Source organism: Methylomonas koyamae (genome assembly GCF_001644025.1).
GTDB classification, from domain to species: domain Bacteria; phylum Pseudomonadota; class Gammaproteobacteria; order Methylococcales; family Methylomonadaceae; genus Methylomonas; species Methylomonas koyamae_A.
On sequence record NZ_LUUK01000219.1, the window covers coordinates 1 to 50447 of the forward strand.

Below are 50447 nucleotides of genomic sequence, written 5' to 3' on the forward strand. Positions count from 1 at the left end.
ACCAAGACCGCATCGGCATCGACGACAACTATTTCGAATTGGGCGGCGATTCTATTTTAAGCATTCAGATCGTGGCTAAGGCAAGACAAGCCGGGATCCGACTGGATTTGAAGCAGTTGTTTTCCGCCCAGACGATTGCCGTTCTCGCCGAATCGGCCGAGGCGGCCGAAAAATCCAGCGCCGAGCAAGGACGGGTAACGGGGACGGTGATGCCTACTCCGATAGTGCATTACTTTTTCGAGACGGTGACCAAGGACGTTCAGCATTTCAATCAGTCAGTGCTGTTGGAAGTGCCGTCGGATATCGACGTTGCCGCATTGCGGAAGAGCTTGGCGGCGGTGCTCGATCATCACGATGTCCTTAGAATGCAAGTCAGGTCGCCGGTCGAGCTTTATATCCCACCCGATGGTGAGATAGAGCAGGTGCTTCAGTTGAATACCTTCCGCGATGCCGAGGATTTGGCCGAGCAGGCCGAAGCCGTCCAAGCTTCGCTGCAATGGCTCAATGCGCCGTTGCTAAAGGTCGTGTTGTTCCAAGCGAAGCGGCAAGACTGTCATAGCCGTTTGTTTTTGGTGTTGCATCACTTGTTGGTGGACGGCGTCTCTTGGCGGATTTTGTTGGAAGATTTACAGCTGGCTTATCAGGCGGCCAGCGCCGGACAAGTCCCGAATTTGCCGAAAAAAACCAGTGCCTTTCCCGCTTGGGCCGAGCGCTTGCGGCAATGGTCCAATACCTTGCCCGACCAAGCCTATTGGCTGCGCCATTGTGAGTATGGCTTTGCCCGCTTGCCCGTGGACCATGCGGCCGGCAACAAGATAACCTTGGCCGATACCGTCGTCGAGTCCTTGCAACTCGACCATGAGATCACTCAAGCCTTGATGCTGGCGCCGAGAGCCTTACAAGCCAGCGTCGAAGAAGTGTTGCTGGCGGCGCTGCTGGAAAGCTTGTGGCAACGCTTGGGCAAAACAATGCTAGTCATCGAACTCGAAGGTCATGGCCGGGAGAATGTGTTCGAGGATTTGGACGTTTCCAGGAGCGTTGGCTGGTTTACCTCGCTGTTTCCGTTAGCGGTCGAGGCAAACCTAGCAACGGCCTTGGCCGCTGTCAAAGCGGCCATGCGCGCTTTGCCGCATCGGGGCTTGAGTTACGGTGTTTTGCGTTATTTGAGCGCCGACGCGACTCTGCGAAGGAAACTGGAGGATGCGGAACAACGGGCTACCGGTATTCGCTTCAATTACTTGGGGCGTTTCGAGAAGGCTAAACAGGCTTCGGTATTCATCGCCCAGGCGCAAGAACGACGCGGCGACGAGCGCTCCGGCCGGCAGGATTTTGGCTTGTTGATGGATTTTAATGGCGCCGTACATCAAGATTGTCTAAGGCTGGAGTTGCGTTACAGCCCGTTACAGTTCGATCGTTCGACCGTTTTGCAATTGCTCGCCGATTTTAAACGACATTTGAGTGGCCTTTTGGCCCAGGCACCCGTCGAATCCGGCTTCGAGTTGGCAATGCCGGACGAGCAAAGGCTGAGCGACATGAGGCGGCGCGGCGGCGTGCGGGATGTTTATCCGCTCGCGCCGTTACAGCAAGGCTTGCTGTTTCACAGCGTGTTCGACAGCCAATCCGGCAGCTACTTGCAACAAGTCAGTTGGCGTTTCAGCGGTGAGCTGCAAGTCGATTCCTGGCGGCGAGCTTGGCGGGAATTGATCCGGCGGCACTCGATTTTAAGGACGGGCTTCGATTGGCCGGGCGCGCGGCAGCCACTGCAAGTGGTGTTTGATGACGTGCCGTTCGTGTGGCGGGACCTCGATTACAGCAAAAAGTCGCCGGCGGAACGGCAGCAATTATCGGCAAGCTTTTTACGCCAAGACAGGCAAACGCCGTTCGATGTTAAAGCCCAGCCGTTATTGCGCTTTGCCCTATTGCGTTTGAGTGCCACGGAATCGGTGTTTGTTTGCAGCTATCATCATATTTTGCTGGACGGCTGGAGTTTGCCGAAACTGATCGAGGACGCCTTCGGTCTTTATGCCGCTTACGTAAGCGGCCGGCAACCGTGTTTGCCGGATAGAAGGCCTTTTCGCGACTATATTGCTTGGTTGCTCGAACAGGATAGCCGCACGATGGAGGCTTATTGGCGGCGGCAACTCGATGGATTTAGCGACGTTAACAAACTGGCGATCGATAGCGGTGGCGACAGCCATAGCCTGCAGGCGGAGTTTGCTCAAGCGCAAGCGGTTTTGGATCGTAAGACGACAGCCGCTTTGCAACAGTTTGCTCAGCAACAACGGGTGACGGTCAACATTGTGTTGCAGGCGGCTTGGGTCGTGTTGCTGAGCCGGTATTGCGGCAGCCGCGACATTCTGTTCGGTTTGACGGTTTCCGGCCGGCCGGCCGAGTTGGAGCGGGTCGGCGACATGCTGGGTCTGTTTATCAACACCGTGCCGGTACGCGCGAAGTTGGCATCGGGGCAAACCGTGGAACAACTGTTGCGACAATTGATGGACGACGGCATGGAGCGTGAGCCTTTTACTTATTTGCAACTGGCCGAAATGCAAGGCTGGAGTCAAGTGCCGGCGGGTCAGGCATTGTTTGACACGCTGTTCATCTTCGAAAACTATCCGATAGACGAAGCGCTGAGCCAGTCCTCATCGATCTTGCAGCTGAACGATTTTCAAGTTTACGAGCAAACCGACTTGCCGTTGACGCTGCTGGTGACGCCGGGCCGGGAATTGAGCTTGAAAATTTCCTATCAACGGCAACGCTTCGACGCCGACGCTATTCAAGGTGTGTTACGGCATTTGCAAGACATCCTGACGCGGATGTTAAGCGCACCTGGCGCTTTGCTGTCGGGGATAGGCTTGTTGTCGCAAGCGGCGCAGCAAGATTTGGTGCAGCTTGACCGGCGGGCGGTCGCCAGCCATTGTCTGCCGGGACTGTGTTTGCATAGTCTGATCGAGCGGCAGGCGCGGCAGTCCGCCAATAAAACCGCCGTGACATTCGGCGAGCAATCGCTGAGTTATGCCGAGTTGGAACAGCGGGCCGAGCGCATGGCCGGGCAGTTGCAGGCGTTGGGTATCGGCGTCGAAAGCGTCGTCGCGATCTGCATGCCGCGTTGCATCGAAATGATCGTGGCGTTGCTGGCGGTATTGAAAACCGGTGCCGCGTATTTGCCGCTGGATTTGAATTTGCCGGTCAAGCGTTTGCACTATATGGTCGAAGATTCGGGGGCGGAGTTGGTGCTGGTGTATGGTTCGACCGCGCCGGCGTTTCCGGTCGCCACATGCGATGTCGCCCGGCTATCGGCCGACGCCGCCGAAACGCGGTGCGAGCAAGTCCTGGTTCGGCCCGATAATCTGGCTTACGTGATTTACACGTCCGGCTCGACCGGCAAGCCGAAAGCCGTTCAAATCAGTCATAAAAATATCGTTAATTTCATGCTGACCATGGCGGAACGGCCCGGCATCGTTGCCGACGACCGCTTGTTGGCGGTGACGACCTTGGCGTTCGACATTGCCGCGTTGGAGTTGTATTTGCTGCTGACGGTGGGTGCCACCGTGGTATTGGCCGATAGCCTGCAAAGCGCTGACGGCCACGTCTTACAGGCTTTATTGCAAGAGCACGATATTACGCTGATGCAGGCGACGCCCGCCAGTTGGCGCCTGTTGCTCGCTTCCGGTTGGCAAGGCAGGCCCGGTTTTAAAGTGTTGTGCGGCGGCGAAGCCTTGCCGCTAAATTTGGCCGACCAGCTTAGGCAGCGAGCTGGCGAAGTGTGGAATGTCTACGGTCCGACCGAGACCACGGTTTGGTCTAGCCGTTGCCTGGTAACGGGCGACGGCAAGATCAAACTAGGCGAGCCTTTGGCCAACACCCGGTTGTACGTGGTTGATGAAGACTTGAATCTGCTGCCGCCGGGGTTTCCCGGCGAGTTGATGATAGCCGGGGAGGGCGTGGCCAGGGGGTATCGGCATCGCCCCGGTTTGACGGCCGAGCGCTTCATCCCCGATCCTTTTTCGGCCGCCGGCGAACGCATGTACCGCACCGGAGATCAGGTCGTTCGCCATCTCGACGGCAGCATCGAATACTTGGGACGGCTCGATTTTCAAGCCAAAATCCGCGGTTATCGGATAGAGCTGGGCGAGATCGAAGCCCGGCTGGAAGATAGAGCCGATATCGAGCAAGCGGTGGCCGTCATCAATCAAACGCAGGCGGACAACCAGCAATTGCTGGTTTACTATCGCGGCAAGCTTTCGTCGGCCCGCGAGCTGCGCGATTACTTGGCGGAGTATTTGCCCGCCTATATGCTGCCTAGCGAATTTATTCATTTGGAAACGTTTGCGTTGACCCATTCCGGAAAAGTCGACCGCAAAGCCTTGCCCAAACCTCAACGTAGCGACGGTCCCAAACCCGTTGCCGGTCAGCCAAAAACCCAAACTCAAAAACAACTGTTGGCCATCTGGCGGCAGGTATTGCAGCGCGACGATTTCGGCACCGAAGAGAGTTTCTTCGATTTGGGCGGCCATTCGTTATTGTTGATGCAAGTATGGAACGCGCTGCAACAACAGTATCCCGCCTTACAAACCGTTGATTTATTCCGCTATCCGACGATAGCCAAATTGGCGGCTTTTCTGGATGACAGCGGCGCGGATGCCTCCGCCGCCGTTGCCAAAGCCGAACTTAAAGCGTCGAGGCAAAAAACCGTCCGGCGTAAAAATCTAATCAACAGCTAAGCGCAACCATGAACGAACAACAGTCAGCGGAAAACGAATTGGAGCCGATCGCGATCGTCAGCATGGCGTGCCGCTTTCCGAAAGCGGACGGTATCGAGGACTTATGGCGCTTGTTGATTCAGGGCGAAGAGGGCATACGGTTTTTTTCCGACGAGGAACTGCTTGCCGCCGGCGTTTCGCCGTCGCAGTTGGCGCAGCCGGCTTATGTCAAAGCCAAGGGCATGATCGAAGGCATCGAAAATTTCGATGCGCATTTGTTCGGTTACACGCCGCGCGAAGCCGAGTTGATGGACCCTCAGCAACGGGTCTTGCTCGAATGCGCTTGGCAGCTATTGGAAAGGGCGGCATTGGATCCTGACCGCTTCGAAGGCGATATGGCCGCTTATGTCGGCGTGGGCATGAATATCTATTTGCTCAGCCATTTGTTGAGCGATTACCGGCTGAAAGAATCGACCGATTTTTACCAAATGCTGATCGGCAGCGATAAAGACTTTGCCGCCACCCGCTTGGCGTATAAATTGAATTTGAAAGGCCCGGCGGTCGCGGTCAATACGGCCTGCTCGACGTCTCTGGTTGCCGTGCATTACGCCTGCCAAAGCCTGTGGGATTATCAATGCGACGCGGCCATCGCGGGCGGGGCGACGTTATTGGTGCCGCAACGGGCGGGTTATTTCTACCAAGAAGGCGGAATTCCTTCGGCGGACGGCCATTGCCGGGCCTTCGACGCCCAGGCGGGCGGCACGGTGCCTGCCAGCGGCGCCGGGCTGGTGTTGCTCAAACGCCTGGAGGATGCCCTACGGGATAGTGATACGATTTATGCGGTCATCAAAGGCTCGGCGGTCAATAACGACGGTGCCGATAAACTGGGATTTACCGCGCCCAGCGTCAACGGCCAAGCGGCGGTTATTGCGGAAGCCCTGGCCGTGGCGGGCGTATCGGCCGATAGCATCGGTTATGTCGAAGCCCACGGCACGGCGACGCCGCTGGGTGATCCGATCGAGGTGGCCGCGCTGAAACAGGCTTTTGCCAGGGCGAAGCAAAAGCAATATTGCGCGTTGGGTTCGATCAAATCCAATCTCGGCCATATGGATACCGCGGCCGGCATTGCCGGTTTGATCAAGGCGGCATTGATGTTGCGGCACAAGCAAATCCCGGCGTCGCTGCATTTCAATCAAGCCAATCCGAACATCGATTTCCAGCAAAGTCCTTTCTACGTCAACCGACAGTTGCAGGATTGGCCGCGGACCGAGTGCCCGCGGCGCGCCGGCGTCAGTTCTTTCGGTATCGGCGGCACCAACGCTCACGTGGTGCTGGAAGAAGCCCCCGAAATCCTGCATTCCGCCGACGCCGGCAGAGCGCGGCAAATCCTGCCCTTATCAGCCAAATCGCCGGAAGCCTTGGCGCGGCTGGCGGCGTCACTGGCAGAGCATTTAACCCAGCGGGAAGAATTGTCGTTGGCCGATGTGGCTTATAGTCTAGCGGTCGGTCGCCGGGAACTGCCGCTAAGGCGGTTCGTGTTGGCGGAAAACCTGCAGCAAGCGGCGCAAGCCTTGAGCCGTGAGGAGGAAGACTATGATGCGACCGTCAAACCGGCGCTGGTGTTTATGTTTCCCGGCCAGGGCACGCAAAAAGCCGGCATGGGACTGGCTCTTTACCAGAGCGAAGCGGTGTTTAAGCAGGAAGTGGACGTTTGCTGCGACTATTTACAAGCGCTGTTGGGTTTGGATTTAAGGGCTTTGATGTTTCCAGAGCCTGGGCAGGAGCAACAGGCGGAGTGGCGGCTACGGCAAACCGAACATACTCAGCCGGCGTTATTTGTTTTCGAATACGCCTTGGCCAAGCAATTGATTGCCTGGGGCATAGCACCTGCGGCGATGATAGGCCACAGTTTGGGCGAATACGTCGCGGCCTGTCTCGCTGGGGTATTTAGCCTGGAACAGGCTTTAACGCTGGTGGCGGAACGCGCTCGCTTGATGGCGGAAGCGCCGTCCGGCGGTATGCTGGCGGTCAGGGCGACGGAAGCGCAATGCCGGCCCTGGTTGACTGACGACTTGGTGTTGGCGGCGGTGAATGCCGAAAACCAATGCGTGTTAAGCGGCAGTCAAACGGCCATCGATCGCTTATTGCCAACCCTGAAAGAGCAAGGCATTGCCTATCATCCCTTGGCGGTGTCCCATGCTTTCCATTCGCCCTTGATGCAGACGGCGGCTGACCAGTTTGCCGAGTCGTTCCAAACGCTGAACCTGCGGCCCAATGCGATTCCCTTTGTCTCCAACTTGAGCGGTGACTGGTACGATGCGACCGATTCGTCGGCTGCGTATTGGCAACAACACATGCTGAAACCGGTGCGTTTCTCCGACGGCTTGCAGACGCTGTGTGCCGAATTCGGGCAATTGCTGTTATTGGAAGTCGGTGCCGGACATACCTTGCAGGTCTTGGCCAAGCCGCTGTTGCAAGGTGGACAAGCGGCCTTGGGCACCTTGGCCGATGCGGGTTCCGATTTACAGGCCTGTGTTGCCGAGCTTTGGCGCGCCGGCATCGCGGTCGATTGGCAGCGTTTTTATCGAGATCAGCAGCGGCAACGCTTGGCCCTACCGACGTATCCTTTTCAGCGCCAGCGTTACTGGGTCGAGGCGAGAACAGCCGATAGCCAAGCGCCTTGCCGGGACGAGAGCGCGGATTTGAGCCATTGGTTCTCTACGGTTAATTGGCAGCGCTGCTTGTTGCCGCCGACAACCGACCGGCTGGCGGCGGACGGCTATTTGGCGTTTGTCGGCGCCGAAGGACTAGATTTGGAAGCGGCTTCGCAACCTTGGCGGCAAATAACCATGGCGGCGAATTACCGAACTGTCAGCGATGGAGTTTGTACTTTAAATCCGGCCCGGGAAGACGATTTCGAGCGTTTAATCGGCGACTTGGGCTTGGCGGGCCAGGTGCTGGAAGTGGTGTATGCCTGGCACCAGAGCCAAGCATCTTACGCCGAGCCTTATCTGGGCTTGTTGCATTTTTGCAAAGCATGGCAGCGCTTGTCGCCGGGTACGCCGTGCCGCATCAGCGTCGTCACTCGCGACTTGTTCGAAGTGAGCGGCGCGGAAACAGCGCTGTCGCCGTTACAGGCTTTATTGCTGGGCCCAGTTAAAGTCGTGCCGCAGGAATATCCGCACATACAGTGCCGTTTGGTCGATCTCGACGCTAGTCTGTCCGTGAGACCGGACATGTTGGCCTTGCATCCCAAGCTTTCGGTGGTGGCGTGGCGGAACGGTTATTACTGGCAGCCGGTACTCGAAAGCCTGGATTTGCCGGAACCGGACCGGGATGCTTTGAAACGCGGCGGCCGTTACTTGATTACCGGCGGCTTGGGCGGCATCGGTCTATTGCTGGCAGGCTTTTTGGCGCGTCATTATCAAGCCAGATTGCTGTTGACCAGCCGGCAAGCGTTTCCGGAGCCTAGCCTATGGCCGTCCGCCGTCGAACTAGACGATAGCGAGGATTTTAATGCTTTGGTCGCGGATTTGGCGCAGACCGAGCGTAGGCTGATAGCCGAGCTGCGGATTCCCGGCTTGGACGATTTTCCGGGCTTGCAATCAAGCCTGGAACGATTATGCAGCCTGCATTTGTTGAATTTTTTCGCGCAGTCCGGCATCTCGCCTTACGGTGGCACGTGGTGGACCGTGAGCGAAATCGGTGCTCGACTGCAACTCCTGGCCAAATTCGACAAATTTTTAGGCCTGCTATTGGCAATTTTGCAACGAGACGGTTTGGTCGTTTGGCAAGGCGAGCGTTTTCGTTTCAATTTAGATGCGCCTTGCGAATGGTCGATCGAAATTCGGCAGCTCGAACGCCGGATCGATAGCGATTATCCCGGCTTTAAAGCTTTATACGAAATGGTGGCGCATTGCGTGGCCCATTTTGCCGAGGCCTTGTCCGGCAAAATAGAAGCGATCGGCGTGTTATATCCCGACGGCGATCGCAGCTTGATTTCGGAAACCGGCAAAAAAACCGTCGAACACTCCAATCACCGGGTTTATTACCAGTTATTAAAACATTTCGTTCATCGCACCCTCGATAGTTCCGATGGCGTCGTCAGGATACTCGAAGTCGGCGGCGGCAGCGGCGTGCTGACCGGTCAGATCGCGCCCGGCTTGTTGGGCAAGAAGGTCGAATATTATTTCACCGACATCGGCAAGTCGTTTGTGCTGAAAGTACAGCAACAAGCGCAAGCGCAAGGTTTCGATTTCATGCGCTTTGCGGTATTCGATATTTTTCGGGATCCCGTTGCCCAAGGTTTCGAGTTTCAAAGTTTCGATTTGATTTACGGCTTGGATGTCGTGCATGCGACGCCGGATGTCGCTAAAGCGGTGACTCAGCTCAGCCGCTTATTGAAACCGGGCGGGGCGTTGTGCTTGGTGGAAACCCCGCCGATTCCGCGTTGGTACGAGATGGTTTGGGGGCTGGCCGAGGGTTGGTGGTATTTTAACGATACCGAACTGCGGTCCGGCACGACGCCATTGTTGAGTCCGGATGCTTGGCAAGAAGTGTTGCAAGGTAGCGGTTTGTTCGCTGATGTGGCGGTGTTCCCGCGCGAAGCCGAGGCGCGGGCGAAAACCGATTGTTGCCTGGTCGTCGGTCGGGCGCCGGGCCAAAAGCGGCTTGCAACTGGAGACGGCCATACCCGCGCCAGGCCGCAGGCCGAAACCGTGGCCAGCTTGTTGGATATGCAAAGACTCGGCGCCGAAGTGCTGGTTTGCACGGCCGACGTTTGCGATCGGCAAGCCATGCAAGCTGCGGTCGAGCAAGCCCGCTTGGCCTACGGTGGATTGGATGGGGTGTTCCATACCGCCGCCAGCGATAGTCGGGGCTTAATCGATCTGCAAGACCAGTCGCGCTCTTTGGCCGAGTTGCAACCCAAAGTCGTCGGAACCCAGGTGTTGCAACAATGCCTGGATTTCAAACAACTGGATTTTGTCGCCTTGTTTTCGTCGTTGAATGCCATCACCGGCGGCCAGGGAAATATTGCCTATACGGCGGCGAACAGCTATTTGGATGCCTTTGCCCATTATTGCCGTCACCGCGACTTGGGTAGGGTTTACGCGTTGGATTGGGACCGTTGGCAAAGCATCGGTCAGGCGGTCGCTTTCGAGCGGCGGGTCGCCGATAGCTCGGGTGCTGTTTTGCAAGGCGGCATTAGCGATGTCGAAGGTTGCGAAGCCCTGCGTAGAGCGCTGGCATCGGGCTACCGCCAGTTGTTGATTCGAACCGGGCGCGGCCGGGAACTGAGTCCGTCGACAGTGGAATCCGCCGCCGAGTCTCGGCCAAGCGGCCACCAGCGGCCGCATTTGGCCCAGCGCTATGTCGCGCCGGAAAACGAAATCCAGCAATTGATCGCCGGGGTTTGGTCCGATGTGCTCGGCGTCGCCCAGCCGGGCATACACGACGAGTTCGCCGCGTTGGGCGGGGATTCTTTGATTGCGATTCGGGTCGTATCGCGGCTGAAAGAGGCGCTGGATATGAATCTGGAAGTGAAGTTAGTCTTCGAATACAGCACCATCGCCCGTTTGGCCGACCGGATCCAGACCCTGCAATCGGTGCTACGCCTGTCGGCTGCCGATACGGATGTCAACGAAGACGATGAAACCCAATATGAAGGCGGTGTCATTTGAGTTCGGTCGCCGATTTGCTCGAACCGTTAAACCAACGAGGTATCCGGCTTTATTTAGAGCAAGGCGAGCTGCGCTTTAAGGCGCCCAAGGGCGCTATGACGCCGGATACCCTGGCGCTGTTGAAAACCAATAAGGCCGAATTGACGGCCTTGCTCAGACAAGCCGAAGCAAGCCGAGGTGCGTTGAGCGAACCGTTGAGCCGCTTCGCCGATACCGACGAGGTACCTTTGTCCATGGCTCAGCAGCGGCTATGGTTTTTGTTTAAGTTGGAAGGCGCCACGCCTACCTACAACATCCTGATGGCCAGCCGCTTGCTGGGCGACTTGGACGTTCCGAGGTTACGCCGTAGTTTCGAGTACTTGATTCGCCGTCACGAAAGCTTGCGTACCTCCTTCAGGGAAAACGACGACGGACTCGCGCGGCAAGTGATCGCCGAGGATTTCGATTTAGAGATGGTGGTGGAGGATATCTCCGCTGACCCCGACAGCGAAAAACAAGCCTTATTGGAGCAAGCCAAAGACCGGATGGCCGCGACTCGTTTCGATTTGGTACATGCGCCTTTATCCAGGGTCCGGCTAATCCGTTACGGCAATCAAGAATGGGTGTTGCTGATGGCGATGCACCATATCATCGGCGACGGTTGGTCGATGGGGATCTTGAGCCGAGAATTGGGCTTGGCGTATCAGAGGGATCTGGGCGGTGGCGAACCCCACCGGGAGGACATTGCCGTTCGTTACCGGGATTATGCGGTATGGCAGCAAAGGCCAAGGCAGCGTGCCTTAATCGAGCAGGGTGTTCAGCGTTGGTGCGAGCTGTTGGCGGGTAGCGAATACCGCCTGGATTTGAATACCGGTAAAAAACGACCGGAATCGCGTAGTTATCGCGGTTCGACTTGTCCGCTACGGCTTGATCCGACGTTGAGCGGACAGCTGGAGCGCTTGGCCGAAAGTCAAGGCGTTAGTCTTTTCGTATTGCTGTTAACGGCCTATTTCATTTTGCTGCAGCGCTATAGCGGCAGGCACGATGTATTGGTCGGCACTCAAGCCGCCAACCGCAACGAGCCGGGTTTGGAGCCTATCGTCGGTTTTTTCGTCAATACTCTGCCGTTGCGCGCCCGTATCGACGGCAATTCCAGGGTTGCCGAGCTCTTGGCGCAGGTTAAGGAGTTTTGTCTTAAGGCGTTTGATTTGCAATATGTGCCGTTCGAGCGTTTGGTCGAGGCACTGAAACCGGAACGGGACTTCGGTTCCAATCCCTTGGTGCAAATCATGTTTCTTTGGCAGAACGCGCCGATAGCGGATGTCGCGCTCAAAGGGCTGACCATGCAGCGCGAACCCTTGCCTAGCGAAGCCGCCAAATTCGATTTAACCTTGGAGTTGGGCTTGGAACAAGGCCGGATACAGGGCGTGTTCGAATACAGCACCGATTTGTACGATGCGCCGACAATCGAAAACATGGTGCTGCATTACAGCAAAATATTGCAAGGCATCGTGGAAAACCCGGACGTGGCGGTCGCCGATGTGCGGCTGTGCGAACCTCGCGGCGGCCGTATACCTAGTCTTGCCGAGCCGGGCCGAGAAAATTTGATTTCGGTATTCGACGCTCAGGTGGCGAAGACTCCCGAGGCCAAGGCTTTGAACGACGGGCGGCAGGTCTTGACCTACCGGCAATTGTCGGATCGGGCCGCGGCGCTCGCTTGGCGCTTGGCGTCGGCCGGCATTCGGCCCGGCGCTATCGTGGCGATTTATTTACCGCGCGGCAACGATTATCTGGTAGCGTTGATCGGCATTTTAAAAGCCGGTTGCGCTTATTTGCCGCTGGAAACGACGTTGCCGCGGGCGCGTATCGAATTTATCTTGCAGGACGCTCAGGTTGCCGCCGTGGTTGGCCGGGAATCCCTGTTTCCGGCGTATGCGCATATCGATTGCCGGGATTTGCAGCAGCCGGCCAGTTCTTTACCAATGCCTAACGTCCCCGCGCAAGCGCCGGCTTACTTGATTTATACCTCCGGTTCGACCGGCCAGCCCAAGGGAGTGTTGATCAGCCAACAATCGGTGCTGGGTTTGGTCGGCACTTTGGCGGACCGGATTTACCGTCAGCGCGGCGAGGTGATGAATGTCGCGTTGATGGCCTCGTTTATTTTCGACGCCTCGGTGCAACAGATTTTCGCGGCATTGCTGCAGGGCCATTGTTTGCATATTTGCGACGACGAAGCGCGGCGGGACGGGCCGATGTTGTTGGCTTTTTTGCAAAGCCAAGCGATTGATTTAAGCGATTGCACGCCGACTTTGCTGCAAATCATGCTCGAGGCGGGTTTGGCCGAACGCAGCGATTTGCGGTTAAGACAATTGATCGTCGGCGGCGAGGCATTACCGCCGCCGCTCATTGAAACAATCGCGGGCGGTTCTGAAGGTGGGCGCTTGGAAATCTACAACGTCTACGGCCCGACCGAATGTACCGTCGACGCCACGCTGCATCGCGTCGATCTACAGCGCCGTTACGCCGCCGCCGCGGTCAGTATCGGCGGCGCGCTGGACCATGCCGAGGTGGAAATCGTCGATATTTACGGCAACCGGCAGCCCGACGGCTTGGCCGGGGAAATCGTGATCAGCGGCAGGGCGTTGGCATTGGCTTATTGGCAACGACCGGCATTGACCGCGGAGCGCTTTGTGCCGGCGGATGGCGGTCAACGCTATTACCGAACCGGCGATCAAGGGCGGGTCAATCGATACGGTGAAATCGAGTTTCTGGGCCGCTTGGATGGACAAGTCAAAATTCGCGGCTACCGGATCGAGTTGGGCGAAATCGATGCCCAATTGCTTAAGCTTCCCGGTGTTTTGCAAGCCGTGGCCGTGGTCAATCGGGGCGAATCGGTCGAGATCGTCGCTTACTTGGTCGTGCAAGATAAGCCCAGCCTTGGCGATTTGCGTGCCGGCCTGGCCAAGCAATTGCCGGAGTATATGATTCCCGCGCATTTTGTGGTGTTGGAGCGCTTGCCGGTCAACGCTTCCGGCAAAATCGACCGAAAAGCCTTACCGAAATGCTCCGAGGCGCAGCGTCTGAGCGACGAACTGGGCGGCGCGGCGCAGGGCGAGCGCGAAAGCCTGCTGGCGCAAGTCTGGTGCGGGGTGTTAGGGCTGGACGGCATCGGCCGCGAGGATAATTTCTTCGCCTCCGGCGGCGACTCGATCAAGGCTTTGCAGATCGTTTCCCGCTTGCGGCAGCAAGGTTGGAAGCTGGAAGTGCGGGATTTGTTTGCCTATCCGTCGCTCAGTCGATTGGCACCTAGATTAAGCCTGCTCAAAGCGGCTGTGGAGGTGTTGGACAAGGCTGAAGGCGAACTGCCGTTGACGCCGATTCAGCAGCATTTCTTTAGGTATCACGGCTGCGATTTTCATCATTTCAACCAGGCTTTTTTATTGGAAACCGAAGCGCTGGATGCCGAGCGTCTTAGGCAGGCGCTGCTGCAGGTTTGCCAAGGTCACGATGCGTTTTTGCTGCGCTACCACTATCAAGACGGGCAGTGGCGGCAGTTTTATGCCGACGGCGAGCGCCTGGCTTTTTTCGAGCTGGAACTGCCTTCGATGGCGGCCTTAAGCATGCATGCCGCCGATTTGCAAAGGTCGTTCGATTTGACGGTTGGGCCGTTATTGAAAGCCGTATATTACCGGCTGCCGGACAAGCAGTTTTTGTTATTACTGGCCCACCATTTGATTATCGACGGCGTATCCTGGCGGATATTGATGGAAGAGCTGGATGACGCTTATCAACAAGGCAGCGCTTGGCAAGCGCCGCCGCAGACCACGTCGTTGAGTGTCTGGATGCAACAGTTGCGGCAACAGGGCGCTACGATCATCGCCGAGCAAGGGGATTATTGGCAGCGGCAAACCTTATCGCCTGGTTTGGACGGTCAGGATGTTAAATATCAAGACCTTGACATCGTTAAGGTCGAGTTCGATGAAGACTATAGCGAACGGTTTTTGACCGGCGTCCACCATGCCTACGGTACGGAAGCCAACGATTTGTTGCTGGCAGCCTTGCTGTCGGCTTATCACCAATGGGCGGGGGATTCGGCACTGAGTCTGATTTTGGAAGGCCACGGTCGGGATGTTCTGGACGATGTGGATCTTAGCCGCACGATAGGTTGGTTTACCACGCGTTATCCGGTTAGCCTGGAATATCCCGCCAATCGGGATTTGGGGTATTTGATCAAAACCGTCAAGGAAGCCCTGCGCGCAATTCCCGACAAGGGCCTGGGTTACGGTTTGGTTCGCTATATGGACGATGCTACAAACCGGCATTCGTTTCAAGACCCCGCGATCAGTTTTAACTATCTGGGCCAGTTCGGTGAGCATAGTCGGGGCCGCTTTACTTACGCCGATGAAAACATCGGTGCCATCATGTCGCCCAATGCACGGACCCCGTATTTGATCGAATTTGTCGGTCGGCATGCGGCAGGTCGATTAATGTTTGAAATAGCGTATCCCCGGCAGGTGTATCGAGGCGAAGGGATAGGCGAGTTTGCGGCGGCGTTCGAGCAGGCTTTATTGGCGATTATCGATCATGCCGCCACTTGCAAGGCGCAATCCTTGACGCCGTCGGATATCGATTACGATGGATTCGATATCAATCAATTGGACGATTTTCTGGCGCAAATATAAACTGCTTTTACGTTTTTATTTTGTTTAGCCTTTGGCCTTAATAGAGTGTTTGTTTCAAGAGCGAACTCAAGCATCTAAAATTAAAAGTGGACGAAATCTATGTTAGATGCTCGGTTTATATCTGGAACAGCTTCGCTCTATAGTCCTTTATCAGGCACGGAGCATTTAGCGCCATTACTTTATAGCTTGATTCGCAGCGTGCGTCCTAGGTCTGTAGTGGAATTTGGCATGGGTTATACAACGCCCTACATCATCAAAGCGCTTTCAGATAATCAGCAGGACGTTGACCGAGAACGGCCTTTGTTAATCGCTAAAACTCGAGAGGCTCATCAAGTTGCGAACACCGTTGAATCTCAAAGAGACTGGTTTTTAGCGCAGCCGACCGGGGCCGATCCCAGGTTTTATGAGCCAGAGTATCAGCCCATGCTTTATGCTTTTGACGATTTCTCCGAAGAATATAGTTCCGCTCCGAAGGTAATTGAGGCATTGACTGCCTTGGGTTTGGAGAGCTTTATGACTTTGTCGAAATCGTCGGCGATTAATCATAGTTCGGTTATCGCGCCGTCGCATCTGCCTATTGATCTGGCTTGGAATGATGCATTGGACTATGAAGCGTTTTTTGATGAATACTGGCCGCTTCTGAATCCGAATGGCGGATTAATGATTTTTCATAATACGGTTAACGGCTGTCCAAAGTGTGCAATGTTTGTTAAGCAGTTGAAGTTAAAACAGGTGAGTCAATTTTCTGATTTTGAGTTGCTCAGCTTTTTTGAGCCGTATAAGTTACACCAAAATAGTTATACCGTAATAAGAAAAATAACGGCGTTCAAAGAACATTTTCTGGATTGGGATCAAAAGTCAATTACTGAAAGCGCATTGCGCCTGATCGATAAGCATTGACGAGATAAACCATCCGGAATGTGTTTCGGTTTTTAATGTCGGTCATCTTGAATATTAGATAATAAATAGGATTTGTACCTTGGCTGTCGATAAACAAAATGTGGCGAATATTTACCCGTTGACGCCGTTACAGGAAGGGTTTTTATTTCACGCCTTATCCAATCAGGACGATTCTTATATTCAGCAGATTGCCTATTTGTTAAATGGGCGCTTCGATCCGCGACGATTCAGCCAAGTATGGGACAAATTATTCGAACGTCACGAAATTTTGCGGGCCTTGTTCTTTCATGCCGGAGCCGAGCGTCCGTTACAGGTGATTTTGAAAAAACAATCCCCGGTTTTCGAGACTATCGATTTGCGCCATTTAGAGGTGCAGGAGCAGTTACAGCGGCGCCGGCAAATTAAGTCTAAAGACCGTAAACGCGGATTTCGGTTACAGCAAGATTGCCTGACGCGTTTTACCTTGTTGCAGTTGCGGGACGATTTGACCGAGGTCATTTGGACCCACCATCATATTATTTTGGACGGCTGGTCTTTAGGGATTCTATTGGCGGAATGTACCGAGCTCTATGCGAATCCAAATAGCGAATTGCCGTTTACGATTCCCTTTGCACAGTATGTGAAATGGTTGGAGGGAAAGGACAAACAACAGTCTTTGGCATTTTGGCGCCATTATTTGGCGGATTATCAAGACGAAGTGAAATTGCCGTTTACTTCGGCGTCTTCATTACCTGATTCCGGTCGTATTCGAGCATCTTTTCTATTACCCGAGGCCATTTTTAACGGCATTCACGGCTTGACCAAGACCGTTCAAGTCAGCTTGAACAGCATCTTGCACGCTGCATGGGCCTTATTGTTGGCTCATTACAACGGTAGCGAGGACGTGGTATTCGGTGCCACGGTGTCTGGCCGGCCGGCCGAGATCGACCATGTCGAGCGGATTGTCGGTTTATTTATCAATACCATTCCGGTCAGAGTGTTGCTTACGCCGACGATCAGCGTTAGGGACTTATTGTTGACTATTCAGGCGCGGGCGATTGAGGCGGAGGCGCATCATTATTCGCCGCTTTCGGCCATCCAGGGCCAACATCCCTTGCAAAATCGCCTGATCAGTACCCATCTGACCTTGGAAAATTTTCCGCTCGACGAACGCTTTAAGCGGATGTCGGCTCAAGAGAATGCCGAATTAAGCGTGCAAGCCAACGAGGTGATCGAGCGCACTCATTATCCGTTTGACATCCAGTTTTTGCCCGCCGAGTGCGGCATTAAGGTGCAAATGGCCTACGGCTCGGAGTATCAAGCCGATATGCATCGCTACATCGAGGCGCATTTATGCCAAATTTTGCGGCAAATTATCGAAGCACCGGCAATGAAATTAGCGGAAATTTCGTTGTTGGACGAGCAGGGCCGGCAAGCAATTATTCAACAGACTGAGCAAGGTATAACCTGCTTTAGCTTCGATGCCTTATTGTTACGTTTCGAACGTGCCGTTCATACGGCGCCCGACGCGATTGCATTGAGCTACGAAGCGCAACAGTGTAGTTATGCCGAGCTGGATGCTTATGCGAACCATCTTGGCCGGCGTTTGTACGATCTAGGTTTAACGGCCGGTGATTTCGTCGGCTTATGCTTCGATCGCTCCCTGGAGTTGGTGGTCGCCGTGTTGGCGGTATTGAAAGCGGGTATGGTTTATGTGCCGCTGGACCCATTGTTGCCCGAACAACGGATGCGTTTCATCGCCGGGGATTCGGGGATCAAAATGCTGTTGACGACGCAAGACAAAGCCGTTCAGTTGGCGGATGTGGCGCCACGCTTGGAAACAGTGGCTGTCGCCGAGTTGAACGCGGCAAGCCATTTGTCAGTGAATTGGCAGGCAAGGCCGGATAGTCCTGCGTATGTGATTTATACCTCGGGCTCCACCGGTCAGCCCAAGGGCGTGTTGGTGAGCCATGGCAATATGGCCCGCTTGTTTTCGGGGACAGATACGCTGTTCGAATTCAATGCCGGCGATGTGTGGTGTTTATTCCATTCATACGCCTTCGATTTTTCGGTTTGGGAAATGTGGGGGGCTCTGGCCTACGGCGGCCGTTTAGTGATTGTGCCCTATTGGATCAGCCGTTCCCCGGTCGATTTTCACGCCTTGTTGGGCCGGGAACAGGTGACGGTGCTGAACCAGACGCCGACCGCGTTCAAACAGTTGATCGATGTCGACCAGCAACACACCGCCAAGCTATCGGCTTTGCGTTACGTGGTTTTTGGTGGCGAAACCCTGGAGTTCAAGCAGTTGAAACCCTGGTTCGAAGCCTACGGAGACCGTCCGCAATTGATCAATATGTACGGTATCACCGAAACCACCGTACACGTCACCTTTAAAAAAATTGCCCCCGAGCAAATCAGTTTACCCGGCAGCGTGATCGGCAAACCCTTGCCGGATTTATCGGTCTATCTTTTAAATCGCTACGGCCAATTGGTCGCACCGGGTGTGCCTGGCGAGTTGTATGTCGGTGGCGCCGGCGTGTGTTTGGGATATTGGAACCGGGCCGAATTGTCGGCTCAGCGTTTTGTGCGCTTACCCCAATTAGGATTGAATACCCTGTTCTACCGCACCGGAGATAGCGGTCGTTATTCGCACGATGGCGAGTTGGAGTATTTGGGACGTCTGGATCAACAAGTCCAGTTCCATGGCTTTCGGATCGAATTGGGCGAGATCGAGCAGGCCTTGCTGCGCGAGCCGGTTATCGAACAAGCCGTGGTCATGCTGATCGACAACCAGCAAGGCCAGCAAACCTTGGCGGCTTACTATCACACGCAGACCGGAGAGGCGTTAAAAACCGCAGCATTAAGGGAATTGGTCGCCAAGCAGTTACCGATTTACATGGTGCCTGGCTGCTTCGCGTATTTGCCGCGGTTTCCGTTAACGGTCAACGGCAAGGTAAACCGGCAGGCTTTGCCGGCACCCGAAACGGCGGCGGACCAGCCTTATTTGGCGGCCGAAACGGCGGAAGAAGGTTTATTGGTTCAAGTTTGGCAAAAACTGTTGCAACAAGAGCATGTCGGCGTGCAAGACGATTTTTTCGCCTTGGGCGGGGATTCGATTCAGGCGATTCGGGTGGTGTCTCAATTGCGTAAGCAGGGTTATCGAATCGACGTTCAGGATTTGTTCCGCTACCCGACCATACAGGCTTTAGCGCCGCAGTTAAAAGTGCTGTCCGTCGAAAACAAAACGCGCCAGCTCAACGGTCGTTTGCCATTGACGCCGATACAACGATGGTTTTTCGAGCAACAGGGCAGTCAAGCCCATCATTTTAATCACACAGCCTTGCTGGAAGCGTGTAGCGGAAGTTGGCAAATCCCCTATCTGGAGCGCGCTTGGCAGCAGTTATTGCAACACCACGAGGCCTTGCGCAGTTGTTTTCATTCGGTAGAGCAAGGCATGGCAGCCGAGATTCTAGCGGAGGATCGCTGCCGCATCGCGGTGCAAGCGGTTTCGCTGGTGTCGGCGGCGGACGTCGAAGCGGCCATGGTCGCGCATGCCGCCGTCGTGCAGCAAAGTTTCGAGGTGGATAAAGCGCCGTTAATCCGCTTGGTGGTGTACCAATGCCCGGCCGCCGACCGCTTATTGATAGTCGTGCATCATTTGCTGATCGACGGTGTGTCGTGGCGCATTTTATTGGAAGATTTCAGCGCCTTATACGATGCCTTGAGCCGCGGGGAAGTGCATGAATTGCCTCGGCAAACCGATAGTTATGCCGACTGGGCGGAAGGCTTGTCGCGCTATAGCCGGCAGCCGGCCTTGCTGGACGATTTAGCCTATTGGCGTGCGCAATCGGCTAGTAAAAGCGCCGCTTCCTGGTCCGGAAAAGCTTGTTGCTACCAGGATGCGCTGAGCCATCAATCTCAATTAAGCGCCGACCGGACGCGGCAATTATTGCAGCAAGCCCATGCTGCCTATAACACGCGGGTCGAAGACCTGTTATTGGCGGCCTGGTTATCGGCCTTGGAAGCCTGGAGCGGTTTGACCCGAACGGTGTTATTGCTGGAAGGTCACGGCCGCGAACCGGTATTGCCGGAATTGGATGTTAGCCGGACCGTCGGTTGGTTTACCTCCCTTTATCCCGTGGTATTGGAAAAGCAGCCGAATCGGGATTTAAGTTATCAAATTCGCTGGCTGAAAGAACATTTGCGACACGTGCCCAATAAAGGCATCGGTTACGGCGTGTTGCGCTATTTGACGCCGGCCGAATTAAGGTCGGCGGCTGATTTGGGGTTTGCCGCGGACCTGGTGTTCAATTATTTGGGGCGTTTCGAGCGCAACGACGACGCCGGCCTGTATCGCGCCTTGAGCAACGACGTCGGCGCGGCGGTCGCGGGGCAGGGAATGAGGCCCGCCGCCTTGGAATTCAGTGCGATGGTGTTGGAAGATCGCTTGTGTATCGAATGGCGCTATGACCGGCATTTGTTTGCCGAAGATGCCATGCAGCGCTTGAGCCGCTTATACAAAGAAAACTTAGAGGCGGTCATAGACCATTGCCTGCGGCAAACCTTAGCCGTGCCGACGCCGTCCGATCTTTGCCACGGCAATTTGAGCCTTGATGAATTGGACGAACTGCTGAGTGCTTACCGGCAAAACCTCGGCGATGTTTGCCTGTTGACGCCGATGCAGGAAGGCATGCTCTATCACGCCGTACGGGAACCCGCTTCCAGTGCTTACCACGAGCAGATCAGCTTTAGCTTGCAGGGGGCCTTGGACTGCGACAGCTATCGCAAGGCTTGGGATCAGCTGGTTGCGCGGCACGGCATATTACGCACGATATTCGTCGACGACCAAGCGCGTAAGCCCTTGCAAATGGTGCTTAAGCACGCTGACGCGAGTTTTGGTGTGGAAGATTGGCGCGAGGACGGAAAGGCATCGCGGAGCTTGGCGGATTATTTACGACAGGACTTGAATCAGCCGTTTAACTTGGCCGAACGACCGCCGGTGAGGATTAAGCTGATTCGCTTGCCCGGCCAGCGTTGGTATTTGGTTTGGAGTTTTCATCATATTTTATTGGATGGCTGGAGCGTCGGAATCTTGATGAACGAAATGACCCGGCTTTACCGGAGCATTTCCAGTCATGAAGAGCCTCGGCTGCCGGTGTCGCCGCCTTTCAGCCAATATCTACGCTGGTTGCAGCAGCAGGATACACAGGCCGCTCGCCGATTCTGGGCCGATTATCTGGAAGGCTACGACGAAGTGGCCGCATTGCCGTCTTATCCTAGCCAACAACCAGGCCAAGCCGAATTCAAGCAAACGCTGCCGCCCGAGTTGCCGGAGCGGCTGCAGCAGGCTGCCAAACATTACAAAGTGACCGTCAACGCGTTGATGCAAGCGGCCTGGGGCATCCTGTTGGGGCGCTATAACGACAGGCGGGACGTGGTCTTCGGCACCGTGGTTTCGGGCCGGCCCAGCGCCATTGCCAATATCGAGCGGATGGTGGGCTTGTTGATTAATGCGGTGCCGGTGCGGGTTAGGTTTGACGAAACGGAACCGGTTTTGGCTTTGTTGAACCGTTTGCACCAACACAACAGCAGCAGCCAGGCCTACCAATTTTTGACCATGGCGGAGAGCCAGCCTAAACAAGGTGCGCCCGACCACTTGTTAGTGTTCGAAAACTATCATCTACAAGCCGAGGAAGGCGATAGTCAGGTCGAATTAACGGTCACCGATGTGCAAACCAGGGAACAGACCAACTACGATTTGACCGTTGTCATCAGCCCCGGTCGGCCATGGCGGTTGACTTGTCTGTACAACAAAGCCCGTTATGCGGAAAGCTATTTGCAACAAGTGATGCGGCATTTCATAGGCTTGTTAAACGGTTTGGCCGAATCCGCCGAGCAACGCATAGCCGACTTGAAAATGCTGACGGTGGCCGAGCGGACTTGGCTGACGCAGATCAGTGTAGGGATTGAACCGCCGCTGCCGACGCCGGATTTGGCCGGCTTATTCGAGCAAACTGCCGCGCGTCACGGGGAAAAAATTGCCTTGCGCGGCTTGGACGCCAGCTACAGTTATGCGGCGCTGAATGCCGAGGCCAATGCTATCGCCGAGCGTTTAATGGTGGCCGGGGTAAAACCCGGCGACATCGTCGCGGTTGCGTTGCCGCGCTCCTGCATGCGGATCATTGCCGTGCTCGGTATTATCAAGGCCGGTGCCGCTTATCTGGGATTGGAGTGGGATCTTCCCAAGCAACGGGCTGAGGCATTATGTCGGGATGCCGGCGTGCGTATAGCGATCCAGCATGGCGGATTCGAACTCAACGGCGTGCGGGGCTTCGATCCCTATGAGCCAATAAATCAAGACCTCGGCGAAACGCCTCCTCGGCGAGTGATTCCGTCGGCGGCTGTCGCTTATGTCTCCTATACTTCCGGTTCCACCGGCAAACCGAAAGGGGTTTTTGTCAGTCAGCGTAGCGTGATTCGTTTGGTTGTCGATAGCGATTACCTGACAATTTCGGAAAAAGACAAATTCTTGCAGTTTGCGCCGTTGTCGTTCGACGCTTCGACTTTCGAAATTTGGGCGCCGTTATTGAATGGCGCGGAATTATCGGTAGTGGAACAAGACCAACCCAGCTTGCAACAGCTGGGTGTTTATATCGAGCAGCAAGGCATTACGATCCTCTGGTTGACGGCCGGCCTGTTCCAGCAGATGGTCGACGAACAGCTCGAGAACCTGGCCAGCGTCCGGCAATTGCTGGCCGGCGGCGACGTGGTGTCGGCGGAGCACGTGCGCCGATTGTTGCAGCGCTTTCCTGCCGCGACCTTTGTTAACGGTTACGGGCCTACCGAAAACACCACTTTTAGTTGTTGTCAGCGGATAACTCAAGCGTCCGCGTTGGCAGCTAGCGTGCCCATCGGCAAGGCCATTGCCCATTCGGAGGCTTGGGTATTGGATAGCGAACTGCGCTTGCAACCCATTGGTGCGCTAGGCCGCTTGTATGTCGCGGGGGAGGGAGTTGCTTACGGCTATTACCGCAAGCCGGCACTCACGGCTGCGGCATTTATTCCCCATCCTTATGCCAAGCGGCCCGGCAGCAGGCTGTATGCGACCGGTGATTTGGTTTCCATGAGAATGGACGGCAGTTTGGAGTTTCTCGGTCGCGCCGATAGGCAATTCAAGATCAGGGGTTACCGCATCGAGGCGCAAGAAGTGGAGGCGGCGATTAAGGCGCAGGATTCGGTGCGGGATGTGCTGGTGCAGGCCGTTAAAGATCCCGGCGGCGATAACACCTTGGTGGCGTATGTCATTGTCAAGTCCGGTTGTACGTTCGATCGCGACGGCTTGGTGGCGGCAACGGCTGAGCGCTTGCCGCGCTATTTGCTGCCGGACGTCTGGATGGAGGTCGGCGAATTTCCGTTAAATAAAAACGGTAAGGTCGACTACGCTCTATTGCCCGATCCCTTCGCATTGACATCGGCGCTGAAAGTCGCTCCGCGCAATGAAACGGAGCGAGAACTGTTGGCGATCTGGCAACAGGTTTTGAATAACGAAGCTATTGGTGTTTGCGACGATTTTTTCAATTTGGGTGGACATTCGTTAAAAGCGACGCGGATCGTCGCGTTAATCCGCAAGCAATTGCAGATCGAAGTGCCGTTAAGGCTAATTTTCGAAGTACCGACCATTGCCTTGTTGGCCGAAAGATTGTCGACAATCGAAAAGGCCGGTCAGGCGGGGCCAAAACTGGTTAAGCGGGACCGCAGCCAGCAAAAGGTCGTCTGAACGGATGAAACAACAAAAGAGGAGTTAGCGTGATAATTTTAGGTCTGGCAGGCGGTTTCGATCGGTTGTACGAATCGTTTTTCGATTTCGGCGCCGATTTGCTGCACGATGCCGCGGCGGTTATTGTTCGGGACGGTGAGGTCGTCGCCGGCATAGAGGAAGAGCGCTTAAACCGGATTAAACATACCAATAAAATCTGGCATTCCGCAGTTCGGTTTTGTTTGCAACAAGCCGATATTCGCTTAGAGGAGCTGGACCTAATCGCCGTTTACGTCAGCGAAGCTTTTCTGGACGAGTCGCTAAAGCAACTGCGATTGGTCAAAGCCGACATGGCCGCCGTCGAAGATGGGCGGGCTATGTATCAGTACTTGTTCAGGCGCGAGTTCGGCGTCGATCTACCGCGCGAGAAATTTAGTTTCGTCAACCACCATTTGGCTCATGCCGCGACGGCTTATTACATGTCGGGCTTCGAACAGAGCTTGGTGTTGACCATAGATGGTTCCGGCGACAATGTGTCGACAACCGTGGTCGACGTGCTGGCGAATACGTTTAACACCTTGATGACCAAACCGGTGCACGAATCCCTGGGTTTTTTCTACCTCGACGTCATCCGCTTTCTGGGATACAGAATTTTTGATGAATATAAAGTCATGGGCTTGGCGCCTTACGGTGACGCCAACCGTTTCGCCGATCAGTTTTCCGGATTCTATACGCTATTGCCGAACGGCGATTACACCTTGCACCGCGAGAAAATCGTTGGCTTATACGAAGCCTTAATGCCGAGGCATGGCGATCAGCCGTTCGAGCAAATCCATAAAGATTTGGCCGCTGCCTTGCAACAAGCCTTGGAAACGATCGTCATGCATATGTTGAGTCATTTTCAGCAAACGACCGGACATAAGAGGCTGGCGTTGGCGGGCGGAGTCGGGCAAAACAGCAGTATGAACGGCAAGATTATGCAGTCCGGCTTGTTCGAAAAAGTGTTTGCGCCTTCCTTTGCCGCCGACTCCGGTTGCGCTTTCGGCGCGGCGATGTATGCGGCGCATTGCAGCCTGCCTGAGCTGCCGTTTAAACGCGTACCGCACGCTTATTGGGGTACGCCGACCTTGGCCGGGGACGATTTGTACCGAACCCTGGCTAAATGGCAAGCTTTCGCGACCATCGAAAAAATGACGGATCGCGCCGACCGGGTTAGCGACTTGATGATAGCGGGCAAAGTGGTCGGCTGGGTGCAAGGGCGTTCCGAGTTCGGTCCCAGGGCCTTGGGTAACCGCAGCATTATCGCCGACCCGCGTTTGGGTTCGCATAAGGAGACCATTAACGCAATGATTAAGATGCGCGAAAGTTATCGACCCTTCGCGCCGTCGGTGTTGGAAGAATATGTCGGCGATTTTTTCGACGTGCCGGGCGACGAGCGAGACTTTCCGTTCATGGCCTTCGTTTTGCCGGTCAAGTCGGCGCATAGAGATACCCTGGCGGCGATTACTCACGTGGACGGTAGCGCGAGGTTACAAACGGTCAGTAAAGTTCATAATCCAGAGTATTGGGAATTGATCGACGCTTTCAGGCAAAAAACCGGCATTGCGATGGTGCTCAATACCTCGTTCAATAACCATGCCGAACCGATCGTGGATAGTGCCGACGACGCTATGGTCTGCTACCTGACGTCAGGCTTGGATTATTTGGTCGTCGGCGATTGTTTGCTGACGAAAAAAGCCTGGGGCGAGACCGAACTGAAGAGTTTGATACCGTCCTTGCCCAAAGCGGCACGGCTGATTCAGGAAGATTGTTACCGGGATAACCAGCACCGGTCGCTACAAAGCTATATCGAATGGAATTACGGCGGTAGTTCGCGCCGGCTAATACCCAATGACCTCTATCGCGTATTGCAAGCGGCCGACGGCAAAATGCCGCTACAAACCTTGATGGCGCGAGCAGGTGTCGGTTCCGATAACGAAGCGGCGCTTTACGAGGCCTTTCAGGAATTATGGTCATCGCGTTACATCGTTTTGACCCCCTCTGCTGTAGGTTAACGTTAGAGGAGCATCACCATGAACGAAGAGGCGCGGGTGCCACGGCAATCCTATTTTTTCCCATTGTCATTCGCGCAACAGCGCTTATGGCTTTTTCAACAGCTGCAGCCGGAAAGTACGGCTTACAACATTACCGGCGCGCTGCGGCTGACCGGCTCCTTGGATTGCTTGGCCTTGGAAGCCGCCTTGCGGCAAATCGTCGAACGGCATGAGATTTTGCGAACCACTTTTCGCACGGTAAACGGTGAGCCTAGTCAATGGGTGGAACCTGAGAGCGATTTGATATTGGAACAAAAGGTCGTAGCCGAAGCCGACATAGACCGGCAACTGCAAATTTGCCGCGAACTCGCCGCCGATTTGGCGGGCATGGTTTTCGATTTCGAAAAAGGGCCGCTGATTAAGTTGCAGCTGCTGACTCTTTCGGATACCGAGCACGTGTTGCTGTCGGTCGTGCACCATATTATTTCCGACGGTTGGTCGATGGGCGTGTTTGTCGACGAAATGATGAAATTCTACAGCGCCCATCAGGAAAATCGACCGGTAGCCGATTTGCCGGCCTTGGACATTCAATACGGCGATTACGCCATTTGGCAGCGGGAATGGTTTAGCGGCGACGTTAGGGAGCGGCAGTTGGCTTACTGGCAACGGCAGTTGGCCGGCATGCCACCGTTGATTGCGTTGCCGAGCGATTATCCGCGGCCGCCGGTGCAGCGATTTCAAGGATCAACCCTGATGCTCGCGCTGTCTTCGCAAACGACGGCGGCATTGAAAACCTTGGCTCATCGGGAAAACGCCACCATGAACATGGTGTTGTTAACCGTCTATTTCGTTTTACTGCATCGCTATAGCCAGGAACAGGATCTGGTGGTCGGCACGCCGGTCGCCAACAGAAACCAACCCGAATTGGCGCCCTTAATCGGATTTTTCGTCAACACTTTAGTCCTGCGCGCCAGTATCGAGCCGCATTTAACGTTTCGCGAATTGCTGCATCACGTAAAAGCGCTGTTGTTGGCGGCTGTCGAGCATCAGGATTGCCCGTTCGAGCAAATCGTCGACCAACTGAGACCGGAGCGCGGTTTAAGTTATTCTCCGCTGATACAGACGCTGTTTAGCTATCAAAACGCGCCGGAGCAGGCATTTGAACTGCCAGGGGTCGTCATCGAGCAGTTGCAGTTGCGGCGGAGCAATGCGCAATTCGATTTGGCATTGATGGTGTCGGAAAATACCGACGATATCAGCTTGGAGTTCGGTTACAACACCGATTTATTCAAACCGGAAACGATCGATGCCTTTGGGCGGCATTTCATCAATTGTTGCGAGGCCATTGCCGCTAATGCAGCCTTAAAACCGGGGAGCATTCCGTTGATGGCGGTCGGCGAATACCACGGTGTACTGGCGGCCTGGAATCGCGGCCGGAAGCCAGAGCTGAAAGACGGTAACGTTTTGCAAGTTATCGAACGGCAAATGGCCTTGCATCCCGACGCGACCGCCGTGGTCTGCGGCGACCAGCGGCTGAGCTACGGCGCATTGGGGCAACGCGCCTCGCATGTGGCTAGGCTCTTAGCCGACGCCGGCGTCGCGCCCGGCGACTTGGTCGGACTGTGTGTGGAACGCAGCGTCGACATGTTGGTTGCGATGTTGGCGATCCTAAAGGCCGGAGCCGCTTATGTGCCGATAGATCCGAAATATCCCGAGCAACGGGTCCGATTGATGGTCGGCGCAGCGGGCATCAAGCATGTGTTATCGCAGCGGAGCTTATCGTTCGCTCTGGCTCATTTGAGCGATAACGGCACGTTGGCGCTGTTTTATATCGAAGATTTATTGGCGGCTAGTCCGGTCCGGCGCGAACTACCGGAAATCGCCGCCGAGCAATTGATCTATATGATCTTCACTTCCGGTTCGACCGGCGTTCCGAAAGGGGCCGGGGTGCAACACAGCAGTTTCGCCAACTTGGTGTTGAATTGGTATGTCGCCGATTTCGATTTGCGTCAAGCGACATCGACCTTGGTTTATACGTCGTTAAGCTTCGATTTAACCCAAAAAAATTTCTTCGCGCCGCTCGTAGTCGGCGGCACTTTATATCTATACGAGAAGCCGGAATACGATCCTTCCTTGATCGTTGAGTTAATCGATCGCTACCGAATCGGTTGGATCAACGCGACGCCTAGCGCCTTCTATCCGCTCGCCGATATTGCGGCCGGCCGGCCGGGTTCGCTGGCGTCGTTGAAATATGTATTTCTCGGCGGCGAGCCCATCGCCTTGGGGCGGATTCGACCTTGGTTGGAGTCTGTACAGCGGACGACAACCGTCGTCAACAGTTACGGGCCGACCGAATGCGCCGATGTGTGCCTGTTTTTCCCCATCGATCCCGTCGATCGCTATTGGCAAAGTACGGTACCGCTTGGCGAGGCGATCGGCAATGCTCGCTTGTATGTCGTCGACGAAGCCTTGAATCCGCTGCCGTTCGGTCTGCCGGGGGAGCTTTGCGTGGGCGGAACTGGCGTTGGCGTGGGTTATTTGAACGATAAGGCGCGTACGGCGGAATATTTTTTGCCCGATCCTTTCGGCGAGCAGCCGGGGAGTCGCTTGTATAGAACCGGCGACCAAGTAAAGTTTACGTTGGCGGATGGTTTCGAATTTCTGTGTCGCAACGATCATCAGGTCAAGGTTCGGGGATTTCGGATCGATTTGGCGGAAATAGAATTGACTTTAAATACCTATCCCGCCGTGAAGGAGGCTGTAGTCACCGCCGTCAAGGGCGAACGTGAAGACGGTTATTTAACGGCGTATTTGGTCGTTGGCGATGACCGGCTTGACGCGGCGGAGATCAGGGATTATTTGGCGCAACGCTTGCCGCACTACATGGTGCCGCAGAAATGGCTGATGTTGGATAAATTGCCGTTGACGCCCAGCGGCAAAGTCGATCGCCGTGCCTTGCCCGAAGTGGCCGACGACGGGATCGTCCGTGGGGCATTGCTGGCGCCCGAAAACGAGATTGAGGAAAGTTTGTTGCGCATCTGGAGAGAGGTTTTGCAAGTGTCGGAAATCGGCACCGAACAGAATTTCTTCGATTTGGGCGGCCATTCTTTGACGGCAACTCAGATCGTCAGCAGGATCAAACAAGAATTCGACTTGGAGTTACCGATGCGCGTGGTTTTCGAACATCCCAGCATTAAACGGCAAGCGGATTGGATACTCGCTTCCCAATTCGATGCGCTCGACGTCGAAGAGCAAGCGGACTTGCTCGGTGATTTGGCTCGATTGTCCGACGATCAAACGAGTTATTTGCTTTAGGGCGGTTTTGGTTTTATGACTGACTTGAAAGATAAACTCGCGCTATTAACCCCGGCCCAAAAAGCGCTGCTGTTCCAGAAGCTGTCGGCCAAGAATAAAGAGCAGGGCGCTAAGTTCGGGATTCCGCGCAGAGAGGAGGGGGAGCGGATACCCATGACTTCCGCCCAGCAGCGCTTGTGGTTTTTGCAGCGCTATAGCGGATCGGACAGCTTATACAATATCCCGGTATTTTTGCGTTTGCATGGGAGGCTAGCGCCCGAGAGGATGGAACAGGCATTGGCCAGCGTGATCGAGCGCCATGAAATATTACGCGCGCATTTCCATCAGAACGACCAGGGGTTTTTTATCGATATTAAACCGGTCCAGCCTTTTAAGCTGGATGTCGTCGATTTAACGAGCAGCGACCGACCGGAGCGGGACTTGCAAGCCGTGTTACTGGAGATGAGCGACCGTGGATTCGATTTGGAGCACGAGGCCTTAATCCGCGTACGCTTGGTCAAATTGGCCGAGTGCGACTATGTGCTGGCCAGTTGCGTGCACCATTTGATTAGCGACGGCTGGTCGGCCAATGTGTTCATGCGCGATTTTGCCGCGTTTTATCGCGCCGGCCTCGGGCAGGAACGCGCCGATTTACCGGCTCTGCCGATTCAGTTTGGCGATTACGCGCTTTGGCAGCAAAAAAACTTGAACTCCTATGCCGGTAAGCAGGCCACGGCATTTTGGCAAGAGTATTTAAAGGATGTGCCTCATTTCTTGGATTTGCCCTGCGATTTTAAACGTCCGAAAACCGCCAACCATCAGGGCGGGTGTTATGAGTTTGCTATCGATGCCGATACCAGGGCCAGGGCATCGGACTTAGCCAAAAAACAGCAGGTGTCGGTTTTTGTGTTGCTGTTGAGTGCCTTTGCGGTGTTGCTGGCGAAATATTCCGGGCAGCGTCAGCTTTTGATCGGCACGCCGTTCGCCGGGCGGAATCAAAAAGAGCTGGAAGACTTGATCGGTTTCTTTGTTAATAGTTTGCCGATTAAAGTCGAGTGCTCGAATAAGCAATCGTTTGTCGAAGTCTTGCAGCAAACCCGGCAGTCTTTTTTTGCCGCCGATAGCCATCAGGATCTGCCCTTCGAGAAAGTCGTCGATGCCGTGCAACCCGAACGGAACGAAGCATACAGCCCGTTGTTCCAGGTCATGTTCACCTACGTCAACGAAACCGTCGCCAGCACGTCTTTAGCGGATTTATCGGTCGAGATGATTCCCGCGCCCAGAAACGCGGCGAAATTCGATTTAACCCTGTCGATACAAGAGCAAGGCCAGTCGTTCAGTGGCTTGTTCGAATACGCGACAGCGTTGTTTCTGCCGGAAACCCTGGCACGGATGGCGAAATCATACTTGCGCATTATCGATGCCGTGGTCCTTCAGCCGGAGGTGTTGATCGAGGACATCGATTTATTATCCGCTGAAGATTACCAGCGCATTATTTACGACTGGAACGATTGTGCCAGTGATTTCCCTCGCCGGCTTAACTTGGTTCAACATTTTCAAAAACAAGTTGAACAGCGGCCCGAACAGACGGCCTTGATTCATGGGCAGCGCCGCTTAACCTATCGCCAACTGGACGAGCGGGCCAATCGATTAGCGTATCTTTTGCTCGAACAAGGGGTACGTCCAGGCCATTTGGCGGCATTGTATTTGGAGCGAGGCTGCGATTGCGTGGTCGGGATGCTGGCGGTTTTAAAGACAGGCGCGGCCTATTTACCGCTCGATACGGCTTATCCGCTGGAGCGACTGGCGGCGATGTACCGGCAAGCCGATTGCAAGGTTATTTTGAGCGAAAGCGCTTTGGAGGACAACGCGCAAGTCTTCGGCGACGCCAAGTTATTGATAGTGGACCGCTTGGACTTAACGGGCTATCCCTGTTTGAATCCTGCCGTTGGCGTGCCGGCCAATGCCTTGGCCTATGTGATGTTTACCTCGGGTTCCACCGGCGTGCCTAAAGGCATCGGCATTCAGCATTTGGCCATCGCCAGACTCGTTTTAAACAGCAATTATGTCGATTTGAAACCGACCGACCGAATCGCGCAGGTCAGCAATACCGCGTTCGACGCGGCGACCTTTGAAATTTGGGGGGCGTTGCTGAACGGTGCCAGTCTGGAAATTGCCGACCGCGATACGAGTTTGTCTACCGACCGGTTTGTCGATTTTTTACGCCAAAGCCGGATTAGCGCATTGTTTTTGACGACGGCGCTGTTTAATCAAATGGTGCAACAGCGAGCCGATGCTTTTTTAGGTTTGCGGTATTTATTGTTCGGTGGCGAGTTGGTTGATCCCGAACAGGTCAAAAAAGTCTTGAAGCATGGCAAGCCCGAGCACTTTTTACACGTTTATGGGCCAACGGAAGGTACCAGTTTTTCTTCGTGGTATGAGATCGAAACGGTCGGCGACAACGCGCGAACCGTCGCTATCGGCTCGGCTTTGGCAAACACTCGTCTGTATGTATTGGATCAAGCGCTTAGGCCTGTACCCGAGGGGATCGTTGGCGACCTTTACATTGCCGGCGAGGGTTTGTCTTGCGGCTATTTGAATCAAGCCGCGGAGACGGCGCTTAAATTCGTACCGGATATTTTTTCTTGTCAACCTGGTGAGCGCATGTATCGCAGTGGCGATAGCGTCCGCTGGAATGCCGAGGGCATGATTGAGTTCGTCGGCCGCGCCGATCATCAGGTGAAGATCAGGGGTTTCCGTATCGAATTAGGCGATATCGAAACGGCGCTTAACGCGTATCCGCCTATCAAGCAGAGTCATATTCGGGTCAAAGAGATCGCCGGACAAGGGAAATGCCTGATTGCTTATTTCAGTGCTATATCTGGGCAGCAAATCGACGTTCGGGACCTTCGTCGCTATCTCGAGACGCAATTGCCGGCGTATATGCTGCCGGCGGCCTTGGTCGAGATGCCGGAACTGCCGCTGAATCCGAACGGCAAAGTCGACGATAAAGCCCTGCCCGAGCCGGACGCGGCGGATTATCAACAAGGGGTTTCGCAGGAGCCGCCGGCGACCGGCACCGAAATGGAGTTGGCGGCAATCTGGGAGGCTTTATTAGGGGTTCGGGCCAGTCGGGATAGCGACTTTTTCTCATTGGGTGGACATTCGCTGTTGGCCATGCAGTTGGCCAACCGTATTCTCAGCGAGTTTTCAGTCAAACTCGATGTCCGAACCTTATTTCAGCATTCGACCTTGCGACAACAGGCCGATGCAATCGATGCTAGCGAGCGGGAACACGGTTTTGAATTAGGCGTCGCGGCCGATGCCGACGATTATCCGCTGTCCTTTTCTCAGGAACGTTTGTATTTTTTACAGCAGTTATATCCCGAAAGCAGCGCTTATAACATGCTGATTGCGTTGAGCATCGGCGGCGCCTTGGATGTCGAGCGCTTGCAAGCTTGCTTTAATAGGATTATTCAGCGGCATCACAGCCTGAGCACCGTTTTCGTGCTGAAAAATGCTCGGCCGAGGCAAAAAATCTTGCCTGCCACCCCGTTACCCTTCCAAAGTCTGGACTGGTCTTCGGAGGATGGTGCAACGCAGCAGTCGAAATTGGAGCAATTGCTGGCGCAAGAAAGCCGACATGTGTTCCGTTTGGACCGTTTGCCGCTGATCCGTATTGCGCTGGTAAAAACCGGCGCGCAAAGCCATTGGTTGGTCGTTAATAACCACCACATCATATCCGACGGCTGGTCGCAAAGCGTATTCATGCAAGAGTGGCTGACTTTGTACCGGTCGGCGCTTGAGGCCGATTTGCCGGCTTTAGCGCTTCAATACAAGGATTACGCAGTCTGGCAACGACATAGGCTGGATTCCAGGCGCTTGGAGCAATTATTGGCTTATTGGAGGACTACCCTGGCGGATATGCCGCCGGCTTTGAGCTTGCCTAGCGATTTCCCGCGTCCCGCAATCCAAACGTTTCGCGCGCAAAGTGCGTCGTTTACGCTGGATGCGAAGCTGACGTCGGCGTTAAAGCAGCAGGCCGAACGGCAACACTGTTCGGTTTTTGTCTTGTTGTTGGCCGGTTTCAATCTATTTTTGGCGCGGTATTGCGGCCAATACGATTTCGGCATCGGTACGCCTGTTGCCAACCGTAGTCACCGGGCAACCGAAAATTTGATTGGTTTCTTCGCGAATACCGTGGTATTGCGGAATCGAATCCAGGGCAATCCATTATGGTCGGCGTTTTTAGCGCAAGTTAAGGCGACGGTGATCGACGCGTTTGCCCATCAAGAATTGCCGTTCGAAAAACTGGTCGAAGCGTTACAGCCTGAACGCGATCTTTCAAGCACGCCTTTGTTTCAAGTGATGTTTCTTTTTCATCATGGCGCGCGGCAAACACCTGAATTGAATGGCTTAACTATTGAGCCGCTGACTTTGGCCAGCAGAGACGTGAAGTTCGATTTGACCCTGGCAATGCACGAGAGTGGGAATAGCCTAATCGGCACTTTCGAATATAACGCCGATTTGTTCAAGGCCGATAAAGTGCAAGGATTGTGCGACGGACTGGCGTATTTGTTTGAGCAACTCCCAGGTGGACAGGACAAGCGGGTCGGCGATTTTTCACTGATTAACGAGGTGTTGTACAAGCAAGTTGTTGTCGATTGGAACCGAAATGTGATGCCTTTCGGTGCCGCCGCCGGTTTGTACGATTTATTCGCGCGGAGTGTCGCGAATGCCGCCGACCAAATCGCCTTGGTTCAGGGCGATGTTCAACTCAGTTATCAAGCTCTAAGCGATAGCGTCGATGCCTTGGCGAATGTGTTGCTGAGTCTCGGAGCCGGCCCGGAGGTGTTGATTGGGGTTTGTTTAAAGCGTTCGCCGCGTTTGATCGTTGCGATGTTGGCGATTCTTAAAAGCGGTTCGGCTTATGTGCCGTTGGATCCGGATTACCCCAGTGCCAGACTGGAGCATACGTTGGCCGATGCCAAGGTTTTGCTGTTATTGACCGAGTCGGATTTGGCCGAGGCTATTCCGGGACTCGCCGCAGCCTCGAAAATTCTGTTGGATCAAGCCTTGCCGGAGATCGGCGTTCAGGTCTTGCCCGAGCGAAGAGCCGAAAATCTGGCTTACGTGTTGTATACCTCGGGTTCGACCGGCAAACCCAAAGGCGTGGCGATTACCCATGCCAATGCCCTGGCCATGATCGCTTGGGCTAGAAGCGTTTATCGACCTGAACAATTGAGTCGAGTGTTGGCCGGTACCTCGATCTGTTTCGACTTATCGGTCTTCGAAATTTTCCTGACTCTCGCCAGTGGCGGAACCTTGGTTTTATTGCGTAACGTGCTCGAATTGGTGGAATGCCCGGAGTGTGTTCCGACCTTGATCAATACGGTGCCGTCCGCGGCGGAGGAACTGCTGAAAGCCGATGCGATACCCGATACGGTAACAACGGTTAATTTGGCTGGTGAGCCGTTGTCCGGGGAATTGGTCGATAGGCTATACGCGAAACCGCACATCAAGGAAGTGTACGACTTATACGGGCCTTCGGAAGATACGACGTATTCGACGTATTGCTTGCGCCAGGTGAATGCCCAACCCAGTATCGGGCGTCCAATCGGCAATAGCAGTGCCTATGTGCTGGATGCCTATATGCAGCCCGTAGCGCCGGGCGTGCCGGGCGAGCTGTTTTTGGGAGGCATGGGCTTGGCGCGTGGTTATCACGCCAGAGCGGCGCTGACTGCGGAAAAATTCGTTCCCAATCCTTTTAGCGCACAAGCGGGGGCAAGGCTATATAGGACGGGCGACTTGGTTAGCTACGACGACCAAGGCAGGCTAATTTATCACGGCCGTTTGGATCACCAAGTTAAGGTCAGAGGGTTTCGCATCGAGTTGGGCGAAGTTGAAGCGGTTTTAAAATCGGTGGCCGGCGTCGATGACTGCGTCGTCTTGACGGTCGGTGAAGCGGCTGCCAGCGACCGGAAATTGGTGGCTTATATTGCATCTGCCGCTGGACAAGTGCTGGAAACCCGCTTGCTGGATGTCGCCCGACGGCAATTGCCTCGGTTCATGGTGCCTTCGGCGATTGTCGTTTTGGAGCATCTGCCGCTGACGGCGAACGGGAAGATCGATAGGAAGGCCTTACCCGAACCGGAATTGGAGCGCTCCTTGTCCCCGGAGATGTCGCCTACCGGGTTCGTACAAAAGACGCTGGCGGCGATTTGGCGAGAGATTCTAGACATTGACCGGGAAGTCTCGGTCGATGAGGATTTTTTCGCGTTGGGTGGTCATTCATTGCTGGTCTTGGACTTGATGACTCAAATCAAGTCGGCCTTCGGTAAAGCGCTACCCCTAGCTACTATTTTTCAGGCCCCGACGATTTCGGCGTTAAGCCAGTTACTGAACGACAATGTGCTATCGCCGGAGTGGTCGCCCTTAGTTCCTTTAAAGCGCCAAGGGGAAAATCCGGCATTGTTTTGTTTTCATCCCGTCGGGGGACACGTCATTTGTTATAACGACTTGGCTAAGTCCTTGCCCGAAGACCTGCCGGTCTATGGGCTGCGAGCGCCGGGCATGGAGTCGGAGCAAGCGCTTATCACGCAATTGCCGGAATTGGCGTCTTATTACTTGCCATTTATTAAATCTGTTCAGTCGGAGGGACATTATCGGCTGTTAGGCTATTCTTTTGGTGGGCTTTTGGCGTATGAGGTCGCTCGGCAATTGGAGAAAAGCGGCGACAAGGTCGAATTCGTCGCTTTGCTGGATACCGCGCATCCGTCGTTGACGGCCGAAACGGCGCAAAACACCGACGATGCCGAACTATTGGTCGCGTTATTTCCCACATTGGGTTTCGAGAGCGAGCGATTGAGGCGGTTGCCGAGAGCGGAGCAATTGGCGCAAGTGTTTAGCCAAGCTAAGCAGGCGGGATTCGTTCCCAGGGCGATGGACAACGAAGCCATCGAACGTTATTTCAACGTTTGCCGATGTAATTTACAGATGGTTTATTTCCCGCCAAAGATCGAAGCGCCCGTGGTTTTGATCCGGGCCCGGGACGGTAGTCGGCGTGTCAGCGCTGATGATTATCTGGCTTGGGGACAAGTGGCAGGCTTGCAACTTCGTTTACGTTGGTTGCCGGGACAACATGAAAATATGATGGAGCCGCCGCACGTCGGGGACATCGCTCGCTTGATCAAAGAAATGTTAGAGCAATCCGAAGCCCATGAGGGAAGTGATGACTAATGCACCCAGTGCTGGCAAACCCATCGATCGTTTAAGCGTTGCCGAATTAAACCGGGAAGAATTCAATCGGAAATATCGAGTTCCCGGAAAACCGTTGGTTATCACGGACTTTTTGGCCGAAACCGTCGATTGGGATCTGGATTTTTTATGTAAGCATTTAGATGGACGGAAATTTCAAGTACGCGATTACGGATCGGGCCATTTTGATGCACCGAGAAGAGAATGGACGAAGTATTGTGACCATATTCAGATGACGATGGGCGATTTTGCCGCGCATTTACGCGATGGCAGTGCAAAATCCAGGAATTTGTATTTGGCGCAAAACCCTATCGGCGATAGCGAGGCCGTCAAAACGATTGCCGATGAAATGCGGTTTTTAACTGAAACCTTAGGATTCGAGCCGATTATTCCGGAGGCTTCGTTAAATTTGTGGTTAGGAGCTTCTGGCCATGTCGAACCGATGCATTTCGATCCCGGCGACGGTACGTTGATCATGATGCACGGCGAAAAACGAGTGGTTTTGTATCCGCCGAAACAAAGCAAGCATCTTTACCCATTTGGATTTTACGATGTTCTACCATTCTGGGTGAGTCAGGTGAATAGTCTAGCCCCCGATCTTGACGCCTATCCAGATTTTAGTAAGGCGGCCGCGGATCGGTTTGAGGTGGTACTAAGCCCCGGCCAGCTCTTGTTTATACCGACTCAATGGTGGCACGAGGTTATTGCGCAAGGTGAAGGTTATGTATGCTCCTGCAATCATTTTTGGAAAGTGAAGCCTTGGCGCCGCCGTTTCCAAACGATACGGGGCTTTGTAATCCAAGCGATGAATTTGTTTCCCTGGCGATGGGTGTTGCGTTTTAATCGGTTTATTTATCAATTTAAAAAAAGTTAACAACAAGATGACAGGAAAATTGGGCCTGTTTCGGCCTAAATTGTTGGAATTTATAAATATACAAAACCAAGAAAAAAAATTTTTATTGGTTTCTTCCGCGTTAATATCGGGGATTATTAACGCTTTGACGTTGGTGATCTTGAATGCCGCGGCAAAAGACTTTGATAAGCCGGATTTGGACGAACGCTTATTCATTTTATTTGTGTTGTCGGTGGCTTTATATTTTGTCTCTAAGCGTTATGTGACGCATAGGATCACCGAGTTAGTACAGGGTGGAATTTTTGATTATAGAACACGCGTACTGTATTTGCTGCGAGGAATAAAGCTTCTGTCTTATGAGTCCATAGGCAAGTCGCAGATTCTTTCCTTGTTATCGGAAAAGACCGAGTTGATTTCCCAAGCGGCGCATCGGCTTGCCGAAGGTGTTCCAGCTACTGTGATGTTGATTTGCTCTTTCATTTATATGGCGACGATTTCGAAGATGGCGTTGATGATGGCCTTGGTCTGTATCGCCGGCGCCATGATAAGTATTTATGTCCTCGTTCAATCGATCAGCGTTTCGATGCAACAAGCCATGGAAAAAGACAATGAATATTTTGCTTATATGCAACATGTGTTGGACGGTTTTAAGGAGCTGAAGATCAACCGGGAAAAGACGGATGACTTATATGGCAATTATATGAGGCAGGTTTCGGAAGAAGCTTGGCGGAATAATGTGTCGACCGACATTAGTAATGTCAATTTGCAACTTTATGCGCAGTTATATTTTTATATTTTAATGGCATCGGTTGTGTTTTTATTGCCGCAGTTAAGTAGTTTAACGGCCGATAAAATTATGTCGATCACTACGATTATATTTTTTATCATGGGGCCCATCGTCGTCATTATCGATATGGTTCCTAGCATGGCTAGAGCGAATGTGGCGATCGATTTTTTGCATCAATTGGAGTCGCAATTGAATGTCGCGCAGGAAAGTGTTTCAAGTGGACAACGCGCGTTTGTTTCTCCGGATTATTTTAATCGGATTTCCATCAGTCAACTATATTTTAGTTATCCGAACACAGACCAGGGGCGGCCGTTTTCGGTAGGCCCCTTCAGTTTGAACTTGAACAGAGGCGAGCTTGTTTTTATTCGTGGCGGTAACGGTAGCGGAAAATCGACTATTCTTAAGCTGGTGACGGGCTTATACGAGCCGAGTTCAGGCGCGATCATCGTAGACAATAAGACCATAGGAAATGACTTATTGATTGATTATAGAAGCCTTTTTTCGATTATTTTCACCGACTTTCATTTATTCGATCGATTTTACGGGCAGCAAAATGTTGATGTCGAAATGGTCAACGAATATTTGATTCTAATGGGTTTGGAGAAGAAAACCGGCTTTAAGAATGGCAGGTTCACCAATATTAATTTATCGACCGGGCAGAAAAAACGTTTGGCCTTGGTAATTGCTCTCTTGGAAGATAAAGCTATTTATGTGTTCGATGAAGTAGCTGCTGACCAAGACCCAGAGTTTCGTCAGTTTTTTTATGATGTTATTTTGCAAAAGTTGAAGGAAAAACAAAAGACCGTGATTGTTGTTACTCACGACGAAAAATATTTTACCCATTGTGACCGCTTATTGGTTGTCGACATGGGGCAGCTGAGGGAAGAAGAAAACGTTAATACATAAGCTCCACTGGCTTTTGGGTTAATAAAATAATACGCATTCACTTAGAGTTGATAGCTCTATACATAAATTTACGGCCGTGCCGAAGAGTGAAAAATTTATACAGAGGAGGCATAAGTTGAAGATAATAAATAGAAAAAAGTCGGGTTATTTGGTTTCGTTACTTGCAATATCGCTCGCTACGTCCGGATGTGGCGGCGCGGCTTTGAAAAGCGAATTCCGGGACGTTTCGGAAAATCATGCGTCGTTGTCCGACGAGCAAATGTTGCTAAACTTGGCGCGTAGAGCGAATTCCGTTCCGTCACATTTTCTGCAGATGTCAGGCGTCAACGCGTCGTTTTCCTTTGGAGCAACTGTCGGTACGCAGACAACCCACACCAATACATCGATGCCGTTGGTTGCCGCGCTGGCATCGTTGGCTACTCTCGCTACTAAGGTATTTAGTTTTACAGGTACCGTGGGCTTAAGCGCGACTGAATCGCCGACCTTCTCCTTCGCGCCGTTGAGCGGTGCTTCGTTTGCCAAAACCGCGTATACACCGGTCGATAGTAGGATTTTTTTCGAACAATTAAGGCAAGGCGTACCGGTTAATCAACTAATGCGTATTTTGGTTGTCTCAATTGTTCTCGATTATCCGTCAGGAAAAAGATTGGTTTTAAACAATATAGCCGATCAGGACCAACCCAAGAATTTTCGAAATTTTTTACGCTTGGCGGGTCTTGCTAGACAAATGCAGTTGCAGCAAGTCCTAAGAATCGATACTGAAAATGGCCAAAATGTGTTGACTATTCCGCCCGAAGCCTTGCCGTTATTAGAAAAATTGTACTCTTCGCACGAGTACGGTTTTTGGGAAGACAGTCCGTTTGTGCTTGGAGTAAGCGACGGTATTCCTAAGGTTTCTTTTGTCATGCGCTCATTCGACGGTGTTTTAGGGGCGTTGGGACTGGCGCAAAAACATTTTGAGCGTTGGTTGGCATCCGGTCAAAACTTGCAGGATGTTCCGGAAACCGAGCGCAGGCCAATTTTGACTCTGCAATGGTCTGAAGGTGCGCAATTAGTGGACTCAGGTTTGGAAGTAGAATATAACGGAAACCAATATAAGATAGCGGATCTCAACGATGGGGGGTACGTTACCTGGAACAGGGATTCGTTTAGAGTGTTAAATGACTTATTCACGATCGTTTCGTTGGATCCTAAAGATATGCCGGTTCAACAACTGATAAAGGTATACTAGGGTCAATACATCGCAATCGATATAAAACCGAATTTATTGAGTTGTTTCTAAAGTATGGAGATTTTATTTTAAATTCTCTCTCTAATGGAGGATATCAATATTTCGTAGTAACGATTGGCAATATCTGGGGCATGGTTTTTATTCCATCTTTTGCATTTTAAAGAATGGAAAATGCTGATGGTGTTTTAGAAGTGGCTGTTTCTGAAGGAGGTTTGATATTGATAGTTTGAATAAAAGTGTTAAGCAATTGGTATTGGGTTGCTTATTGTAGAGGAGTCGTGGCAATGTTCGGTTGCATTCTGTTATGCGTACACCGCCTTTTGTCATGAATTGTAATATTTCGTCTTGCTTGCTATCGATGTATCGATTTGTTGAATAGCAGTGAGGTTTGATTTTTCGCAAATTACCGAGGTGTGATGTAATGACTGACTTAGTAAAAACTGATAATGCAATAGATGCTGCTCATGATTTGGTAAAGAAAAGCATGTATGCTTCGATGGCTGCTGGTTTAGTGCCAGTGCCTATTTTTGATTTTTTGGCGGTATCCGGTATACAACTGGAGATGCTGAGAAGATTAAGCCATCTTTATGGCGTGACTTTTATGGAGGGTAAGGGCAAAAATGCTTTGGCCGCTTTAATAGGTGGTAGCTTTCCGACTTCGGTAACGCCACTGGTCATGAGTTTATTTAAATCGATACCGGTTGTCGGTTCAACGGTCGGTGCGGTGAGTTTGCCGCTGATTGCCGGTGCCTCGACTTATGCGGTTGGTAAAGTCTTTATTCAACATTTTGAATCGGGCGGTACTTTTCTGACATTCGACCCAGAACAAGTTAGAGCCTACTATTCCGAAAAATTTAAAGAGGGTAAAGCCGTGGCGGCATCCTCTGACGCTAAAAAAGTAACTGCCTGATCTTTTGAGAATTAAATATATAACGATGAGCGGGTCGCGGTTAGTTATCAACGACTGACCGCGATTGGCTCATTTTTAATTTCCTTTGAGGCATGAGCTTCATATTTAACTCTGAGCTCAATTTAAACGATGAAGCGCTTTCTACCTGCCGTAATCACCTCTACGATTATTGTTTTATTAGTCGTTGCGTATTTTTATCAGACGATGTTTATTACTATCAAGGCGGGTGAGGCGGGCGTTCTATATAAGAGGTTCGCTGGCGGTACCGTTACCGATAGAGTGTATAAGGAAGGGTTCCACATAATTTTTCCTTGGAACTCTATGGCGATTTACAACACTAGGGTTCAGCAACAAGGACACTCACTCTCGGTGCTTACTCAAGAAGGATTAAGAATAGAGCTTATAGTTTCGATACGCTACTATCCGGAGCGTGATTCGGTCGGTATATTGCATCAAAAAATTGGACCGGATTACCTGGAAAAAATTGTTATACCGGAAGTTGATCATACGCTTCGGGTACATGCCGGTAAAACCTCTGTTAGTGATATTTATACGACCAAAGGGGAAAGTCTGCATAACATTATCGTTCAAGCGGCGTCCGAAGTAGAAAAAAATTACATTTATATTCAGGATGTTGTTTTACAGCAAGTAATCTTACCCAAACAAGTCGAGGATGCAATTGAGGCAAAGATCGAGCAGAAGCAATTATCCGAAGCCTATCAATATAAGTTGGCGAGAGAAACGCAGGAGGCGGAAAGAAAGAAAATCGAGGCGGATGGGATATATAACTACAATACTCGAATCAGTCAATCTTTGAATAATGACGTTTTGAAATGGAAGGGTATAGAGGCGACGCGTGCATTAGCTGAATCGAATAATGCGAAAACTGTCATTATTGGTAATGGCGGTAATCAATTGCCTATTATCATTGGTGGTGAGTCCGGGCAATAAAGATGCGCATACAGGTTAGTATACTTAGAAATATAAAGGCAACTTTACGGACCATTTTTCACGTTGCATTATTTTTCGGTATTTCTTTTGGAATTTACAGAGGCTTTTTTTCGTACACATTAACCTACGATTATTCGTTGAATACGCGTTCGGACATTGCTAATCAAGGGGATGGCGAGATTCATGTCGCAGCGGTTTGGCTGGACAGCGATAGAGCTTTTATGGATGGCGTTAACCTTGCCGTAAAGGAAGTAAATGAACAAGGGCTTGTGCTTAAAACGGATGATAAAAAGGTTAAGGCTAAATTGGTTATTCACGAGTATGACGATACGACTGATGATAGTGCGCAGGACTCGAGGCTAAGCATCGCGGAGGATCATAAAATTGTCGCGGTCGTAGGGCATTCTTCTTCGGCATCCGCAATACCAGCCTCGATTACTTACGAATATAACGGTATTTTATTCATTTCTACGGCAGCCACTGCTGATTTGTTGACGGAGCATAACTTTATATATACTTTTAGCATTATTCCAACCGAGGAATTTTTTGTTGGTAAATTAATTAAATTTTCTAAGGAAAGAAACTGGAATAAGCTTTTGCTGGTATTTTCTAGGAATTTGTATGGTTTAAATTTGTATCAGCGTTTTTCCGCCCAGGTTGAGCCTCCGCTGGAAATCGTAGCCGCTCGATCGTTTTTCGTGGAGCAATCCGATTATAAAGGAATGATTTACGATTTGATGAATAAGGATTTTGACGCGGTTGTGATGGCGGCTGCGGAAGAGCATGCGGCTAAAATGATTGAGCAATTGCGTGAAATGGGGGTTAATAAGCCGATTATTGGAGGGGACGGTCTGGATATCCTAAAAATATGGGATTGGTCTAACCAAACTGCGAATCAAACCTATGTAGCATCGATTTTTTCGGGAAAAAATGAATTTAACGAAAAATTCAAGAGCGCATATGGCGTAGAGGGTAGCTATAGCGCTTATCAGGGCTACGAGGCGATACGGGTTTTAGCCGATGCTATTCAAAAGACCGGGAGCAGCAACCCTATTCAAGTGGCTTCAACGTTGAAATATGGTTACGCGCAAGGTTACGGCGGATATTTTTTTGACAAAAATGGCTTGGCTAGCAATAAAGAAATATATATCAAGCAGATAGTTGATGGGCGTTTTGTCCTGGTCGAATAGAGGGGTTTATGGTAATCGTAATTTCGCTAGTTTATGTGCTTGTCAGCTGGTTTATCGCGTTTTTGGGGAGAAATAAAAAGTTTGGCTTTTGGGGGTATTTATTCGGTTCTTTGCTGTTCACCCCATTCATCGGAATAATTTTATTATGCGCTTCGGATGTCGTGAAGGATAAGTAATCAATATCTAACTGTTACACATTTATTCATCCTCGGTTATGGCATTGCTTAAATAGGTCAATAGCGGTTTATGTACAACACGGGAAATACAGTTTTAAATGATGACGGTGTTTTCTCGGCATGCATGGAGCGCCAAGCGCTCTGCGGATACGCCTGCTGTAAATTCCGCGGTGGTAATTGGATTATGCTGTTGCCTGGTGAATATGAGTTGGCTGGCGAAGTAGATCTGAAAACCGATCATTTGGCTTTTCAAGACAATCTTCACGCTATATGTTCAAAGCCTTGTAAAAACGGGGATTTTAAGCCTATGGACTGTTCTTGGTACCCGCTTTTTCCGGCAAATGAAACAGCGACAAAGTTTTTAGTTGCCGATCATCGGAAGTGCCCAATTCCCAATAAATATTTAATCGATAAAATGCGTTCGGTACAGACAGCCGCGTTAGCGTGGGAAAAGCGTTTTCCAGGTACCTTAACGCGAATTGTCGCGTTAAGTCGCGACTTCGTTGGTTATAAACCGTTTCCATATAAATTCGACAATCAAGCTGTATTGGAAATGTCGCCAGAAGAATTATTGGAAATTACGCTACCCACCGAGTTTCCCGTAGATTATGTTTGCATGGAATGGACGCGCAATCAAGCTGGTTATACGGCAACAAGCACGCCTGAAGATGAAGATTAATTCATTTTTAAACCAAAACCCATGGCGGCGGATTTTTTTCATTACTATTTCGCTGACGGCGTCTTCGGCAAGCGCGGAATATTCTGTGTATCAAGGAGAATATGGCTTTCTTTCCGGCAGAATGCAAGTTCAAATGGCGGCCTTGGGGGAAATTAACGAACGCTCCGGAGACCCTGGCGCCGATAAGTTAAGTAATATTTATTGGGAACATACTTTCGAGCCGGAAATACGCGGGGGGCTGAATCTGGGCGAGGGCAGTCAGCTATACAGCGATTTTAGTATGATTTATAGCGCGATGCTTGGACACGATCCTTCTGGTATTACTTTTAGGGGGCACCCACATTCCTCTAGAGATGATTATGCCCCTTACCCGGACTTTAAAGAATGGATGATGGCGGAACAAATGCATATCGGTTGGAAATCCGGCAAATTATTTGAAGCATTGGGACAGGACGCGATTGACTTTTCAGCCGGGTCTCAAGATTACAAGTTGGGAACTGGCTTGTTATTGGCAAACGGTACCGACGATGGCGGTTTTCGAGGTTCTTATTGGATAGGTTCGAGAACGGTCTTTGTCAATACACTGATTGCCCGCATTAACTTCAAAAGCCTGAAATTCGAAGGCTTTTATTTGGAAAACAATCCCAGAAATCCGGAGAATCGGAAGAGATATACAGGGATGAATATGGAATATAATTATAAGGATGTTGTTAATGTCGGATTCAGCTATATTAACGATGATCATTATGGTGGCAGTTTGACTGCTGTCACCGATGCGTATGACTTTCGGTTGGACTTTAAGCCATTGCCGCATGAATTGCCTGGTTTATCGATTAGCACTGAATATGTTTATCAGCTAAACAATAAGTTAACCGACGTTGATCCGAATAATCCGACTCTTTATTGGTACGGGGATATGGGTGAAAAATCCATTTCCGGCGGTTTTGGTCAAATTGAATACCGTTTTTCAGAAACTCCTTGGCAGCCGACGCTAAGTTATCGCTATGCTTACATGCAAAGAGGTTTTGACTTCATGAATTTCGGGTTTAAAACTTGGGGTACTTGGTTTCAAGGTGAAATTAATGGCGAGTTTATATTTGATAATACCGATCTTATCACTAATACTACGAGATTGGTGTTGTCGCCGACTGAAAGCGTTACCGTTAATTTAATTTATTTGAATTACCAGCTGGACGATCCGGCGGTATGGAGTGTCAGTTCATCCGACTACGGTAATGAAGTTGATTTAGTCGCTGATTGGGCCGTAAGCGACGCTGTAGATATTGCCGCGGGCATCGAAACATTTATCCCAAACAAAGGCGGGAAGCAGGTATTTGGCGGTGGCAATGAAATGTGGATTCAAACTATGGTTTATGCGTCATTTAAATTTTAAATTGTTTTTGTTGCTGTTTTTTATGATTTTTGGAGCGGTTGCCGACGATTCCAGCTTAATGCCTTCCGACATTATGCGCATCAAACAGCGCGGCGAATTAATCGTTGCGATGTATTACGATGACGTGCCTCTGTTTTGCGAGAGGGCGAGCAACCAACAACTTAAAGGGATTGATATTGAAATCGCACAAGATATCGCGGAAAAATTGAATGTAAAGCTGGTTTTAAACAGAGAAGCCAGGACTTTTGACGAGGTCGCTCAAATTATCGCCCAAGGAAAAGCGGATGTCGGAATTAGCTCGTTAAGCGATACTTTGGATAGAGCGATGATGGTGCGCTTTACCGTTCCCTATTGGTCGCTGAGACAAGCGCTGCTGATTAACCGCCTGAAGTTATCCGCATATAAGGATCATCCGGACTTTAATCAAATCGAGCGATTATTAAATCAAAACGGTATCCAAATTGGTGTTTTAAAAGGCAGTTCTTATGTGGACTTTGCCGCTAAAATATTTCCGCTGGCTGGGGTCGTTAGTTACGACAGTGTGGCCGAAGGAATAGAAAACACCAAGAAAGCAAAAGTGCTGGCTTTTCTTTATGACGAAGTAGAGGTTATGAATTGGAGCAAGCAGCATCCTGAAGATAGTTTGTTTTTAAAGTCGGAGTTTATCAAGAAAAGCGAAGATACTTTGGCGATGGCGGTAAACTGGCGGGATACTCACTTGTTGGCATGGCTCAATTTATACATCCAACACGCCAAAAATAATTTTATATCGGAATTGAATGCGAAATATTCGAACATTCAGTAGTTTGATATTTTTATAGCTATTGGCTGTTTATGTATTTCCCATCTAAGTTGCATATTGGGGGCGGGCAGCCTCCGTCGCTAGGGAATACGGTATTTATTAACAACAATGTGTTTATTTAAGCGTTTTTTTTTAAAAATAGCCTCATTTAAGCCTCAAAAAACCTGGTTGCTGAGTCCGTGGGTGATCTTTGGCGGTGTTTTTTCCGGTGTGGCTATTGGCATATTCGATAAGTCGTTAGCTGGGCAACTGCTTCCGATAGGTACCTTATATTTAAGGTTGCTGCAGATGTTGGTATTGCCGATTCTGATATCGGCAGTGATATCCGGTCTGGGTAATTTGTTTGTTTCGGGCATAAAAAAAAGCCAGCTTTCGAGGCTGGGTAGTTTTTTGTTTTTAGGCTTGGTTATTGCCAGCAGCGTAGGCGTGGCGTTCGGGGTTCTTGGGCATCCTGGGGACGGATTGCAACACGATGCCCAAGTTACGTTGGGTAAGACTATCAATCGTTCAGAATTGAGTGTAACGGCGCCGCCGGAAGTCCAAAAGCCGACTGTTTTTTCCTATGCTCAAGCGATCATTCCGGAGAATATCTTTAGCTCGCTCGATAGAGGCGACACGTTGGCAATTTTGTTTTTTTCGATACTGATCGGTATTAGCATGGGTATGATAGATACCGAAGCCAATAAAACCGCTTTGGCGGTAGTGAATGCGTTTTACCATGTGTTTTTATCTATTATCGGCTGGATGATGCATTTATTGCCGTTTGGTTTGTTATGCCTATTTGCCGGACAAATTGCCCAAGTGGGTATCGATATCGTTTGGGCCACCGTTAAATTGATACAATATCTTTATATCGCATGCGTGGTTACGATAATCGTTTACAGTGTAATTATTTGGTGGAAATTAAAGCACAGATTATCTTATTGGCAAACGGTTTCCGGATTGCGGCAGCCTATGATTGTCGCGTTGGGTACCGCTAGCAGTTTCGCCACTATTCCTTCCGCGTTGGCTGCTTTGAAAGATAATTTGCAAGTTGATGAAAATGTTTCGGATTTGATTGTTCCGTTAGGGGCTACGATCAATCCTCCGGCATCTGTATTGCAATTTGCGATATCCAGCATTTTCATTGCGCAAATCTATGGTGCGGAGCTTGGTTTTGAGCAACTTTTGATTATTTTTATGGGATCGATACTGGCCGGCGTGGCTTCGTCGAGTGCGCCGAGTATGGTGGCTTTGAGTATGATCGCGATGATTCTTGATCCGTTGGGATTACCGAGCAGTGTAGCTATCATTCTGCTCATTGCGATTGATCCCGTTGTCGATCCGATAGTGACCGCACTTAATGTGCAAGCCAATTGTGCGTTGGCGGTATCGTTATCGGAAACCGATAGCGACGTTACCTGTACTCCGGCTCGGGTTTAGCTCGCTTTAGTGATCACGATTTCCGCGTTGGCGCGGTTCGGGTTTTCTAGTAGCCGATCACTATTTTGATCCAATATGGATTGTGGATAATTGGGTAATATGGAAGGCGGTTTTCTGGGAATTGAAGCGGAAAAAACGGTTTCCCGAGTATAGACTTTCGGCGGACTGACTAAGAACGATTATTCTCCATTTCGGAAGAAGGTATGGTGCTAGTCGAGTACGCGGTTATTCGCCAGTAACAAAAGTTAGTGATTGGGCGTTGGTTAAATGGCAAATCTATGACGGATTGCCGGGAGGGTTAGGTGGTCGGTAATTTGAATTTTGTGCTGAACCCGTGACCAGTGTAATTCAAGGTTAAACAACCCGGTATTTGTGTGTGGACTATTTTTTATATACCAGCTATCGAACTTTTCCTAGAGTTGACGAATTGTTGCAAATTATACAGCCGCTTAATTTTTGCTATGTTTTTCAACGACGGTACAAAATTACTTTTTGACGGCTACACAAATTAAGCGGATTGAAGTCTTAACTAGTTAAGGTTGAGGAAGGAATGGAGCTTTTTGCATTTCCATTTGCCGGGGGTAACGAACATTGTTATCGTGAGTTGGGTAATAGTTTAACCGGCATTCGCTTGAATGTTCTGCCGTTGCCGGGGCGGGGCAGCCTGATGTCGCGGCCGTGTATATCCTGTAGCGAGGAAATGGCCGATTACCTTTTCGAACGGATCAAGGATAGCCTACAACGGCCTTACGCCTTTTTTGGTCACAGTATGGGGGCATTTATCGCTTATATGCTCTGCAGGAAGATCGATAGTGAAAATATGCCGTTACCTAAGAAATTGATTTTATCCGGCCGTAGAGCGCCTTCCGTGATCGAAGACGAACCAAAACATAAAATGCCCAGTCAGCGATTTAGGCAAGTATTGCGAGAGCTGGGTGGCATCCCGGATGCGGTTTGGCGGGATGAGGAAATCATGTCGCTGTTCGAACCTATTATTCGATCGGATTTTCAGATGATAGAGACTTATTGTCATCAAAAGCAGAATGCGTTGGATATTCCCGTACATTTGTTTTTAGGCCGCTATGACAATGTTAGCGACGAGCAAGCCCTAGCTTGGCAACTGGAGACTTTGCAGCCGATTGATATTACGTATTTCGATGGAGGTCATTTTTATTTTAAAGATGATGAATTCTTGTTGAAGCAATTGGCCAAAAAGATCATTGATGCGCTGGCGGGCTAAGTTGCGCATCGTATTTTTAAATGACTATATAACTATTGTGGAGATTACTTGTGTTCGACGACGAAAATACAATATTTAGGGTGGTATTGAACCACGAGGGACAATACTCAATTTGGCCGAAAAGCCGCGATTTGCCATCCGGCTGGACAGCCGACGGTACGGAAGGCCTTAAGCAAGTGTGTTTGGATCATATTGAAAAAGTGTGGACAGACATGCGGCCGCTGAGTTTGCGGCGGGCTATGGATCAATAATTAGGCGCTCGGCGAGTTTGACGGGCCGTTTTGGCGGATATTGGCTACGTGCCATTTTTCATCGGAATACGTTGAAATGTTAGAACTGATCAACCGCTATTGTCACGGATTTGTTGCTCTTCCCGTCATACATGGTTTGCGGAAACAAACATTTTTTAGCATTTTCAACGACGGCAAGGCCGTTAGTTTCGATGCTCTGTTAGCGCGTACGCAAGGCAACTCAGGGCATTTGAAAGCCGCGTTGAGGCTACTCGAGTCTTTAGAAATATTGGCGTTGAATCAAACTTATCGAGCGGGTTCTAGGTTTGATTGGCCGGCTCGGCTACCGGATAACTTCGAGTCTTTATTAAGGCTTGATTTTTCTACCGATAGCCAACAGACCATCGACTATTGGTTGGATCAGTCCTTACGGCATTGGTCTACTCAGGATTCGTTGTTGGCCGATTTTCTGGATGGTTTATGGCTACTGCCATTGTTTTTTCAACAAAAACCGGATCGCGACGGTCGGGGTTTCGACGAAACGTTTCATTTTTTAGCTCAGCGCGACCGACTGCGACAGTGTTTTTTAAATAAAGGCTGGATAGAGCGCCAAGCCGAGCGATGGGTTTTCAGTGCCGCCGGTCGGCATTTGTGTGAGCGTATTTTTGTTGCCGGTACGGTGTTTTCCTATCGGCCGATGCTGGCAAATATGGGCGAACTGTTATTCGGCGACGTCGGCAAGGTATTTTGTCGCGACGCGGAAGGCCATGAAAATCATTTGGACCGCTTGTTAAACGTTCAGGCCAGCGGATTTCAGCATGAACGATATTTTAAAGATTGCCAAGCCATCATCGTTGAAATCTTTAATCAAACGCCGATCGAAACTCAGCCCGATTATATTGCCGATATGGGCTGCGGCGACGGCACCTTATTAAAGCGCGTTTATCAGGTCATTCAGAGCCAAACCGAGCGAGGCCGGCAGCTCGATCGCTACCCGTTAATGTTGATCGGCGCCGATTACAATCAAAAGGCGCTATCGGCAACGGCGGCGACCTTGGCTGAATTTCCGCATACGACCATTCAAGCCGACATTGGTAATCCAGCCCGGTTTTTGGCGGATTTACAAGCTGCCGGCATCGCGAATACCGGAAAAATTTTACATATCCGTTCTTTTCTCGATCATGACCGGCCCTACATTGCGCCGATGCTTCGAGATCAATTGCGGCAAAGAGCCGAAGGACGGACGCATGGGGTTTATATCGACAGGGATGGTCAGGCGATCCCCGCAAAGGTGGTTTATCAGAGCCTGGTCGAACATTTGACCCGCTGGTCGGCGATTATCGGCGACAGCGGGGCGATGTTCTTGGAGGTCCACAGCTTGCCGCCCCAGGTGATTGCCCGCTATTTGGATCA

Annotated in this window: 21 protein-coding genes; all 21 read left to right on the forward strand. The window is 51.7% G+C overall.

Annotated elements, in window-relative coordinates; translation table 11 throughout:
• Positions 1-4724 (forward strand): non-ribosomal peptide synthetase (locus tag A1355_RS21885; RefSeq protein WP_157197989.1); only part of this gene is annotated, 4724 nt, incomplete at its 5' end.
• A gap of 8 nt (positions 4725-4732) precedes the next feature.
• Positions 4733-10384, forward strand: a complete 5652-nt coding sequence (locus A1355_RS21890; protein WP_064031408.1) for a type I polyketide synthase — start codon at positions 4733-4735, stop codon at positions 10382-10384.
• Positions 10381-15045, forward strand: coding sequence for a non-ribosomal peptide synthetase (locus A1355_RS21895; RefSeq protein ID WP_064031409.1), 4665 nt, complete (start codon positions 10381-10383; stop codon positions 15043-15045). Before A1355_RS21890 ends, A1355_RS21895 begins: the two co-directional genes overlap by 4 nt.
• Positions 15046-15144: 99 nt before the next feature.
• Positions 15145-15945, forward strand: a complete 801-nt coding sequence (locus A1355_RS21900) for a hypothetical protein (protein ID WP_157197990.1) — start codon at positions 15145-15147, stop codon at positions 15943-15945.
• A gap of 79 nt (positions 15946-16024) precedes the next feature.
• Positions 16025-23701, forward strand: a complete 7677-nt coding sequence (locus A1355_RS21905) for a non-ribosomal peptide synthetase (protein ID WP_064031411.1) — start codon at positions 16025-16027, stop codon at positions 23699-23701.
• A gap of 29 nt (positions 23702-23730) precedes the next feature.
• Positions 23731-25734: a carbamoyltransferase gene (locus A1355_RS21910; RefSeq protein ID WP_064031412.1), complete on the forward strand. Its 2004-nt coding sequence runs from the start codon at positions 23731-23733 to the stop codon at positions 25732-25734.
• Positions 25735-25752: 18 nt separating this feature from the next.
• Entirely contained in the window at positions 25753-29028 is a 3276-nt protein-coding gene (locus tag A1355_RS21915; protein WP_064031413.1) for a non-ribosomal peptide synthetase, read from the forward strand.
• 15 nt (positions 29029-29043) lie between these two features.
• Positions 29044-36246 (forward strand): amino acid adenylation domain-containing protein, encoded by a 7203-nt coding sequence (locus tag A1355_RS21920; RefSeq protein WP_064031414.1) that lies wholly within the window; start codon positions 29044-29046, stop codon positions 36244-36246.
• Complete coding sequence (locus tag A1355_RS21925; protein ID WP_064031415.1) at positions 36239-37138, forward strand: cupin-like domain-containing protein; 900 nt, start codon at positions 36239-36241, stop codon at positions 37136-37138. The genes A1355_RS21920 and A1355_RS21925 overlap by 8 nt, the downstream gene beginning before the upstream one ends.
• A 7-nt stretch (positions 37139-37145) precedes the next feature.
• Entirely contained in the window at positions 37146-38810 is a 1665-nt protein-coding gene (locus A1355_RS21930) for an ATP-binding cassette domain-containing protein (RefSeq protein WP_064031416.1), read from the forward strand.
• 115 nt (positions 38811-38925) lie between these two features.
• Complete coding sequence (locus A1355_RS21935) at positions 38926-40041, forward strand: hypothetical protein (protein WP_139306187.1); 1116 nt, start codon at positions 38926-38928, stop codon at positions 40039-40041.
• Between the two features lie 421 nt (positions 40042-40462).
• Positions 40463-40951, forward strand: a complete 489-nt coding sequence (locus A1355_RS21940; protein ID WP_064031418.1) for a YcjF family protein — start codon at positions 40463-40465, stop codon at positions 40949-40951.
• Between the two features lie 129 nt (positions 40952-41080).
• Positions 41081-41902 carry a prohibitin family protein gene (locus A1355_RS21945; protein WP_064031419.1) on the forward strand — a complete coding sequence of 274 codons (822 nt, stop codon included), beginning with the start codon at positions 41081-41083 and terminating at the stop codon, positions 41900-41902.
• Positions 41903-42039: 137 nt separating this feature from the next.
• Positions 42040-43092: an ABC transporter substrate-binding protein gene (locus A1355_RS21950; RefSeq protein ID WP_197471881.1), complete on the forward strand. Its 1053-nt coding sequence runs from the start codon at positions 42040-42042 to the stop codon at positions 43090-43092.
• A 246-nt stretch (positions 43093-43338) separates the two neighbouring features.
• Entirely contained in the window at positions 43339-43947 is a 609-nt protein-coding gene (locus tag A1355_RS25435) for a hypothetical protein (RefSeq protein ID WP_157197991.1), read from the forward strand.
• A complete protein-coding gene (locus A1355_RS21960) occupies positions 43937-45340 on the forward strand; it encodes a hypothetical protein (RefSeq protein ID WP_157197992.1) in 1404 nt (467 codons plus the stop codon). The genes A1355_RS25435 and A1355_RS21960 overlap by 11 nt, the downstream gene beginning before the upstream one ends.
• The gene (locus A1355_RS21965) at positions 45321-46145 is read left to right on the forward strand and encodes a substrate-binding periplasmic protein (RefSeq protein ID WP_064031423.1); all 825 of its coding nucleotides are present in this window, start codon (positions 45321-45323) and stop codon (positions 46143-46145) included. Before A1355_RS21960 ends, A1355_RS21965 begins: the two co-directional genes overlap by 20 nt.
• A 105-nt stretch (positions 46146-46250) precedes the next feature.
• Positions 46251-47564 carry a dicarboxylate/amino acid:cation symporter gene (locus A1355_RS21970; protein ID WP_064031424.1) on the forward strand — a complete coding sequence of 438 codons (1314 nt, stop codon included), beginning with the start codon at positions 46251-46253 and terminating at the stop codon, positions 47562-47564.
• A 550-nt stretch (positions 47565-48114) separates the two neighbouring features.
• On the forward strand, positions 48115-48804 hold the full coding sequence (locus A1355_RS21975; RefSeq protein WP_064031425.1) for a thioesterase II family protein: 690 nt from the start codon (positions 48115-48117) through the stop codon (positions 48802-48804).
• Between the two features lie 50 nt (positions 48805-48854).
• Positions 48855-49055, forward strand: a complete 201-nt coding sequence (locus tag A1355_RS21980; RefSeq protein ID WP_064031426.1) for an MbtH family protein — start codon at positions 48855-48857, stop codon at positions 49053-49055.
• A gap of 76 nt (positions 49056-49131) precedes the next feature.
• Positions 49132-50447: hypothetical protein (locus A1355_RS21985; RefSeq protein ID WP_082885708.1), on the forward strand; the 1316-nt coding region annotated here is incomplete at its 3' end.

Excerpts from the sequence above, each read along its gene's own strand:
- A1355_RS21890 (WP_064031408.1), top strand. The coding sequence starts at position 4,733 with ATGAACGAACAACAGTCAGCGGAAAACGAATTGGAGCCGATCGCGATC.
- A1355_RS21900 (WP_157197990.1), top strand. The coding sequence starts at position 15,145 with ATGTTAGATGCTCGGTTTATATCTGGAACAGCTTCGCTCTATAGTCCT.
- A1355_RS21915 (WP_064031413.1), top strand. The coding sequence starts at position 25,753 with ATGAACGAAGAGGCGCGGGTGCCACGGCAATCCTATTTTTTCCCATTG.
- A1355_RS21920 (WP_064031414.1), top strand. The coding sequence starts at position 29,044 with ATGACTGACTTGAAAGATAAACTCGCGCTATTAACCCCGGCCCAAAAA.
- A1355_RS21925 (WP_064031415.1), top strand. The coding sequence starts at position 36,239 with ATGACTAATGCACCCAGTGCTGGCAAACCCATCGATCGTTTAAGCGTT.
- A1355_RS21930 (WP_064031416.1), top strand. The coding sequence starts at position 37,146 with ATGACAGGAAAATTGGGCCTGTTTCGGCCTAAATTGTTGGAATTTATA.
- A1355_RS21940 (WP_064031418.1), top strand. The coding sequence starts at position 40,463 with ATGACTGACTTAGTAAAAACTGATAATGCAATAGATGCTGCTCATGAT.
- A1355_RS21945 (WP_064031419.1), top strand. The coding sequence starts at position 41,081 with ATGAAGCGCTTTCTACCTGCCGTAATCACCTCTACGATTATTGTTTTA.
- A1355_RS25435 (WP_157197991.1), top strand. The coding sequence starts at position 43,339 with ATGTACAACACGGGAAATACAGTTTTAAATGATGACGGTGTTTTCTCG.
- A1355_RS21960 (WP_157197992.1), top strand. The coding sequence starts at position 43,937 with ATGAAGATTAATTCATTTTTAAACCAAAACCCATGGCGGCGGATTTTT.
- A1355_RS21965 (WP_064031423.1), top strand. The coding sequence starts at position 45,321 with ATGCGTCATTTAAATTTTAAATTGTTTTTGTTGCTGTTTTTTATGATT.
- A1355_RS21970 (WP_064031424.1), top strand. The coding sequence starts at position 46,251 with ATGTGTTTATTTAAGCGTTTTTTTTTAAAAATAGCCTCATTTAAGCCT.
- A1355_RS21975 (WP_064031425.1), top strand. The coding sequence starts at position 48,115 with ATGGAGCTTTTTGCATTTCCATTTGCCGGGGGTAACGAACATTGTTAT.